Here is a 56,720-nt window from a genome sequence, read left to right on the forward strand (position 1 = left end):
AATCGGGTGGCTGAAGCCGTAACTGCGCAACTTTCCGATAAGCGCTCGAAAAGATCGTGACCGATAGACCGAACTGATGAAACGCTGCCTTACCTGTTTAGCTGAATTTTCCGGGCCAGCTTGGATCTGCCCGCATTGCGATAGCGCACCTCAATCTATCGGTGGCGTACTCGCCTTCGCCCCTGAGCTCGCACTCGAGAATGATGGCATGGCGCCGGATGCGCACCACGCGCTTGATCAGGTACAGCATCGTAGTTTCTGGTTTCGATCGCGCAGCCGATTGTTGGTCGAAATGGCTCGACGCTACTTCCCAGAGACAAGGGCCCTCCTCGAGATCGGCTGTGGCACCGGCTACGTGCTGTCAGCCTTGGCAAAGGCCTTGCCGCATGCTCGCATTGTCGGTAGCGAGATATATGCGAATGGCCTCGATTACGCGAAACGTCGCCTGGATAGTAGAGCTGAGTTGTTCCAAATGAACGCTGAAGCAATTCCCTTCGTCAGCGAATTCGATCTGATTGCCGCTTGCGATGTGCTGGAGCATGTAGAGAACGATAGGCATGTCTTGTCAGAGATATATCGTGCGTTGCAACCTGGCGGCGGCATTATTCTAACGGTACCTCAGCATCCGTTCCTCTGGAGTCAGAGCGATGAGATCGCTTGTCATAAACGACGCTATCGCACCAAGGAGCTTCGCGAGAAAGCCCGAGAAGCCGGCTTCACGATTTTACGTGACACGTCCTTCGTCACGATGCTGCTCCCGATCCTCGTACTTCAACGTCTAACGAAGGGCCGCCGCAAGGACTACGATACTGAAGCCGAGTTCTCTCTCCCGAGATGGCTGGACCACGCTCTGGAAAAGCCTATGACCTTCGATAGACAGTTGATCAAGCTGGGAATAGAGCTACCTGCGGGCGGCAGCCGTATGATTGTGGCAATCAAACGCAAAGATAGTTAGACGTTTCGATTAAATTGACGCGAAGCTGATGATGACGATGACTGAAAACGAGCGGGCAAAAACGCTTTCGATCATCCAGTCAAATTATATCCCGTGGAAGGGATATTTTGACATGATACGTCAATCCGACGTTTTAGTGCTTTTCGATAATGTGCAATCCACAAAAAATGATTGGAGAAATCGAAATCGCATCAAGTCTGCCAATGGAGAAGTCTGGCTGACGATCCCAATCCATCACTCTCTGGGCAAACGGATAAGCGAGGTAACTGTCGCCGACAGGAAATGGGCTCGTCGACATTTCCGGACTATCGAACAATCGTACACGCGCGCGCCCTACATGGCGAAATATCGTGATTGGCTATATGATCTCTACAATCGCGCCGCGGAGCTTCAGACGCTATCATCGATTAATAGACTTTTTCTGTATGCAATCCTTGAGAAGTTAAAAATAGAGACGCAAGTGGTGGAAGCCGCAGACGTGCTTCCCGTTGAAGAGCTGGACGCACTTTCCCCAACAGCTCGTCTCGTCGCGATTGCTAGGAAACTCAGAGGCAGGACCTATATTTCCGGACCCGCCGCCCAGTCTTATTTGGACGAGATAAGTTTTAGAGAGGCCGGTATTTCCGTAACGTGGATGCGTTATGAGGGGTTCCCACAGTACCCACAGTTACATGGGCAGTTCCGGCATGACGTTTCGGTCATAGATTTGCTTCTCATGACCGGCCCGGAAGCACAGCGATATCTAGATCGCGTTGACCCTGTCGATAGCATGAATGAATAAATAAATGATGCCGATCGAAGCCAATACTTTTTATTCGGATACAAGCGGCGACACTCCCGCCATAAGCGTTGTGACATCGGTTTATCGCTCGGAAAGCTTTTTACCTTCTTTTATCGAGCAGATAGAAAGTACTATCCGCGAGATCGGCATTGCGAAATACGAGCTGATTTTCGTTAACGATGGCTCTCCTGACGCGTCACTTGAGTACTTGGTGGAGGCCAGAGAGCAAAATCAACGCATAAAGATCGTCGACCTGTCTCGGAATTTCGGCCATCACAAGGCCCTCATCGCCGGCCTTGCCCATGCGAGAGGCGAACTGACCTTCTTGATTGATTGCGATCTTGAAGTCGCCCCCAATGTTCTTGAACAATTCGTCTCAACGATGAAGAGAAATGATGTCGATGCCGTCTACGGCTTTCAAGAACAACGCAAGGGAGGTATCTGGGAGCGCGTGACGGGCCAAACCTTTTGGTGGTTATTCAATCAGCTGAGTCATACCGCCATACCGCCAAATGTCTTAACTGAACGCTTACTAACGCGGCGTTACGTTGACGCCCTACTTTCATTAGGTGACCGTAATATTTTTCTTGGCGGTATGATGTACTGGTCAGGCTTTGCGCAGTTGGGGATTCCTATTCGGAAGTCGCAGCGCCAATCCAAATCTTCGTATTCATTCATCAAGAAACTTTCGATTTTTACCGAAGCTATAACATCGTTTTCGGCGGCCCCGCTCCACGCAATATTATTGCTCGGCGTCCTCATAACGTCGGGCGCCTGTCTGGCGGCAATTTACCTCGTATTTCTGAAACTGGCGTCACCTGCTCAGATCGTTAGCGGCTATACATCTCTAATGTTGGCCGTGTTGGGCATGGGTGGTCTCGTCGTCACCGTTCTCGGCGTCGTAGGATTGTATGTATCGCACATTTTTGTCCAAACCCAGAATCGACCATTATATATCGTGCGTCGCTTTTTAGACTGAACCCATGGGATAACGAATGGCTAACCTACTCGATTCATTCATCCCCGCGTATAGACCCGAATTCCCCTATGCGCTCGATAATGAGATCATGCTTTCTTGGTACCCAAACCGCATTTTGGAGTTGCATCAAAATCGGGGAAGCTTGCTGGAATTCGGGCTTGGCCACGGCTACACGACGAAAATATTCAGTGAGCATTTTGCCCGCCATCTGGTCATTGATGGTTCAGGTTCAGTAATCAGACAATTTCGGGAACAATACCCGGACTGCAAAGCCGATATCCAAGAAGCTCTTTTTGAAACTTTCCAAACGACGGAGAAATTCGACGTCATCGTTATGGGTTTCATTCTGGAACATGTCGATTCTCCACAGCGGATATTGGGACATGCCAAGCAATTTCTGCGGCCAGGGGGCAGATGCTTCATTGCCGTACCTAACGGCGAATCGCTGCATCGGCGCATCGGCAAAGCAGCTGGGCTGCTTGACGACATGATGAAGCTTGGTGCAGGTGATATTGCGCTAGGACATCAACGGCAATACTCACGGGAGGTGCTTCAGCAGGAACTTACATCCGCTGGCTACCGCACAGTCCATTGCGAGGGGATTTTTTTGAAACCCTTAACGACGTCCCAGCTCACGACCTTACAGCTCAACAAAGAAATTCTGACCGCTTTATGCACCGTCGGCATCAACTATCCCGAGCTCTGCTGCGGATTGCTCGTCGAAGCAGAGATTCGATGGAGACCTTAGTCATCGGTAGCACGTCCACGATTGGTCGAGCTATTGCGGAAGCTTGCGCTGAATTCGGCCCTGTGGAAATGGCCGGCAGACGGCAAGCTGATGTTTTTGTGGATCTTTCGGAAAGCAATGCCGTCCCTGCAATAGACACCACTTATGATGTCGTCATTCATGCAGCGGCGGATTTCGGCGGTGCCGCTGATGCCGATATTGTCAGAGCCGAACAAGTTAATGCTATCGGCACTCTAATGGCTTGCCGCGCTGCCCGCACCGCGCGAGCACGGCATTTCATTTTGATTTCCTCGATATCCGCTGAATATCTGGAAGATCACCACTATTTCGATATTTACGCGCTTTCAAAGCGGCATTCGGAAGATCTCGCGGCTTTTTATTGCCGACGGTACAATATCAACATAACGATTTTGCGACCAACGCAGATTTACGATGAAGCGGATAACTGCAGTAAGCATCAGCCGTTGTTTTACACCATTGTCGATCGAGCTTTTGTAGGCGATGATGTTCATATATATGGCACCCGCGATACCCGACGTAACTATCTTTTTATTGGCGATCTCGCTTTTACCGTAAGCCAAGTGGCCAAACAATCGATAACGGGAACATTCGCCTGCGCTCATCCTGACACACCATCCTCAACCGAGATCGCCTCAACCGCCTTCGACGTTTTCAAACGCGGCGGCTGCGTTCGCTTTCTAGCCGATAAGAACGACATTCCACATACGCCTTCGCCGACGGATTTCGAAATTTACAAACGAATCGGATACTGGCCAACCGTTAACCTCAGAGAGGGGTTAACGCGTATCAGGGATTTTCGCGAGAAGGGCCTATGACGAAAATACTGGTCACCGGAGTTGGCGCTATCATCGGCTATGGTATTCTACGATCCTTAAGAAAAGCTCGACCGAATTCACATCTGGTGGGCATAGATATTTATGATGATGCCGTCGGCCAGGCTTGGTGTGATCAATTCATACAGGCAGTGCCAACAGCATCATCGGATTATGTGAACTGGCTCGTCGACCTTGCGTGGCAAACAAAAATCGATTTGATTATGCCGGGTATCGAGCAGGATGTGCACCGGCTATCCGACGCACGGGATTACCTGAACAGTCAAAAAGTTCAAGTGTGCCTCAACGACGCGAATCTTATCGATTTAACGCGTGACAAATGGTCCACGTTCGAAGCGTTGAGAGATATTGACGAGGCGTGTCGGATTCCGAGTCTCGCAAGTGGTGGTTTCGACGAGCTTGTGGAAAATCTAGGTTTTCCCTTTATCCTCAAACCTCGCCGGAGCTATGCATCCAAGGGCCTTCTTCAGATCGCCGATCGGGAGATATTCGAGCGGCATGCGCATAAGTTAGGAACAGAGCTAATCGCACAGCCCATCGTCGGGTCTGACGACGAAGAATATACGGCTGCCGTTTTCGGTGATGGGACTGGCAGGGCCTGCGCATCGATCACCTTGCAGCGCCGACTGGCGGCGGATGGTTCGACCAATAAGGCATGGGTTCGCGACCTGCCCGATCTAAATAATGTCATTGATCGCCTGATGGCATACTTCAAACCAATCGGCCCTACCAATCTTCAATTCCGCCGCACCGTAGATGGCTGGAAGCTGCTGGAAATAAACCCACGCATTTCGTCGGCGACTTCCATCAGATGTGCATTCGGCTTCAATGAAAGCTTAATGAGCGTGGAGTATTTCCTCGAAGGGAAAATACCAACGCAGCCACTTGTCCGCCCGGGTTACGCCGTGCGCTACATAGAGGATATTGTCTTTTATGATCGGGATAATTTCTGACATCCATGGGAACTATCCAGCGCTGCAGGCGGTGCTCCGCGCGCTGGATTTGCAAAATATTGTCCGCATCTATTGCCTAGGTGACGTTGCCGGATACTATTGCCAGATCAACGAATGCTGCGCCCTGCTTCGCAAGCGGGAAATCCCGACTTTGATGGGCAACCATGATTGGTATCTGACAAGTGGCAATTACTGCCCCCGCTCCCGCAGCGCGAATGATTGCCTCGACTACCAACGGAAAAACATCGATCGGGAGCATCTTGACTGGCTTTCCAAAGCCACGCTTCGCATGCAAATAGACGATGCAATTGACTGCGTGCACGGAGGATGGGACGACCCGCTGGATGAATATGTCATTCCGTCGGAAGGCTATTTCGGTCGCTTTCCATTCTCCTTATTCCTCTCCGGGCACACCCATGTACAGGGAATATGGAAGGGATCAGGCAAGACGTATTGCAATCCCGGATCTGTCGGCCAACCCCGGGATGGCGACCCTCATGCGGCATTCGCCACCTGGGACGGCGCCAATTTCAACCTTCACAGGGTCGCATACGATATCGACGACGTCGCAGAAGCGATGACAGCAGCAGGCTTTCCCGCATATTACCACGAAAACCTGAGAAATGGCCTCCGCATCGGCGGAACTCTATCGAAATCGCCATTCACCGCAGCAATTAGCTAGTGATCATCTTCTGAAGATAGCTGGCATATTCGCCGTTACGCATCTGGCGACTCAGCGCCAGGAGGGCATTCGCTGAAATGAATTCCATGCGATAGGCGGCCTCTTCGGGGCAAGCGATCTTTAATCCTGTGCGCTGCTCCATGACCATGACGAACTGGCTAGCTTCGAACAATGTCCCAGGCGTGCCGCCATCTAACCAGGCGCTGCCACGACCAAGCATCTCAGCACGCAGCTTGCCGCGTTCCATATAAACACGATTCAGGTCAGTGATTTCGAGCTCGCCGCGAGGTGACGGCTTGAGTGCTTTGGCTATCTCGAGTACATCGGCATCATAAAAATAAAGCCCAGGAACAGCCAAATTACTTCGTGCTTTCTGGGGCTTCTCCTCGAGAGAGAGAACTGCTCCCTCGCCATCGAACGTTACGATACCAAAGGCTTCCGGCTGTTGCACCGGATAGGCAAAGATTGTGGCTCCATCCCGGCGCCCAATTGCTCGCTGAAACTGCGAGGAAAGGCCAGTCCCGTAGAATAGATTATCGCCGAGAATTAGCGCGGTCGGATGTCCGACAATAAATTTCTCAGCAATGATGAAAGCCTGAGCGATGCCCTCTGGTGCAGGCTGTGCGGCATAATCGATCCGGATGCCCCACTGACTTCCATCGCCAAGACAGGATTGGAATTGTGGCAGGGCTTGCGGGCTGGAGATAAGGACGAATTCACGAATCCCGGCCAACATGAGCGTGGTCAATGGGTAATACACCATCGGCTTGTCATAGACCGGCAGGAGCTGCTTATTCACGGCGACGGTCAACGGATAGAGCCGCGTGCCGCTACCACCGGCCAGGATGATGCCCTTCCAGCTTTTCTTCTCACCCGGCATGCCGCCGATCCTTCCGATCCTGTGCAAAAACACTTAACCCCAATCTGCCCCCGTCATATCGCTGCTCGCGATGACGCATCCACCAGCTTCGGTTTTCCAGATACCACGCAACCGTCTGCTTTAAGCCACTGGAAAGCGTCTTGCTCGGTGACCATCCCAGTTGGTTGCGAATCTTCGAATCGTCGATCGCATAACGCAGATCATGTCCGGGCCGGTCAGCGACAAAGCGGATGAGCTTCTCATGGGGGAGATGCAGTGATTCGCACAAACTCGTATCGAGCAGCGAACAAATGTCACGCACCAGATCGATGTTCCGCCGCTCCGCCCGGCCGCCGATATTATAGGTCTCGCCGGGGCGCCCACGACTTAGCACACAGCACAGGGCATCGGCATGATCTTCGACAAAGAGCCAGTCACGCACATTCTCACCGGCGCCATAAACAGGCAGGTCCTTCCCTTCCAATCCGGCGATGATCATCGTTGGAATGAGTTTTTCCGGAAACTGATAGGGGCCATAATTGTTTGAGCAATTGGTGACGATGACCGGCAATTGGTAAGTCGAATGCCATGCACGTGCCAGGTGATCGGATGCTGCCTTGCTCGCTGAATAGGGCGAATTCGGCCGATATGGGGTTTCTTCGCTGAACAATCCGGTTGTGCCAAGACTGCCGTAAACTTCGTCGGTCGAGACATGCAAAAAACGGAAACGTTCGGCCTCTCCCGCTGGCAGATTGCGCCAATAGGCATGGGCCGCATGGAGCATGTTGAAGGTACCAAGGACATTGGTCCAGACAAAAGTTTCCGGCGAATCGATCGACCGGTCGACGTGGGATTCAGCCGCGAGATGAACGACGCCGTCGGGTCGGAATTTTTCAAAAACCGAGGTCACTGCTCCGAGGTCATTGATATCGACTTGGTGGAAAACATAATGCGGATCTGATGCGATCGCCGCGACATTAGCGATATCGCCGGCATAAGTGAGTTTGTCAATATTGGCGACGCGCCGCCCGTCCCGGCCGACGAGCCGGCGGACAAGTGCGGAACCGATGAAACCGCATCCACCGGTGACGAGAATGCGTTCATGATGAGTATCCGCCGTCATTTCTATCGCCCCTCCCCCTTCCAGCAGTTAAGCACGCGCAACAACGATGAGGCCGCAGATGACCAAACCGATCCCGGCCAGTTGCATCGGCTTGATCGTTTCATGCAGAAGCATCGCACTGAGGACGACGACCAAGATAAAGGCCAGACTGGTGAAGGGATAGGCCACACCGAGCGGGAGGCGCGTCATCGCTGCCATCCAGGAAAAACCGGCGAGAAGGGCCCCCAACAGGCCGCTCAGTACCCAAGGGTCGAGGAAAATTTTGGCTAAGAAGACAAGCTTATCGCTGAGGCCGCTACCTATGGCGCCCGCCTGCAGGACCCGCATTTTGATGATAATCTGCCCGTAGACCGTCAGCAGTACCGTGACGGCAACCGCGGCCCACGCCCCCACCAAGCTCATATCGTACCGACTTCCATGTCCGCATCAGTGTCCGCTGAGCATGATGCGGGACCCCGTTATAACAAATTGCCCGTACTTTACTTAAAGCTTTGATATTAACAAAGATTTTCTGCCAATCCCCCGCAAACCCCGGCGCAGCCGACTTTAAGAACTACCCTATTGGTTTTACAGGGAAAATTCTGTCAAAAATTTCTCCGGATTGCCTAGCATAATCGCTAGCAGCGGGAAGCATTCAACCCGCGTGGCGAGCTGGGGATGTTGATTCACTGCGGATTTGGCAAGCGCCACCACGCGAGTCCTTGTTTCCATGATCGCGCTTGGCCGCCATCTTTTGTCATCTCGGTGCGCTGGGCTCATGCGGCTGTTTATGCCTTTCTCGGCGGCCGCTTGGCGCCGGAGGAGATGTTCAGTGCCACAGCGGCGCGAATAAGCGTTTTGAAGGCTGATTCATCGATCTTGTCGCCTTCATGGAGATCGATGGCCCGGCGGGTATTGCCCTCGAGGCTGGCATTGAAGAGGCCGGACGGGTCCGCCAAGGCAGCCCCCTTGGCGAAGGTGAGCTTGGCGGTCGTCTTGTAGGTCTCGCCGGTGCAGATGATGCCGGCATGCTCCCAGACCGGCACGCCGCGCCACTTCCAGGTCTCGACCACCTGAGGATCCGCCGCCTGGATGAGCGCCCGGACCCGCGCCAGCATCTCGCCGCGCCAATCCGCGAGCTCCTCGATACGCGCATCGATCAGCTGAGAGGGCGTGTTTTCTTCTTTTGCCGCCACCGCGCCGGTCCTTGCTTTCTGCATCGCTGTTGTTGCCGCCTTGGCCCTGCCGCCTAGCGCCAGTGCAAGACGATACCGGTGACGGCGCAAACGAACAGCAAGACGCAAACGGTTGCCTGAATGGCGAAGCCGGGCAGCCGCTTTTCCACGGCTTTGCTATAGCCGATATAGTACCAGACACGCCCGCCGATCCAGACAAGGCCGAGCACCGCGGCGCCGATGTCGTTCAGGTAAACCGCGCAAAGCCAGAGCGGCACCAGGAAGATCGGCATCCATTCGAGCATGTTCATCTGCACGCGGAAAACCCGCTCGAAATCGGGGTTGCCTGCGGTTGCCGGAAGTTTCACGCCGAACCGGCCGCGCGCCGCCGCGATGCGTGTCGCCACGAAGAAATAAAAGAGGACGGCAAGCAAGGTGACGATCGCGGTGTAATGCGGCATGGCGATATCCTATGCGGCGACGACTTGAAGTCGCCACGCTACCGTCGCCATCCAGCAGCAGCAATGGGGATTTTAAGGCTGCATTGTTACTCTTCCGAGGCGCAAGTGGCCGCAATCTCGCGGCTGCGGCGCAGGTCCGCCACAAACGACTCATAAGCCACCTCCTTCGCCGCATCCGGAAGGCGCAGCATATAAGCCGGATGGAGGGTGATATAACCGCGCCAGCTCCTGAATACGGCCTCGCCACGTGAGCTTGTGATGGGCATCGCCTTGCCGGTGAGTGCAAAGGCCGCCGTGCCGCCAAGCGCGACGACCAGCCGAGGCTTCACGAAGTCGAGTTCCTTCAACAACCACCATCGATAATGCTGCACCTCTCCTGTGGTCGGCTTCTGGTGGATGCGGCGCTTGCCGCGCTGCTCGAATTTGAAATGCTTCACGGCATTGGTGAGATAGCTTTTGCCGCGATCGATGCCGGCATCCTTCAGGGCACGGTCCAGCAACTGGCCGGCAGGTCCGACGAAAGGCCTGCCCTGCAGATCCTCGTGATCCCCAGGCTGCTCGCCGACAAAAGCGATCTCCGCCGCCATTGGCCCTTCGCCCAGAACCGCGCGCGTCGCGCCGGGCACGAAGGGCGCCGTCCCCGCAATGATGCGGTTCAGCGCCTCAAGGCTCTGCGGCGCCTGTTTGGCCATGGCGGCGACGGCTTTCGCTGGCGACCGCTTGAGCGGCAAAGCGACCTCGTTCTCCAGCATGGTTTTGACTCGCGCTTGTGCCGATTGTACGAGATGCGGGATGGCCGCCGTCTCCGGCATTGCGTGCCAATATTTCTTCGGCATGTGGCCGCGCATGACGGTGGTATTAAGGCGCGCCGGGTTGAAGGTGCTCTCGTAATAGCCACGCCAGCCGGATTCGACAGGGTCGCTGTCCGGCGCGTCCTGCCGCTCGGCGGCGGTACCTATGGTGAGCTCAACTCCATCCCAATACAGCGACCCGACGGGTGTCAGGATCGACCAGGTCAAGGCGCGAAACCGGTCGACGAAAAACGGCGCCGCCGCTTCGAGGATGAAGTGGTCGGGCTCGAACCAGGCAATGAAGCGCTCACCGCCCTCCGGCGTCTCGGTGCGGCGGAAGCGCAGAAAGGCATGCATCTTGTGGAGGTCGCGCGCGACCGTCTTGCGCATCCGCTCGAGACGATGGACGAGCGGATCACTCGCGACGTCCAGCAAGGCCCGCTCGCCGTGCAGCACCCGCCAGATCAGCGCATAAAGCAGCGCGTATCGCTCGGGGTCGCGATGGCAGATGACGGCTTCAATCAGCGCGGTCATCGCGCGCGGCAAAGCGACCGGCGCGCCCTGCCCGTTCTCGGCACACTCCTCGGCCTCAATGCTGCTCGTGCTCTCACTCCCGATGCCGCCGAAAAGATCGGGCGCGTCACCCGTATCCCAGATGACATCCTCCGGCAGCACCCCAGCGGCGACGAGCCTTCGGACCGCAAGGCGAAAGCCGGCGAGATCCGCGCCGGGCTTGAGCGCGATGCGGGATCCCACCATCAGAAGAGGCTCAGCTGTGCCGCCGGTTCAACGAGCTGCTCCCGCAAATCCAGGCGGTCGATGAGGCCGGCCGGCGTATGGTCCGCCGCGACCAGGAAGGCGCGGGCGCGCTTGAGCCCGGTGGTGAGCCGTGCCAGGTCTTCCATGCGCAGCGCCACATGGCGGCGCGCGCTCAGGATCTTGTCGACAGCCCGGCTGCCGAGACCCGGCACGCGCAGCAGCATCTCCCGATCGGCGGTGTTGATATCGACGGGAAAGCGGTCGCGGTTCTTCAGCGCCCAGGCCAGCTTGGGATCGATATCGAGCGGCAGCATGCCGTTCTCGCCGCCGGCGGCAATCTCCTCGACCGAAAAGCCATAAGAGCGCAGCAGCCAATCGGCCTGATAAAGTCGGTTCTCCCGTTGCAAGGGCGGCGGCTTCAACGGCAGATGCGCGCTCGCCTCCGGGATCGGGCTGAAGGCGGAATAATAGACGCGTTTCAGCGCGTAGTTACGATACAGGCTGTCGCTGGTTTTCAGGACATGCGCATCGGTGCTGTCATCCGCGCCGACGATCATCTGGGTGCTTTGCCCGGCCGGCGAAAAATGCCGGCGCTCATCGCGCGCCTGGACGATGCGCTCATGCATCTGTCCCATGGCCGTGGCGATGGTGGTTTCGTTCTTCTCCGGCGCGAGGCGCGCAAGGCCCTGTGCGGTCGGCAGCTCGATATTGATCGACAGCCGGTCGGCCCAGAGCCCGGCCTGTTCGATCAACCACGGATCGGCCTCCGGTATCGTCTTCAGATGGATATAGCCGCGAAAGCCGTGCTGCTGGCGCAAGGTCTTCGCGACCAGGATCAGTTGCTCCATCGTGTCATTGGGCGTCCGCACAATGCCCGAGGACAGGAACAGGCCTTCGATGTAATTCCGTTTATAGAATTCCACCGTGAGCTGGACGACCTCCTCCGTGCGAAAGCGCGCCCGCTTGACGTTCGACGATCGCCGGTTGATGCAATAGGCGCAATCGAACAGGCAATAATTGGTCAGCAGGATCTTGAGCAACGAGACGCAGCGCCCATCGGGCGTATAGGCATGACAAATCCCCATGCCGGTGGTCGATCCCAGCCCCGCCTTATCGGCTGGGGACGCATCGTTGCTGCGCCGCTTTGCGCCTGACGAGGCGCAAGAGGCATCATACTTCGCTGCGTCAGCCAGGATCCGGAGCTTCTTGGTCAGGGCTTCATCCATCGAGTTATGTTCGCTATTTGTTCTATCCATGTCAATTCACATCCGTGTAGGTAGCGTCACCTGCCCGCTAAACGGGAAACGCAAGCCGAATTGATTGCCGGAAGCGACCGGATATCCGTTTTGCAAACCCAAGCGATGCTAACTGCGATAGTTTAGACCGGTTCCCGTGACACCTCGTCGGCCGCGGTACAGCGATACGGGATGGGACACGGAGGAGACTCCATCGCGACCGCGCGGACCCCGGCCCGCGGAACACGGATTACCGGGACTTGAGCGATCCAGGGAAAAGCCCGACAGGCGGCCGCTCAAAGGCGCATGATCAAGCACTTCGAGCCTCAACGGGCGATCGACGACGGAGGTCAGTCATGGAATTCAATCAGTCACATACTGCTGTTGTCTTCATTGACCCGCAGAACGACGTGCTCAGCGAGCATGGGAAGAACTGGGCGGCGGTCGGTCCAAGCGTCACCGAGAACAGGACCGTCGAGAATATGGAAGAGATATTCGCTACGGCACGGGACGAAGGGTACCTGGTTTTCATATCCCCCCATTATTTCTATCCGACGGACGACGGATGGAAATTCAATGGCCCGCTCGAATCCGATGAATTCAAAACGCGCACCTTTGCCCGTAGCGGACCGCTCGATCTGACTGGACACGAGAATTCCGGCGCCGATTGGCTGGACCGATTCAAGCCGTACATCAACGATGGGAAAACCATTGTCGTCAGCCCGCATAAGGTATTCGGACCGCAGACAAATGATCTTGTGCTTCAACTTCGAAAGCGGGGTATTTCGAAGATCATCCTGGGTGGGATGCTGGCGAATATGTGTGTCGAGTCCCACCTGCGCGAGCTCCTGGAGCAAGGCTTCCAGGTAGCCGTCGTCAAGGATGCGGTTGCCGGGCCTCGTCATCCGGAATGGGGTGACGGCTACGAGGCCGCGATGATCAACTACCGGTTCCTTGCGCATGCCGTCTTGTCGACCGCCGATGCGGTTGCCGCGATGAGGTCAGTGCGCGGCGAGGACCGGCTCGCGCAGTTTCCCGCGTAAAGGCCTTTCGCGGAGAATTCCAAGGTACCAGGAAACACGAACCTACGAAGCTGATGGACTCACAATGCGCGGCTACCCGGTGTTCGCGCCAGTTCCTGGCTCACGCGATGACGCGCGCGAAGGAGCTCGCTGCGCCCGGGCTAGGCCACCCCTTGCTTGCGACCTTCACGGTCAGGGACGCGTCATCGAGAACCGGCAATAGGCGCAATCGAACAGGCAATAATTGGTCAGCAGGATCTTGAGCAAAGACACGCAGCGCCCATCGGGCGTATAGGCATGACAAATCCCCCATGCCGTTGGTCGATCCCAACCCAGCCTTGTCGGTTGCGGAAGAGCTTTGTTGCGCCGCACCGCGCCCGACGAGGCGCAGGACGCATCATACTTTGCTGCGTCAGCAAGAATTCGGGGCTTTTTGCTCAGCGCTTCGTCCATCAATGTTTATGTTCACTATTGATTCCATCTGTCAATTCAAGAGGATGCATGCGTTTGCTGCTAGAATTGCGGCTTGGCGATCATCAACCAATACACAACAAGCAGCCCACCGAAGGCCGGCCAGCCCAGCAGGAACCACCAGCGCATCGTGCGTTGATAATCCGCGCTGAGTGAAGCCCCCGCCGCGGCCGCTCGCTGTGCCAGGCGTTGTGCCTTGATCTGGAGCCAGACGACAAGCGCCCAGCAGGCGAAGGCGAGCACATACAGGCAATAGGTACAGATCAGCCAAGGTTCAGCCAATGACCAGCCGGCCTGATGCGCGAGCGCGATACCGCTGATCGGCTGAATGACGCCGCTGGACCCGGTGAAAATCCAGTCCGCCTTGACCACCATGCGCCCCACTCGAGCGATGGTAACTGGTTCACGGGTCAGATGTGCATTCCAGAAATACCATGCCGTTCCCGCGCCGAAGCCGAAGAGGACCGTGCTGCTCAATACATGGATCCATTTGAGCAGCAAATAGGGATCGATCGTCATCTCTTATCACCGATAGCGCCATGAACCAGGATGAGAATCAGGATGGGAAGGTTTTTCAGAAGCGGTCCCAAAGGATCGAGCCAAAGCGCCGGCAAAGCGAAGCCGATAAGGAGACTATAGCCCAGGACCACGATGAGCTGTGCCAGCGTCGAGCGGCGCGCCGATCGATCGATGAGGACGAAGATTGCCAGACAGAGGTCGAGCAGGCTGCTGCCGATCCGCAACGGCTCCGCCAATGCCATGGGCCATCCCAGCGCCGATACCAATTCGGTTGTCTTCGCTGCGCCGGTAGTGAGGCCAAGGATCGCGGAGGCAACCCATAATAGAGCGAGAACAGCCGTGATGGCAGGTACGAGGAAGAACAGCCTTGCGTGCCAGCGGTCCTGTACCTGCGCCGGCCGCGCCGTCAGCACGGCGTCCAGTGAACGGGGCTCGAAACCGATCGCCTGGGCAAAGGCGACACTGTCTCCGGCATTGCCGGCAATCATCTGGGCCAAGCTGTTGGTCGCAATTGGGCCATCGCCAAGCCAGTCGCCGATGCGACCGAGGAGCCTCATGAGCGGCATCGGCACCTTTACGAAATAAGCAGGGCCTAATCCCAGCCATGCTCGATAGCGCATCAACAATCTGCGCAGCGTCAAAGTCTCGGGACCGACCGGTTCCAGAACGCGCCCCGCAAAGTCGTCCTCTTCGCAGATCCGCCGGACAGTGTGCGCGAGATCGGATAGATGGATGGGCGTGAAGGCGAAATCGCCCGCTCCGGGAACGGGCATGAGCCAGGGCAAGCCAGCCATGCCGCGCAGCAGCGAAGTGCCGCCATAGCTCCCATCGCCATAGACAAGTGACGGGCGCAAGATGGTCCAATTGAGACCGCTGCGCCGAAGCAGCTCCTCCCCCGCCAATTTGGTTTTCGCGTAATCTGTCTCCACATCCGGACGCGCACTGATGGCCGAGATGAGGATGACCCGCTTCACGCCGGCAGCCTCGGCGGCCGTATAGAGGGCGCGCGGCATATCAACATGGAGCCGCTGCATGTCCCGACCGCGCAGGATGCCGGCCGCGTTCACGATCACGTCGATGCCCGCCAGTAGCGGCGCCCAATCATCAGGCTGGATGGCCTTGGCGAGATCCAGCTCAAGGACTGACATGCCGGCGATGGCTCCCCGAAGGCGGCGTTCATGCCGCGCAGTCGCTACCACTTGATGTCCATTGCCGATCAGCTCCGCTACAAGATGCCGGCCAATGAAGCCGCCACCACCAAGAACCAGGATACGCATCACCGGATACCCATTGCTGAAGCTTCTCCTAACTGAGGTTGGCCAACCTGCCCACCCGTCTGTTCGGGCGACTACGAAGAGTAGTCGTAGACGACGCAGTTTATGCTGCACACGACATCAACGATGCGCTTCGCTATATGGCCAAGGGTGGTTGGTTCGAACGATAGAATCCGCCCTCAAGCTGCCTTCACCTCGTCTTAAGGCGCTATGCTAACCGCTCGGATGCAGCCCCGGCGCTTCCTGGCCCGTCCGGGCCACGTATTCGGTGTAGCCGCCGCTGAACTGATGAACGCCCTCGGGCGTCAGTTCCAGCACGCGGTTTGAGAGGGCGGCCAGGAAGTGGCGGTCATGGGAGACGAAGAGCATGGTGCCTTCGAATTCCGCCAGCGCCGCGACCAGCATCTCCTTGGTCGCCATGTCCAGGTGGTTGGTCGGTTCGTCGAGCACCAGGAAGTTCGGCGGGTCGAACAGCATCTTGGCCATGACCAGGCGCGCCTTCTCGCCGCCGGAGAGCACACGGCAGGGCTTTTCGACATCGTCGCCGGAGAAGCCGAAGCAACCGGCGAGGGTGCGCAGGACGCCTTGCCCGGCCTGCGGGAAGGAGGCGTCCAGCGAGTCGAAAACCGTATCCTCGCCGTCCAGCAGATCCATGGAATGCTGCGCGAAATAGCCCATCTTGACACTGGCGCCGATGGTCACCGTGCCCTGGTCGGGGCCGGTGGCCCCCGCCACCAGCTTCAGCAGCGTCGACTTCCCGGCACCATTGGCGCCCAGCACGCACCAGCGTTCCCTGCGGCGCAGCTGGAAATCGAGTCCGGCATAGATCGGCTTGCTGCCATAGCCCTTATGCACATTCCTGAGGCTCGCTACGTCCTCACCCGAACGCGGCGGTGTGCGGAATTCGAACTGAATGGACTGGCGTCGCCGGGGCGGTTCCACCCGCTCGATCTTGTCCAGCTTCTTCACGCGGCTCTGCACCTGTGCCGCATGAGAGGCGCGCGCCTTGAAGCGCTCGATGAACTTGATCTCCTTGGCGAGCATCGCTTGCTGGCGCTCATATGCCGCCTGGCGCTGCCTCTCGCCCAGCGCCCGTTGCTGATCGTAGAAATCGAGATCGCCCGAATAGGTGGTGAGCGAGCCGCCGTCGATCTCCACCACCTTGCCGATGATGCGGTTCATGAAGGCGCGGTCATGCGAGGTCATCAGCAAGGCGCCATCATAGCTTTTGAGGAAGTTCTCCAGCCAGATCAGGCTTTCGAGGTCGAGATGGTTGCTGGGCTCGTCGAGCAACATGCCATCGGGCCGCATCAGCAGGATGCGGGCGAGCGCCACGCGCATCTTCCAGCCGCCGGAGAGCAGGCCGACATCGGCATCCATGCGTTCCTGGCTGAAGCTGAGGCCCGCCAGCACTTCGCGCGCCCGGGCCTCCAGCGCATAGCCATCCAGTTCCTCGAAGCGCCCCTGCACCTCGCCATAGCGCTCGACAATGGCGTCCATGTCGCCGGCCTGGTCTGGATCGACCATCGCGGCTTCGAGCTTCGCCATTTCGGTGGCCAGCGCACTGACCGGCCCGACCCCATCCATCACCGCGGCGACCGCGCTCTGGCCGGACATCTCGCCAACATCCTGGCTGAAATAGCCGATCGTCATGCCGGGATCGATCGACACCTGGCCATCGTCGGGCCGGTCCTCGCCAGTGATCATGCGGAAAAGCGTCGTCTTGCCGGCGCCATTCGGCCCGACAAGTCCCACCTTCTCCCCTTTCTGGATGCCCATCGATGCGTCGATGAACAGGATCTGATGGCCGTTCTGCTTGCTGATGTTATCGAGACGAATCATAAAACCGCTGGTCCACTCACTTCCACGCACCTCTCCCCACTCTATATTTCAGAGCCGGTATAACGATCTGATTTTATGTGGAGCTCTTGGCCACGATAGCCAAAGTGCCCCCTAACGTGCCATAAAAAACTACCGTGCATGTTCAAGGGAATTGATCAAATTTTGACTCGATTTCGGCACCTATCGGGAGAGCGATTGCCGTTCGATAGCACAAGTATCCGAGCGGCGTAGCTGAAGCAGGCTTCAGGAAATACCGAGAGGTTTGGATGTCGAACAGCGAAGACGAGGAGATCGCGCTTTACGACGCGTTTGTCCGCGATCCTGACACACGGCTGATCGCGCCAGCATCAGACAGCGCGCCGAGCGTGGAGTTCAAGTTCGGTGGCGGCTGGCGAGAGTGCCGAATCTGGCAAGGCTACTTTGATGCCAGTCTTATCCTACTTGAGGAGGTCCTGCATCGGGCTCCACGGGCCGACAACCTAATTTTCCCGGCTTTGTTCAACCTTCGCCACGCTTTGGAAGTCGCCCTCAAATGGCACATCCGATATGCGGGCGGAACCATTCCCAAACGCGCTGGACATGACCTTGACGTGCTAATCGAAGCCTTCCGGCAAACAGCCTGCGATTTGCACGATGAGGCGAACTACATCTCAGACTACGCGTTGGAACGCATCTACGAACTTGCCTCGATTGATCCTCGTTCCGTAACGTTCAGATATTCCGCCGAGACAGACGGCTCGCTCATCGAAATCGCTCCAGAACGGTGGAACCTCCGTCGCCTTTGTTTCACGGTTGACGAACTATTGCTCTGGTTCGATGGACTGTCAGGGAAGATCGATCTAAGCCGAGACGAAGAATACCAAGCTTACCTACGTGATGGCTGACGGGAATCTGCCATTACAAATGGCGGACCGAATCGCCGCCGATGGCGGCGAGGTGCTGGCAAAGACTACCGTTGTGCTCAGCGATCCTCTATTTTCCTGCGCTATTCTCCTCCAGAGCCCCTCTCCGGTCCCCCTTATTCCCACTCAATCGTTCCCGGCGGCTTCGAGGTGTAGTCGTAGACGACGCGGTTGATGCCCTTGACCTCGTTGATGATGCGAGTGGCGACGCGGCCCAGGAAGGCGGGTTCGAAGGGATAGAAATCCGCCGTCATGCCGTCGGTCGAGGTGACGGCGCGCAAGGCGCAGACATAATCGTATGTACGGCCATCGCCCATGACGCCGACGGTCTTCACCGGCAGGAGCACGGCGAAGGCTTGCCAGATCTCGTCGTAGAGGCCGGCCTTGTCGATCGCGTCGAGATAGACGGCATCGGCCTTGCGGAGGATGTCGAGCTTTTCGCGGGTGATCTCGCCGGGGACGCGGATGGCGAGGCCCGGGCCGGGGAAGGGATGGCGGCGGATCATCTTTTCCGGCAGGCCCAGTTCGCGGCCGAGCTTGCGGACCTCATCCTTGAAGAGCTCGCGCAAAGGCTCCACCAGCTTCATGTTCATGCGTTCCGGCAGGCCGCCGACATTGTGATGGCTCTTGATCGTCACGCTGGGGCCGCCGGTGAAGGAGACGCTTTCGATCACATCGGGATAGAGCGTGCCCTGGGCCAGGAAATCGGCGCCGCCGATCTTCTTTGCCTCCTCCTCGAAGACCTGGATGAACAGGCGGCCGATGGTCTTGCGCTTCACTTCCGGATCGGTGACGCCGTCGAGCTGACCCAGGAAGAGATCGGAGGCATCGCGATGCACCAGCGGGATGTTGTAATGGTCGCGGAACAGCGCCACCACCTGTTCCGCCTCGCCCTGGCGCAGCAAACCGTGATCGACGAAGATGCAGGTGAGCTGATCGCCGATCGCCTCGTGAATGAGCACGGCGGCGACCGAGGAATCGACACCGCCGGAGAGGCCGCAGATCACGCGGCCGCTCCCGACCTGATGGCGGATCTTCGAGATCTCAGCATCGCGGAAGGCGGCCATGGTCCAGTCGCCCTTGCAGCCGCAGATCTGGTGCACGAAATTCGACAGCAGCTTCGCGCCGGCCGGGGTATGCACCACTTCGGGGTGGAACTGCACGCCATACATGCGGCGCGTGTCATTGGCGATGGCGGCGAAAGGCGCGCCGTCGCTGATCGCCACGACATGGAAGCCGTCGGGCAGGCGCACGACACGGTCGCCATGGCTCATCCAGACCTGGTCGCTGCCGCCCTTCGCCCAGACGCCGTCGAAGAGCTGGCAATCTTCGGTGATGTTGAGCTGGGCGCGGCCGAATTCGCGATGATCAGAGCCGGCGACTTCGCCGCCAAGCTGGGCGCACATCGTCTGCTGGCCATAGCAGATGCCGAGCACTGGCACCTGCATTTCCCAGACGATGTCGGGGGCGCGCGGGCCGTCGACCGTCGTCACCGAATGGGGACTGCCGGAAAGGATGACGCCTTTTGGTGCGAAATCGGCGATGCGCTGGGTATCGGTGTTGAAGGGGACGACCTCGCAATAGACGCCGGCCTCGCGCACGCGGCGGGCGATCAGCTGGGTCACCTGGGAGCCGAAATCGAGGATGAGAATGCGCTCTGTCATATCGCTTCCGTATCTCTTTATACCTTGTGGCGCCCATCCCTATCGGACGAGAGACGCGGCGCCGGTTAGGCCGTATCGGCCCTGTTTGCGGTGTTCGTAGCGCCTTCACAGGCGGCAATCAATGAATTGAGATCGTCCCAGCCATAGGCGATATCCGCCTGGCCCTCGTCCCAGCCTTCAGCAACAACCCGCCCGCCGATGCGGTCATAGAAGCCGCGAAAGGCATTGTCCTTGAAAGCCCATAATACCAATGATTTGGCGCCCGCTGCCTGGAACCGCCGGGCAAGCGCGGCGGTTAACAGCCGGCCGAGGCCTTTGCCCTGCGCCGATTGCCGGCAATGCAGGATGTAAAGCTCCGAATCGAAGCCATCCAGCGAGCCGGAAGTCATGTCATGGGGCAGGACGGGGCCGCCATAGACCATGCCTTGGACGGCAGTGCTGCTGTCACCGAGCGCTGGATCGCAGCCGACCAACACTGTGACGGCCGGATCGGCGATGCGCGCCTGCCAGTAAGCGATGCGCTTCTCGGCGCTCTTTTCCGCCAGAGCTTCCGGCGTGATGAAATGGCCATAGGCCTGGAGCCAGCCGCGTTCGTGAATCTCGGCAATGACGGGGGCATCTTCCAAAACGGCATCGCGGATCACGTAGCTGCCGCTCACGCCGCCTCCGTTCCCGCCGGCACGGCTGCGCGTCGCTGGAACACAGCGGTGAAGAAGCCATCCGTGCCGTTGCGCGCCGGTGTCAGCGACAATGTCTCGCCTGCGACCGGACAGGCCGTGCCGATCGCCTCGCCCCAGACTTGCTGCAGCGGCACGAGCTCGAAATCCGGCAGGTGTTCGGCGATCCAGGCAAGATGATGCGTGTTCTCCACCGGCAGCAGCGAACAGGTCGCATAGATCAGGCGGCCGCCCGGCTTCACCAGGCGCGCGGCACTTTCCAGGATGCGGCGCTGCAATGCCGCCAACTCATCGATATCACCGGGCTTGAGGCGCCAGCGCGCATCGGGATTTCGCCGCCAGGTGCCGGTGCCGGAACAGGGCGCATCGACCAGCACGCGGTCGAAGCTGCCGGCATGGCGCTTCACCCAGGGATCGCGTTCAGAGCTCAAGCCCCGGCGCTCGACATTGAAGACACCGGCACGGGTCAGCCGCGTCGCCGCCCGGTCCACCCGGCCCTGCAACACGTCGCAGGCGATGAGCTTGCCCTTGTTCTGCATCTGCGCCGCCAGCGCCAGGGTCTTGCCACCGGCCCCGGCGCAGAAATCGACCACCCGCATGCCGGGCTTCGGATCGGCCAACAGCGCGACCAATTGCGAGCCCTCATCCTGCACCTCGATGAGGCCGGATCTGAAACTTTCCATCGTCGCCAGCGGCGGGCGGCCCTTGACCCGCAGGCCAAGCGGCGAGAGCGCCGTCGGTGCGGCTTCGACACCGTCGCGCGCCAGAGCGGCGAGGGCCTGATCGCGCGTCGCCTTCAGCGCATTGACGCGCAAATCCGTCGCCGCTTCATCCAGCGTCGCCGACATTTCCTTTTCGAGATCGGCGCCGAAGACATCGACCAGTTGATCATTGATCCAGTCGGGATATTCCAGGCGCACAGATTGCGGCTGCTCCGGCGCATTGAGCGGCTGATCCGCCAAAGACTTCACCAAGCGCCGCTCCTGCTGGTCGAGCATCGCCGGGCGATACTGGCCGCCATCGAAACTGCCGGCGACACGGTCGGCCGACCAGCCGTCGATCAGCAGCAGCTTGGCGATCACCCGCGCCCGTTCGATCGCAGCACGATCCGCATCCGCAAACGGAATGTCGATGCGCGCCAGCCACCAGTCGAGTGCTGCACGTCGGCGCAGCACGCCATAGGCATGGTCCAGCACCTCGCGGCGATCCTTGCCGCCAATATAGCGGCGGTTGCGGAAGTAAGCCGCGGCGGCGCGATCCGCCGGGGCGGTGCCGCCATGGATCTCGCCGAGCAATTCGATCGCCGCCTGGATGCGGGCGCCGGGGGTCATGCGTCAGTTACTCCGTGACACCCGCTCACATATTCTGCCGGTAATTGGGCGCTTCGCGGGTGATCTGCACGTCGTGAACATGGCTTTCCCGCAGGCCCGCATTGGTGATGCGGACGAAGCTGCATTTGGTCTGCATATCGGCGACGGTGCCATTGCCGGTATAGCCCATGGCCGCCTTCAACCCGCCGACCAATTGATGGATCACGGTGCCGGCCGGGCCCTTATACGGAACGTGGCCTTCGACGCCTTCAGGCACCAGCTTCAGCTTGTCGGACACTTCTTCCTGAAAATAGCGGTCGGCCGAGCCGCGCGCCATGGCACCCAGCGAGCCCATGCCGCGATAGCTCTTATAGGAGCGGCCGTTATAGAGGAAGACCTCGCCCGGGCTTTCATCGGTGCCGGCCAGCAACGAGCCGACCATCACGCTATCGGCGCCGGCAGCGATCGCCTTGGCGATATCGCCGGAATATTTGATGCCGCCATCGGCGATCACCGGGACGCCGGCTTTGCGCGCCGCTTCCACGGCATCCATCACGGCGGTCAATTGCGGCACACCGACGCCGGCGACGATCCGCGTGGTGCAGATCGACCCCGGCCCGATGCCGACCTTGACCGCATCGGCCCCGGCATCGATCAGCGCCTGGGCACCGGCACCGGTGGCAATATTGCCGGCAATCACCTGGCAATCATTGCTGAGGCGCTTCACGGCGGCAACGGCATCGAGAACGCCGCGCGAATGGCCATGCGCCGTATCGACGACAATGACATCGACGCCGGCCTCCAGCAGCGCCTCGGCGCGCTTGAACCCGTCCTCGCCGACGCCGGTCGCGGCCGCGACACGTAGGCGGCCATTCTCGTCCTTGCAGGCCATCGGATAGGCCTGGGCCTTTTCCATATCCTTGACCGTGATCAAACCGATGCAGCGATAGGCATCATCGACTACCAGCAGCTTCTCGATGCGATACTGATGCAGCAGGCGACGGGCTTCGTCATGGGTGACGCCGGGCTTGACGGTGATCAGTTCCTTTTTCGTCATCAGATTGGCGACGGTCTCGGCCGGATTGCTGGCGAAACGCACATCGCGATTGGTCAGGATGCCGACCAGCTTGCCGGCGGTCGCGCCGCCCTGCCCGCGTTCCACCACCGGCACGCCGGAGATCTCGTGATGCTGCATCAGCGCCAAAGCATCGGCCAGGGTCTGGTCCGGATAGATGGTCAGCGGATTGACCACCATGCCGCTTTCATAGCGCTTCACCTTGCGCACTTCCTCGGCCTGGCGGGCGATGTCCATGTTCTTGTGGATAACGCCCATGCCGCCATGCTGCGCCATGCAGATCGCCATCTTGGCCTCGGTCACCGTGTCCATCGCCGAGGACATCAGCGGGATGTTGAGGTTGATGCGCTTGGTAAGGCGGGTGCGGGTATCGGCCTGGGCCGGCAATACCGCCGAGGCCGCCGGCTGCAACAGCACGTCGTCGAATGTGTAAGCTTCACGGATGGTCATGCCGAACCTCTAGATCTGTCGTCCCCGCCGGACCGTTCCTGAAGCGGGATGTCCCCGAAGCGCGCTTTCCATTCGGGTAAGCGAATCCACTTGCCGGGACCGTAGGTTGGCGCGCCATCATACACATCGCCGCCCCCGGCACAAGTAGAGGGAAAAGCCCGCAATCGCAGGGGTCCCATGCATTTACGCGGGGCCGGTTGCGCCCAACAACTATACGGATATTGCCGCCCGGATGCGGCCTGAAATCAGGCGGATTTGCCCCGGAATTTCAGCGCGACGACATAGATTTCAGCGGAATCCGATCGGCTGGCCGGGGGTTTGACGTGCTTTACCTCGGCAAAATCGCGCTTGAGCTGCGCGAGCAGCTCGCCGGTAGCACCACCCTGCAACACTTTTGCAATGAATGTGCCGCCGGGGGCCAAGACCTCAGCGGCGAAGTCATAGGCTGTCTCGGCCAGCGCCATGATCTTCAGGTGATCCGTGCGGGCATGGCCCGTCGCCGAAGCCGCCATGTCGGAGAGAACGACATCGGCTGGACCGTCGAGCAAGCTCTTCAGCGCATCCGGGGCTTCCGGCGCCATGAAATCCATCTCGATCAGCTGGGCGCCGGGAATGGGATCGACCGGCAGCAGATCGATGCCGACGATCTTGCCACCGCCGGATTTGAACACCTTAGCGGCCGCCACCTGGGTCCAGCCGCCCGGCGCGCAGCCGAGATCGACCACCCGAGCGCCGGCCTTGAGGAAATGAAACTTCTCATCAAGCTGCAGCAGCTTGAAGGCGGCGCGGGAGCGATAGCCTTGTTTCTGCGCTTCCGCGACATAAGGATCATTCAACTGCCGCTCCAACCAGCGGGCCGAGGAGACGCTACGCTTGGCGGCGGTCTTCACCCGCACGGTGACGCCGCGTCCGGTCGGGACCGCGAGGGTGCTCTTGCTGCCACCGCGGCCCCGCTGGCCGCCGGCGCCGGGGCGCCTGCCATTGCTCATTCTTCTATTCCTTAAATCACTATGCCGAAACCGGCAGGCTTGCCGCCGAATAGACTGGCCGATAGACGCCGTCCGGCGCCGTCCCCGTCATCAAACTCATGAGAATGCCCTCGCGCACGCCGCGATCGGCAACGCGCAACCGGCCGATCGGCCATTGCCGGCAGATTGCCGTCAGGATCGCGCAGCCGCTGACCACCAGATCGCAGCGATCGACACCGACGCAAGGCACGGTCGCACGCTCGGCGCAGCTCTGGCTAGCGAGCTGCGTGCTGATCTTTTCGACCTCGCCATAGGTCAGATAGCTACCGTCGACTAGCGTGCGGTCGTAACGCGGCAGGCCGAGCTTGATGCCGGCCAGCGTGGTGACGGTGCCCGAGGTGCCAAGGATCTGCACTTGGCCGGCGGCGATGGCGCGATGGGCGCCGACCGCCTGAGCGAAGGGGGCGAGCTGGGCCGCGACCTTGCCCACCATGCCTTCATAGAATTCCATGCGATCGAGGCCGGGTGCTGCTTCGACGCCGAATTCCTCGGTCAGCGTGACGACGCCAAGCGGCATGGAATGCCAGGCGACGATACGCGGCTGGACGCCGGCCTTCAGCGACAGCCAGCCGAGCTCGGTGCTGCCGCCGCCGATATCGAAGACGATGGCATAGGGAAAATCGCGGTTAAGTAGCGGCATGCAGCCGCTGAAGGCAAGCTGCGCCTCCTCGCCCGAGGAAATGATATCGAGATCGATCCCCGCTTCCTCGCGCACCCGCTCAACGAAGGTCGCGCAATTAACGGCGCGGCGGCAGGCTTCCGTCGCCACGGCACGGGCCAAGGTCACCCCACGGCGCTGCATCTTGGCGGCGCAGATCCGGAGCGCGTCGATGGTGCGATCCATCGCATCCGGCGCGAGCAGCCCGGTATGGGACACCCCCTCGCCCAACCGGACGATGCGGGAAAAGGCGTCGATCACCTGGAATCCGACACCGTTCTGCCGGGCGATCAGCAGCCGACAGTTATTGGTACCCAAATCCAGCGCCGCCATGACCTGTCCCGGCCGAGCGGCGCGCGCCTGTTGCCGCGCGTCAGCCCCGGCCGGGGAAAATTGATCCAGCAAACACTCAGTCTCCTCTAGCCGGCGAGGCAAGCCATTGAAATCGCGTAATAACTACGCCATCCCAAGGCGCCTGCTACCGGTCGTCGTCGGACGCCATCCTACATGGAAGATCAGGGGAGATAAAGCACGGCTGTATTGCGGTGCGGGAAGTGTCGATCGCCGAAATCGACAAAGTCGACAAAAGAGTTGAAACCGTCAGGCTCCCTCAGTACATTCCGGCGCGCGCCGCCCAAGGCGCCTGCCGATCGCGGCCCACCTTCCCGGTGGAACCCGCATCCCTGCTGGGGGATCGTCTAGCGGTAGGACTACGGACTCTGACTCCGTCAACCCTGGTTCGAATCCAGGTCCCCCAGCCAAATGGCCTCACGCTATATCCGGTCCTCCGTTATTTGATTCTGATTCGCACCGAACTTGATTCACCGACTTTAGGTCAATCAAACGTTTAGCGGCGCTTCTTGCTACTGCACTTATTCCGCTCGGAGAAAATCCAGTCGTTGTCCTGCGACGGCTTTTTGTCGCACGACAGCGAGTTCGACTTCACGCCCATCTGACAGCCCGCGGCTGTGCACTGGTGGTTCGCTATAACTTCGAGCGAACGCGGGCAGTCGGTGCGGATGGCCGGACCACTATCGTTTAGAAGAACCGACACTTGGAAGCGCGAGAACACACGCGAAAATCTTCTTGCGAGGGCGTGCTGTACGATCTTATGCGCGGCTTATCTGCTAGAGCTCGAAACTTAATATCTATTGCCAGGTTATACGTATTGAATTAGATTCAACTAATGGATGTCTTCCCTAACTCGACGCTGACGCGCTTTCCTGCCGGATTTCATGAGAATGACGAGCTTCGGTCTCAGTTCATCCGTGCCCTCCTCCTACAACGGTCGACCGAAGCGCAGGTTGAGGTTGCAGGGGCATCCGGCATTCTCAAGGTTTTGGTCAGGTTTTGGCACGATGCCCAAGCGGTTCCCTACGATGTAGCGGAATGTCTGCAAAGCTGGCTTTCCCTCCGAGACGCCGGATTTGAAATCGTGACGTTTGACGACGCTTCCGCCTCAGATTACATCGCCAAGACATTTGGCCCCCGCCATGTCGCAGCATTCGAGCGGTGCAACCACCCGGCTATGCGCAGTGATTATTTTCGACTTTGCTACGTCTTGACAGCCGGAGGCTTTTACGTCGACGCCGATGATGTAATGACCGAGGGGCTCTGGTCTACGCTCTATGAAGACGCCAGCTTAAAGCTGCAGCCGCTCTGTTACGAGATTCCGAGCGGAATCATGATACCGGTTGTGGAGATATGGGACCCGGATATCCCGACCGAGGGCCGCATCTTCTATGTGAATAACAATCCTCTAGTCGCGCCTCCTGGACATCCCATCATCCGACGAGCTCTCGAACGAGCGACGTCCGCACTCCTGAAGGGCAGTCGGCCTAAGGATATCCAGTCGACTACGGGTCCCGGAAATCTCACCGCGGCCCTGGCGGCCCACGCACGCGAACTTGCACTCGAGGGATTGCCCCGAGACTTCGAGTTGATGAGGCGCTGGGACCGTGTCGCTGAGACGAGATGGGATCTGTCGTACCGCGCTGACAAGAGGAACTGGCGTAATGTCGTCTGGAGCTAATGCACTCGGGGTTATCAGGACGTGAATCTTCGAGAGAGGCTAGGCAATCTGAACGGACAGATATTCCGTGCCGTTCTTGCCTTGCGCGATCTACTGCCACGCCAGTCGATCAAGGCATTTGGCCCGGGAAGTGAGCGAATCGAGGCGATCCTCGCAATTAACCTCGATAGTCGGCCGAACAGATGGCGTCGGCTCCAGCGTGAGCTCGATCGATTCACGGCGTGCGATGGGAAATCCCTGGCGTGTCTCGTCGACCGCTTACCGGCAATCGACGCACGGAACGGCCGAGAGACGGCACCGACCGCAGACGTCGATCCCCTTTATCTGATGGGCGATCAGCTTTTTGTGCAACCGGATCAAAGGCTGGAAGAGTGTTTCGGGCGGGACGAACCGATCCGCATGACGCGGCAGGAAGTTGCAGTGGCTCGTTCCCATGTCGAGGCCTGGAAGCGGATCGCGCGGGGACCGCACGAATACGTGCTCGTCCTTGAAGACGATGTATACTTTGCGCGCGGCGCGGCGCGTCTCATCGAGCGAGGTTGGGACGCTGCTCTCAAGGCGCAAAACGCCTCTGCAAAACCTGAACTGCTCTATTTCTCCTATCTGGACGCCGGCGGCACCGCTGAAAAGGTCCCCATCTCTGCGGAGCTTTTTAGGCCCGTCCGAGGCTTCTGGTATCTTTCCGGCTACGTCCTGTCCCGCCGCGGCGCCGAACACCTGCTCAAATCGATGCCCGTGGTAGGTCCAGTCGACCTTTGGATGAACTACCGTTTCGCCGAACTCAACGTTTTAGCACTCTCCCGACCAGTCCTTCTGCAGCGCCCCGACGGCGGGTCTGATAACTCTTACTCGATCCTGCCTTACCTTTCCCGTTCGGGCATTGTCGATGCGGGGCCGGAGCCTGTTAAGATAGGCATCGCGTCGGCGGGCCTCGTCTTTGCTTGGAACGCGCCCGGGTCGACTGACGCAATGGGCATGGCGTTGTCCATGCTTGGGTATCGTGTACGCACTTTTCTGGCCGGTCAGCCTGCATTCGAACTCGGCCACCTTCTTGAACCGGGGCAGCGAACATTTGACGCCTACGTCGATGCCAATATCGACGACACGTCGGTTGCCGAGATCGTACGAAGCAGACCCCACTCGAATTTCATCATCGTGACATCCGCTGCCGACCGGGGCGTCGCCCCAGGCCCGGAACAGGCCATCAATCCGCGTGCGCTACCACCGGACAGAACGATGATTTTGCCGAGCGACGACCTCAGTTTGAATCGCTGGGAACCGCTGTGCAGCCTGCTCGGCCTACCGATACCCAATCAGGCATTTCCTCGGGGTGCGAAGCACTCCATCGAGTTATTCCGGGCTGATGCAGCCGGACAGCGGTGCGACGTCGAGACTTCGATCACGCTGGCGCATGATGAGTCGCCGTGGGTGCTGCCGCAATCCGCCGAATGGCACGCCCGCCGCCCAGCCGCAGATACGCCGACCATCCCCCGGCCCCTAGAACGCGCTGCGTGCTCCAACCTGCCCGCTGAGTCGCCGGCGTTTCGTACGCTTACGGAAACCTTCCCAGGCAACAGGGCGGCATTCGAGCCGCGCGGGGTTGATATCGGATCCGACAGCGTGACGCTCGTGCTGCGAAGGAGCTCAGGTTTGATTCGTCCTTTGAGCTCGGGTGCCGTCGCCTCTTTGGATAGATTTACCTACGGCCACTTTGAGGCGGAGATCCGTCCGGCCCGCGGCGATGGGCTTGTCACTGGCTTCTTCCTGCATCGAGATCTTCCCAGACAAGAGATCGACGTCGAATTTCTGGGCTCCGACCCACAGAGGATGCTCGTGAATGTTTACTTCAATCCCGGAGACGACGGTGCCGCCATCTCGTATGGCTATCGTGGGACACCCTGTTTCATCGACCTGGGATTCGACTCTTCCGCCGACTTCCACATCTACACCATTCAATGGACGCCTTCCGGAATACGATGGCTCGTCGATGGCCGCATTGTTCATGAACGGCTGAATTGGGATCCGACCCCTATCCCCCACCTGCCGATGCGTCTGCACGCTAACCTATGGTCCCCACGCTCTGTCGAGTTGGCAGGGATACTGTCGGAGGATGTCTTGCCGGCGCATAGCACCTTCAGGCGTATTTCAGTGCAGCGCATCTGTGGCATTGTCGATTCTCCAGTCCTGCCGGAATGGTCCCCGATAGGGATGAAAGCGGTCCTTCACGTGGACTGAGACGCGAGTAAGTCGCGAAGCCCTCGATCTGGGCTACGTCAGAAATTGTCGGAATCGCCTTGCTTGCTTTTCAATAGCTTGGGGCCTCTCTCGTCACAACAAAATAGAACGGTTATCCGGTCATAATCGGAATCTGAAACTACTTCGTCGGAAATATTCGGAGTGCACCATTCCGGCTTTCAAGAAAGCATTCTTCTATACAGCTAAAAGCGTAATTCAAGAGCTAAGACGGGATTGTCGCGTCGGCCCGACAGCTCAGGTCCGGCTCACTCGATTTGCACCAAAGCAAGTTTAAGAACCTTGCAACCATTGCCAACGTATTGTGCGCCATCGGCAGTAGCGCGATAGACAGTCTGCAATCAGGCGGCTGTCGCGGCAGGCAAATAACGACGTGAATTGAGCAATCGCCATTTCACAAATGCAGGGTTTAATGTACTCCCGCGCAGAGCTCTCGCTGAGGGTGCACCTATGGAGAATGTCGGCGTACAATCTCCTCGCCGCTCCTCACCAGCGCTTCAACCTCAGCGCGGATCGCCGGCCAATGCCGCTCCAGATTGCCGATCCAGGGAAACACATCATTGTCGAAGACCGCCGGATCGCCGACCTCGGAATGCGCCGCCAGAACCCGGTTCAGCCAAAGCCGGAGCCGCTTAACCCTTCGGAAAACCCGGCTGCGCCTCTTTGGCTGCCCGGCCTTGTCTTGCAGCGTATGCCGCCTGCCTGCTTCCGCTTCCGTCATTTTCTCTTCCATCTTTCTCGTCGACCTGGACAAGGCCGCTGAGCTTGTTTCGATTTGCGTCGTCCATGGCTCGCCGGAGTTCGGCCAACATCAACCAGCTGACTTGTAAGAACCAAGGCCGAGCTGCTTGTGAAGCTGCAAGGCGGATATCCCATTTGAGTGAGTTGGCACCAGGTAGGCGCCCCAGAACCATTGGGTCAACGGCAGCTTTCTGCATGATGGCTTCGGCCGTGATCGAGTTTCGTTTCCCGCAGCTACAGAATTGGTAGAGCCAACTTCGGTTCGCGACCGCCCGGTACTTGTGCCCGCACCCCGGACAGACAAACCCAGCGGGCCAACGCTGAGGGTCTTTCAGCCATCTCGGAGATGGAGAAATAAGGCTGATCGGGATGCGCTTCTCTTCTCGCGTTTTCGCGGATAGGGGTCTACAAAGCCCCCCCACTATTCATCGACTTCCGTGCTTATCTACCGCTACTCCTCCCTTCTTTGCTAAAGATTTGAGGTGGCGGACAAAACCCAGCACATCGTCGGGTAGGAGACGGCCGATCGCGCGGGTCGAATAGACGGCCGTCACGATCCGGGCTTCGGGATCGAGGACGAAGCCGGTCGCCTGGAGACAGACGGGATCGTCATTGACGAAGGCGCCGGTGACTGCGGAAATCGCTCGCGCATCGGCGCCGTATGTGACCGGGAAATCGAGCTTGTGCTTTTCGACAAGCGCCTCCGACTTTTCCCGATCGTCCACCGATACCGAGGCGACCTTGATGCCTTCCCCGGCGAATTCGTCCGCCGCACGCGCAAAAGCGGCGAGTTGGGCGTTGCAGTACGGACACCAGGAACCGCGGTGGAACAAGATTACACCGAACCCACCGGCCAGATGGTCAGGCAAACGGACTTCGCCGCCACCGGCGCGGGCAAGTGTAAGCGAAGGAAAGACATCGCCATTTTGCAGCATCACAATTGCACTCCTCGTTGGCACTGTTTTGCTGCTCACAGCGCTGAATGGTCCTTGACCGCTTCTTCCAGCGCCGGCTTCATACTGAGGAACTGATCGTCAATGGCGGATGGGTTCTGCCGGTTGAGCGCGATCATCTGAGCACCGGCCTCGCCACCGCGAATCACCTCAAACGCGCGGGTTTCGATGCCTTCGGCGATGGCGTCGGCCACAGCGGCGGCTTGCTCACGCGAGAAGCCAAGTTCCGGTCCGGCGCGGTTTGACGTCATCATCGGCGTGTCCGTGGCGCCTGGATAGGCGGTTAGAACGTGGACGTTTTCACCCTTCAGCTCGCGTCGCAAGGCCTCGCCGAAGTTGGCGACACCGGCCTTTGCGGCAGCATAAGTCGCGTAGAAGGGCACGCCGATGAGGGCGATGCTGGAGGCGACGCTCACCACCATCGCGTCGCCGCTCCGCCGCAGCGTTGGCAGGGCAGCTCTCGTGAGGAGGATCGGCGCGATAAGATTGACATCGAGCATGGCCCGAAGCTCCGCTTCCGGAATGTTCTCCAGACGGCCGGCCCTGACGCCGCCGGCGTTGTTGACGAGGATGTCGAGGCCGCCGAGCGCAGCAAGCGCCTGTTCGAGTGTGGCGGCACGGCCCTCGGCCGTCGCAACATCGGCTATAATGCCGTGGATTTCGGCGCTCCCCGTTTGCAGGTATCGAACGGCTTCGGCGATGACTTCCGGGCGACGTCCGCTAATCGCGACTTTTGCTCCCTTCGCCGCCAGCACCTGAGCGAGCGCGAGGCCGATGCCGCTTGACCCGCCGGTGATGAGAGCGCGTTTGCCGCTGATGTTCATGCCTGTTCTCCTTGAGCTTGACTTGCGTTCTGTTATTGAAATCGCTGGCGTCGTGCCGTTCGTGCAACTGGCTAGATGGATCCCCAAACGCGCGATTCACCGTTCGACCACGCGCTACAGCCGGCCGGGCAAAGATCTGGTCGGCTCAGCGGACAACATTTACGTAGTCCTGTACAGACAGGAACTCCGCCGCGTCGTACAGCCAGCCCTTTACGACCCCGCCGTACCAAGGCCAGATCGCCATGTCGGCGATGGTGTAATCGTCGCCGGCGACAAAGTCGTTGTCGGCAAGACGGCGATCAAGCACGTCGAGCTGGCGCTTCACTTCCATCGCGTAGCGGTTAATCGTATTCGAGCTTGGTCGACGCATAAGCGTAGAAATGGCCAAAGCCGCCGCCCAGGAAGGGCGCCGAGCCCTGCTCGTCCTTGCTGGTGTCGACCGGGGCAGGTTCATAGGGAAGGTCAGCACGTTGGAGCCGCGATCAAAGAGTCGTCGGGAAGATAGCGACGAGGCGGCCGCCATGCGCAAGGATCGCGCCAGTCACGCTCTCGGACAAGACGGGAGTGTCCGCGCCGGCGAGAGCAGCGGCCATGAAGATCGAGGCTTTCATAAATGCTCCTTCATAGCTATTCGGCAATTACCTGCTCCATCCTAATTCGTCGTGGCTCCGGAGTAGCGTCGGTTGCGCGGCGTGTTTCGCGCCCTTCCATCCCCTGCTTGTCGTGCAAGACGTAGCCTTGGGCCGGTTCAGAGCCACGGCTATTGTGAATAAATGGCGCAAAACTTTCCAATAGTTTGCATGTATAATTTCAATAGTTCAGCGTTCAGTTGTGGTGGTTTGCGATCTGCATCTCGTATCTCACGGTTGTGCGCGGCGGCAAAATGCGAGCTCCGCCGATTTGCCCAATGCCCGCGCTGTATACTTTCTGTTGCTTCACGAATGGTGCTTGGTCATCATCGATGCTCAGGAGCGAGACCGGTAATCGCGACGGTCTTGGGATCGAGCCCCCCTCGAAATGAAGAAGGCCGGACGACGCCTCGAGGTGCGAATGGCAGCGAGGATCGTCGTAGCGATGTTCCGCCGCTATGAACCATACATGGCAGCTCTTTTTTGTGGCTCGCCGCGATAACCGAAGGCCTTTGCTGCAGATCTCATCGAGTAACGCTGAGCGCGTTCTGCGACGGTCCGGGATCAAAGGAGATGCACGTGGTCTACGCATTGCCAGGACCATCGCGGCGTATCGTAAGCACGGACACTTTCCCGACGGCGCCGTTCTCGTGAAGGAGGTGTTCAAGACCACCACCAAAGATATGACAACCGGAACCGTAAGGAGTGCCGGTACCCTAGCGGGCTGGTTCATTATGGTGAAAGAGAGCGTCGGCGATTTCCCGGAACAAGCTTTCGAGTGACGGCTGGGGTTGGTCCTTGTTCGACGCGACTAGTCCCCAGAAGACCACATCCACCAACTACACGGCGCACTGCCAGCCCTGTCACGTGCCGGCACGACAGTCAGACTGGATCTACACGGACGGGCATCGTCCTGACCCGGTAAGCGGGGCATCCTGGGGATAATGCTGGCATGGGATGTCGAACGGCCATTCAAGCGCTGCAATATTCTACCAAAGAGATAAACGGCCGAGCAGGAAATTATCATGAAAGCGATCGTTGTGCGGGACCACATTGCGGGACGGCCGGAGTGATATTGGTGGAGCCCCGTGCGGGAGACGCGGCGTGAGATGCACGCGGCGATGCCGTCGCCAGCCGGTCAGTCTCCGGCGCGTCTGAGGCGCTCGTCACCGAAAGCTCGCTGATCGGACGATCTGCAATCTCTGCCGGACGACATGCACGCAAGCTTCAGCCATCTTCCTGAGGACGGCGAGGCGCCATCCCGGTCGCCTCACCACTCTGACTCAGGAGAAGGTCGTGGCAACCATCCCTTCCAGCAGACCGCAACTGCCTCTTCGCCTCAAGCAGGTCGCTTAGCGAAGTGCTCGCGTAGGCCTTCTCCCAAAAACCCGAAGGCCCGTGTTCAAAACTTCGTCTTCATTAAATTCGCGTGGAAGTGTCATCGTGCTTATTGGGGAACCTGCTCGTGAGTTTCTATCATAAAATATAGACCGATCGGTACCGATTCCAGCAGAGGGCTTGAACAATTATGGACCAAATGGTCTCTAACCGGTGCCGAGGAGATCGTCGCGTTGGTGGCCATGTACTCCCTGACCAACTTTTTCAATAAGGTGTTCGATCCCGAGAAGGACTTTCTCGCCGATGCGCCGGCCGGCGCAATCTCCCGATAATAATCGCCATCACTGGCGAGCTGGAGATGCGCCGCGCCTACCGTGCGCCAGGCTTGTGGCCTGGGACCCAGTCTATGACGCACGAGACTCACTACTGCGTCGTGCTCAAGGGCCCCGGCCATTATCGAGAATCGAAAGATGGAAACGGAGCAGGGAGCCGCTGGTCAGCGATATGGTGCTGTTACCCCACGGGTGAGCGCACGTGCTCCACGATGGCGGCGGACATGTGCGAGGGTTTATCTACGATCGCCAAGGTGGTTAACGGTGCATGACGGTATCAACATGCAGCCAAATCTCGCTTGGCAGATCGGGGTTCGCGCGAACGGGATAACCGTGTTCGCCGACGATCCTGATCGCCTAGATGCATTCTTCGGGATGACCGTCACTGACATCACTGTCCGCCGGTCGGGTGTCCGGTATCTTGGCCTCAAGTACCATGATGAAGATGTCGTTACTCGGTTACTTCATGACAACGCCGCCTATCAAGTTGGTAGAAATCCAGCCAAAGGATCAAATCAGTTCAAGACCAAGTTCACGATGAATCCGGCCGATATTGGGGGTATGGCCGATCCGTCGGATAGACGAGCAGCGACATCCCATCCTCGAGATCGAGACGACAGCCCACGATCAGGCGAACCCCGCTTTCGCGCGCGGCGTCATAGGCGCGGACAATGCCGGCCAGCGAATTCCGGTCGGTGATCGCCAGTGCCTTGATCCCGAGCTCTGCAGCCCGAAAGAACAGCTTTTCACAGGAGCTCGCTCCGCGCAGGAAGCTGAAATGTGAGGTGCATTGGAGCTCGACGTAACTCATCCATAGATCCCATGCATGAACCACTTATGGGAACCGGTCGCCGGATCGACGCCATCGCCGGCACGGTAAATCCAGAAGCGCTCACCGTCCTCATCCTCGACCTGGAAGTAATCCCGGACGGCCTCCAGTTCGGGGTCAGCTTTCCACCATTCGCCGAAGACCCGTTCCGGCCCATCGGCGCGCATGACGCGCCGACGGACGCCGCGCTCGTCAGATCGACGCCTTTGCTGGCATTCGTGGCCGCGAAGGGATCTGCGGAAAGCACTTGCCGGAGACACGATCGATCACATAGATCATGCCGTTTCGTTCCGGCCGCACCAGGACCTTGCGAGGCTGTCCGTCGATCGCAATGTCGAGCAGGATGTTTTCATTGACACCGTCATGATCGAACAGGTCATGCGGGCTCAATTGGTAGAACCAACGGGCGGCCCCTTTATCGGGATAGCGGGCGAAGATGCCGGCGGTGAATTTGTTGTCGCCCGGGCGTACCTTTTCATTCCAGGGGCTCGGATTGGACGTGCCGTAGTAGATGAGATCGAGTTCCGGATCGTAGCTGATCCAGCCCCCAAACCGCGCCGCCCCCTTGCTGCCAGGCTTGGGCCGGCCAGCTCTGAAACATGCCCTTGTCGCGGTGCCAGCCCACACCAGACGCACGCCGACCGCAGCCTTGCGGCCGATTCCGCGCAAGATGCTCTATGCCGGCTGGCACGTGGCCGGGGCCGACTGGTGCTGGAAGCATTGAGGGGACCAGGCTGCCGCTCCGGAAGGTGAGGGGCAGCGCTACTGTTGAATCTACGTAACATTTAAGAATTTCGCCGAAAATATAACGATGGAAGTAGCGCTGCCAGACCTTCTCTGTGGGGACTCGGGTTAGGGTCTTCCGATGCTGTGATAGATAAAGCCTAGGGCCCGCATCGCATCGGGTCGATAGATGTTGCGCAAATCGATCACGCATGGCTGCCTTAGAACGGATTTCATCCGCGATGGATCGAGGCCCCGAAACGCATTCCACTCCGTAAGAAAAACTACCGCATCGGCCTTCTTCCATAGCGGTGTATGGTCCGTCAGTCAGTCAGTCCCTCAAAGCCTGATTTGGGGATGTACCATGTTGCTGTCCAGGTCCTGACGAATATGGCCGGCCATGTAATGGTAAGGCCGACGGGTAGTGACGCTGCTGGTACGGTAGTTCGGGGACCGTCATTCAGCAGAGAGTATTCAAGACCGCAACTTGAGAGAGGTGTTGTTTAGCGGTATCGTAATTGGGGGCAGACTATTGAACTAGACGGCTGTAATGAAACACCAAACTCTCGACCAACTCCGGACAGTCGCCGAGATCTCCACCGGCCAAGCTCGTCGCGCCATGTCGCGGCGCGAACGCTTGGAACGGTGGGCGCGCAACTCCTCGAGGGAAAGCCTCATCGGCTCCTCGCCGCATTTGACCAGACCGAATACCAGTCCCGCGACGCACGGGGACTGATGCGCAGCGCTGACTCGCCGATTTCAGTTGCGTTCGAGGACCCGGTCCTCCGCGCCGAGGGATTGTTTGACGACAGCTACGACCAAGCCAAGCGCTTCTTCGGGTTAACCGACTGGCAATTGCACGACATAGTTTGCGATTGCCATTACGGCGCTACCATGACCGCCACGGCCGCCGCACGCTATGTCCGCGCCGCTATGGGCGAGCCAATGAGTGGCCTGTTTGCGCGGATCAAAGCCGCAATCTTCCTCTGCTAGATGCTAATGTTTCGGCGACGCCAAGAAGGCTTGCCAGGGATCGCAACCCACGACCGCCGGAGTTGGCGTTAAGCGCGGCAGCTCCGGCGTGGATATCCCGCTGGCATCGGCAGCGATGTTCCGCCTCCGATGCGAGCGCTGAGCGCAGCCGTCAGGATGGAACAGAGAGCACTGCGTGCTGCCTGCCAGCGAGCGCGTTGCTCAATGGCATTTCGGAACTTCGTTGCGGGAGTAATAAGCGCCCGACAGATCCCAATTGAAGGTGCGGCTGATTTAGTCGACTATTTAGCTCGCCGAGCCAATTGCGATCTGCTCGGCTAGATCCGCAACGGTGAGTACGCGGAACTATTCATCGCGATGGCTCTTATAGACCTCGGTAAATCCGGAGGCCATGCTTGAGACGGAGCATGGCTGTTCGCGTCAATCATTCTATCCATACGAGAATTACCTGTGATCAATGGCACAAAAGTGGTTTAATAACTCAAGCTCGATGCCGCTAAATAACAAAACCTTTCGACATACGAAGGATCGAGGCACGCCGTTTTTTTCTGACGTCTCCTCTCGCACGCGGCGACTTGGAGGATAGCCCAGCTCAGAACATAGTGCCTAAAGAGATTCTTCTTTCGTTGCTGCAAGGCACCTAGTTGCTTGCTATGGCGGACGTGCAGCCCGGGTTCTGCGGTCACCATAAGGGCTGGACTGTCAACCTAGCCCGGCAAGCGCTTTTTTCTGCAAGGCTGCATTAATTCGATGTGTGAGAATGCTGTTTCCCGCGGAAAAGAGACGTCAATGCTGTCTTCTTCCGCGGTTGAGGCGAAGAGTTAATAATATTCGAACCTCGGAGATCGGTCTCCCGTTCGCTTACCGAATTCGTCTAAGCCGCGCGAGTGACAGATGACATCTCAGTTGTCGCGCTCTGCCGGGCAGAAAGGCTCGCTTGATTATCTCACTCCGTCAACTGCGCCAACGCAGAGAATACTTTTCGTTCTGGGAGAACGATGCTCCCATTAGAGAAGAGCTGTTTAGCGCCGAGCGGCTGGAGCAACATGCGGAAAGCCTTGCCGTCGCTCAAAAAATTACGGCAACGCCAATTAAGGCGCCATCCCTCGTTCACCGGCTCCGCCACAATGCAACCGTCCTGCTCGAGGCGTACCGGGTCATCGCTAAATCGCTCGACGAAGGCCGCGCCATCACGCCGGCCGCCGAGTGGCTGGCGGATAATTACCATATCATTGAAGAGCAGATCCGGGAAATCCAGATCGACCTTCCAGCTGGCTATTATCGGCAACTGCCGAAACTGGCCGATGGTCCTTTCGCCGGATATCCGCGTGTCTTTGGCCTGGCTTGGGCTTTCGTCGCCCACACAGACAGCCATTTCGAGCCGACGATATTGCTGCGCTTCGTCGCTGCCTATCAACGGGTTCAACCGCTGACGATTGGCGAGCTTTGGGCTATTGCGATTACCCTCCGCATTGTCCTCGTTGAAAATTTACGCCGGTCTGCAGTGCGGATCGTTCGCGCCCGTGACGGTCGGCAGGAAGCCGACGCACTCGCCGACCGGCTGCTTGGAACTAAGGGTATGGCTGCGGAACCCGCATCCCTTGTCCTGTCGTCTTATGCAACCGGGCCGCTGCCGGCCGCACTCACCGTACAGCTCGTGCAAAGACTGCGCGATCAGGATCCAACAGTGACACCCGCATTAGAGTGGCTAGAAGAACATCTGGCAAAATGGGGAAAGACATCAGACACGGTCGTTCAGGAAGAGCATCAGCGTCAAGGTGCGTCGAATGTCACCGTGCGGAACATCATTACCAGTATGCGCATGATCTCCGACGTGGATTGGGCTGAGCTGGTCGAAGGTGCCAGCCTTGTCGATGCTGCCTTGCGGGCCGGTAGTCAATTCGCGGAAATGGATTTCCCGACGCGGAATCTCTATCGCACCGCGATTGAGGATTTGGCGCGCGGATCGCAACATTCGGAATTGGACATCGCGCACAATGCCCTGTTAGCTGCGAAGCAAGCCCGCCCACCGCCGGAAGCAGCCAGCGAAGTTACAAATCAACGCCGATGCGATCCCGGCTACTATCTTATCTCTCATGGTCGCCACACTCTTGAAAAGCTCATCGGATATCGGGCACCGCCGCATCTCTGGATTCGGCGGTTCGCGGCAAAGACCGGCATCGTCGGCTATGCCACGAGTATAATTGTCTCGGCGGGCATCCTGCTCTCCCTGCCATTGATCGTCCTTAGCAGCTACGCCGTCAATGGATGGACAATCGGGCTGCTGGCATGTCTTGGCCTGATCCCGGCTCTGGATCTCGCTATCGCCCTTATAAATCGGGACGTCACCACGGGACTTGGTGCAATCATTGTCCCCGGGCTGGAATTGCCTAAGGGTGTGCCAGCACATTTACGAACAATCGTCGTCGTGCCGACGCTTCTGACAAGCAAAGCCGCCATTGAGGAGCAAATCGAACGCCTGGAAATCCATTATCTGACAAGTCCGGAAGGCGAAGTCTATTTCGCTCTTCTTTCGGACTGGACAGATGCTGCGGCGGAACACACGCCTACCGACCAAGCCTTGCTCGAGGTGGCCATCGACGGCATCAACCGCCTTAATAGTCGGTATGCGGGGGTCGAGAGCAGGCGTTTTCTTCTGTTGCATCGGCGACGTGTTTGGAGTGCCGCACAAGGAAAATGGATGGGCTGGGAGCGTAAGCGGGGTAAGCTGCATGAGCTCAATCAACTACTCCGCAGGATAGACGGCACGACTTTTATCGACGTCGGGAATCAACTTGCCACCCCCCCAGCCGATGTCCGCTACGTGATTACCATGGATGCCGATAGCAAACTGCCACGCGAAGCCGTAAGGCGCTTGGTGGGCAAGATGGCACATCCACTGAACCATCCACTAGTTGACCCCCGTGCCGGTCGGGTGATCGAAGGCTATGCCATCTTGCAACCCCGTGTCACGGCATCATTACCGATGGGACGCGAGGGCTCGCTGTTTCAGCGCATTGTTTCCAGCCCTGGCGGTATAGACCCATATGCTGCTGCCGTATCGGATCTCTATCAGGATTTATTCGAAGAAGGCTCCTATACCGGCAAAGGCATCTATGACGTGGATGCATTTGAAGCAGCGCTCGACGGCCGTGTCCCAGAGAACTCGGTTCTCAGCCACGACCTCTTCGAAGGGATCTTCGCGCGAGCCGGCCTGGCTTCCGATATCGAAGTGGTGGAAGAGTTTCCATCACGCTATGACGTTGCTGCGGCCCGCCAGCATCGTTGGGCGCGTGGGGACTGGCAATTACTTCCCTGGCTGCTTGGTCGCCGTACCCTTGGCCAGAGCCGTGAGCAAGATGCCATGCCGTCCCTTGGCTTCTGGAAGATCGCGGATAATTTGCGGCGGACACTCACCGCACCGGCAACTGTGACCGCATTGGCAGTTGGATGGGCGCTACCGCCCCGTATCGCTGTAATTTGGACGCTATTCCTTCTCTCGACGATCGCGATACCGACTCTCGCGCCTGTAGTGATGGCGATCATGCCCCACCACGCCAAGACAACGCCACTGAGCCGTCTACGCTCTTTCGTCGTCCAGCTGCGTCTTTCCCTGCTGCAAACAATGGTCCAGATTGTGTTCCTTGCGCACCAGACGTGGCTGATGGCTGATGCGATTATCCGAACGATGTATCGCCTGTATGTCAGCCGTAGGTACCTATTGGAGTGGGTTACCGCAGCCCAGGCGACGATCGGTCCGAAGCTAAATCTATTTGGCTACGCGCGAGGAATGGCCGGTGGCGTCGCCCTTGCCGGGGCGGTGGCGATCGCCGCCCGCCTTGTCCACCCAGAGACTTGGCCTATTTCCACGCCGATCATTCTCCTCTGGCTTCTTTCACCGGCTGTTGCCTATTGGATCAGCCGAACACCGCGTGACGCCAGCCATTTGGCGGTCAGTGATCTCGATGTCCGTGTGCTGAGGCTTATTGCCCGTCGAACATGGCGATATTTTGAGACTTTTGTCACGGCGGTCGACCAGATGTTGCCACCTGATAATTTCCAGGAAGACCCGAAGCCGGTGCTGGCTCATCGAACCTCACCGACAAATCTTGGCCTCTATCTTCTTTCCACCGTCAGTGCGCGGGATTTCGGTTGGTTGGGGCTTCGCGATACCGCTGATCGACTGTCGGCAACTTTCGCCACCATGCAAAAGCTGGAGCGCTTTCATGGTCATTTTTACAATTGGTACGATACGCGGGATCTCCGCCCTCTTGATCCAAGATACATTTCAACGGTCGACAGCGGTAATCTCGCTGGCCATCTCATCGCCCTCGCTAATGCCTGCCGAAAGTGGCGTGAAGGCCCAACCGTCGATCTGTCGCAGATGCTACTCGGCCTGGAAGACGTCTTGGATCTGACGCGTAATGCGTTACAGAACCTTTCCCGGGACAACATAGAGATCGCTAATGCTGGGCGACCGCTCGACGAGGCGCTGACCACACTCGCGTCAGCAATCAAGGCCCATTTGTCCGAACCGCGGGACTTCGCTGATACAGCGTCGCACCTGACCACATTGACGACAGCCCTGGCTGAAAGGACGCACTGCCTGGCAAGCGACAGTAGCCGAAATTCTGAGGACCTCGCCTTCTGGGTGGGGGCAATACAGCGCACGATCGACAGCCATCTCGGCGATTTTGCAGCATCACCTCAAGCGACGGACGCCCTGAACGTCCAGTTGCGGATCCTTGAAGAAGCCGCACGGCACATGGCTGATGAGATGGAATTCGGCTTCCTCCTGGACCGGGAGCGGGGATTGCTATCGATCGGCTATCGCCTCGGTGAAGGAAGCCTGGACCCGAGCTGCTACGATCTCCTGGCCTCGGAGGCACGATTGGCGAGCCTAGTAGCGATCGCCAAGGGAGATATTCCAACCCGGCACTGGTCCCGCCTGGGACGAACAGTGACGCCGATCGGGGCAGGTGCAGCTTTAATCTCCTGGTCTGGATCGATGTTTGAATACCTCATGCCTGCATTGGTTATGAGGGCCCCTTCGAACAGCTTGTTGGAGCAAACCAGCCGCCTCGTCGTTAGACGGCAAATCGCCTATGCAGCGAGCCTACACCTGCCCTGGGGTATATCCGAGTCCGCCTATAATGCCCGTGACCTCGAATTCACCTATCAGTATACCAGTTTTGGCGTGCCGGGCCTTGGCTTGAAACGCGGTCTCGCCGAGGCCGCGGTGATTGCGCCTTATGCGACCGGCCTGGCAACCATGGTTGATCCCGCAGCCGCGGTGCTCAACTTCGCTCGATTGGCGGCGATCGGCGCGCAAGGCAGGTATGGCTACTACGAATCGCTCGATTACACGCCCAGGCACCTCCCGGATGGTCAGGACGTTGCGATCGTTCGCGCCTTCATGTCGCATCACCAGGGCATGACAATCGTCGCAATCGCCAACGCCTTGTTCGATGGCGCCATGCGAGCGAGATTTCACAATGAGCCTATCATTCAAGCCACGGAACTTCTGCTGCAGGAACGGACACCGCAAAACATCGTGCTCGATCATCCGAAGGCCGAGGAGATTCGGACTGCGCGCCGCGTTCTGGACGTCGGTCCCGCGAAGACACGCCGCTTCGATTCACCGCATGATTCAGTACCATCAACCCATCTGCTTTCCAATGGCCGTTACGCCGTTATGCTCACAGCCGCCGGCTCCGGCTACAGTCGATGGAAGGATCTGGCCATCACGCGATGGCGGGAAGATACCACCTGTGACGATTGGGGGAGCTATATCTTTCTGCGTGATCGGCAGAGCGGTGCCGTCTGGTCTGCGGGCTATCAACCAGCCGGAATCGAGGCAGACAGTTATCATGTCACCTTTTCCGAAGATCGCGCCGAGTTCGTGCGCCGCGACGGCGCACTGACGACAACACTCGAAATCCTCGTTTCGGCCGAGGATGATGCGGAGGTTCGCCGGCTATCAATCTCGAATGCCAGCAACCAGGCACAGGAGATCGAGATCACCTCCTATACCGAACTCGTTCTAGCACCCCAAGCCGCCGATACCGCGCATCCTGCGTTTTCGAAGTTGTTTATCGAAACGGAGCACCTCGCTGATATCGGCGCGTTGATTGCGACCCGGCGTCGCCGCTCCCCATCCGAACCTGAAATCTGGGCGGCTCATCTGATCGTCATGGAGAGTGGCGCGCCGGGCGACCTCGAGGTGGAGACCGACAGGGCCAGTTTCTTGGGTCGGGGCCGTACCCTCCGCTCGCCTGCATGCATGGCGGATAAGCCATTGTCCGGTACGGTGGGGACTGTGCTTGATCCGATTTTTGCGCTTCGTCGGCGGCTCCGCGTGCCGCCGCGCGGCACAGGACATGCCGCGTTTTGGACGGTCCTCGCATCGTCGCGGCAGCAGCTGTTGGATATCATCGACAAACATCAGGATGTCAATGCGTTTGGACGCGCCTCCACGCTGGCCTGGACGCAGGCGCAAGTCCAGTTGCGGCATCTCAATATTGATCCCGAAGAAGCCAATACTTTTCAGCGTTTCGCCAGTCATATCATCTATGCCAACGGTGCTTTACGTGCGCCGGATGAAATGATCCGAAGAGGCAGAGGCCCGCAATCGGGGCTTTGGCAGCACGGCATTTCTGGTGACACTCCAATCGTCCTGCTGAGGATCGACGACATCGAAAATATTGCCGTCGTCCAGCAGGCGCTCCGAGCTCACGAATATTGGCGGATGAAACAAATTTCCGTCGATCTCGTCATTTTGAACGAGCGCGCGTCTTCCTACATTCAGGATCTTCAAATCGCTCTGGAGACCGCTGTACGGTCGAGCCAATTTCGGCCGTCCCCGGGTGAAGCACCGGGACGGGGATCGGTATATGTGTTGCGCGCGGATCTCCTTTCTGTTGGAACGCGCGCTTTGCTGCCAGCCGTCGCGCGTGTCATCCTGATTGCCCGCCGCGGCCGGTTTTCGGAGCAACTCGACCGCATTCCATTGCCGCAGGCCCAGCCTAGGCTTGACCGGCGAGGTCAAGCAGTTCCTGCAGGATCGGACTGGCCTGCCATTGCAGCCGCCCAGGGAGAGTTGGAGTTCTTCAACGGAATCGGTGGGTTCTCGCCCGATGGGAACGAATATGTGACGATTATCAGACCAGGACAACGGACGCCGGCACCGTGGATCAATGTCATCGCCAATCCGACATTCGGCTTTCATGTGGCAACCGAGGGCACTGGCTATACCTGGTCGGTCAACAGCCGAGAGCATCAACTGACGCCCTGGTCGAATGATCCGGTGACTGATCGACCCGGTGAAGCCTTGTATGTTCGTGATGAATTAACCGGCGAAGTCTGGTCGCCGACAGCTCTTCCTTTATCCCGCGACGACGCGTCGTATCTTGTTCGGCACGGCCGCGGATATACCCGATTTGAACACGAGTCGGGCGGAATTGAGCTTAATCTCCTGCAATTCGTGCCGATTCGTGATTCAGTCAAGATTTCCACGCTAACACTACGAAATACGTCTCATCGGCCGCGCTCTCTTTCCATCACGGCCTATGTCGAATGGGTCTTGGGAGCGATGCGCAGTGCGTCGGCCCCCTTTATCGTCACGACCATCGATCAAGAAACGGGTGCCCTCTTTGCGGAGAACGCCTGGAATGAGGCCTTCAGATCCTCTGTCACCTTCATCGATTTTGCCGGGCGACAAACGGAATGGACCGGCGACAGGGGAGAGTTCATTGGCCGCAATGGTGTGCTTCAAGCGCCAGCAGCGATGCGCGCCCGAACCAAGCTTTCCGGCCGCGTCGGTAGCGGCCTTGATCCATGCGGCGTTTTGAGAGCTCCGGTGGAGCTTGCACCTGGCAGCGTCAAGGAAATCGACTTTTTTCTTGGTGAAGCAACAACCGAGACTGATGCGAGGGCCTTAATTAAGCGTTATCGCGAAACCGATCTCGATACCGCCTTTCGCGAAATGTCCGCCTATTGGGAGGACGTGCTCGGCACGATTCAGGTGAAGACGCCCGACCGCTCGATGGATGTCATGCTGAACGGGTGGATGCTCTACCAGACTCTAGCCTGCCGGTTCTGGGCACGATCGGCCTTCTACCAAGCGAGCGGCGCTTATGGATTTCGAGACCAATTGCAGGACGGTATGGCGCTCGCCTTGTCCTGCCCAGAATTGACGCGGGCCCATTTGTTGCGCGCTGCAAGCCGGCAGTTTCGCGAGGGCGATCTCCAGCATTGGTGGCTGCCACCACAGGGACAAGGTGTACGGACGCATATTTCCGATGACCGCGTCTGGCTGGCTTATACCGCCGCACACTATATCGATGTGACTGGCGATGAAGCCGTTTTGGATGAGGTTCTTCCTTTCCTCGATGGTCCTCCTTTAGTAAGTGACGAACACGATTCTTTCTTTCAGCCCATGATCGCCGAAGAAAGCGCGTCTCTTTACGAGCATTGCGCATTAGCGCTGGATTGCAGCCTCGAGGTGGGCGTGCACGGTTTGCCGTTGATCGGTACTGGCGATTGGAATGATGGCATGAACCGTGTCGGCGAGGCTGGTAAAGGCGAAAGCGTCTGGCTCGGTTGGTTTTTATATACTGCTCTTATGGCCTTTTCGCACCTGGCGATGGCCCGAGATGATCTGGCGCGAGCCACGAGGTGGAAATCCCTCGCTGCCGCGTTGCAGGATGCGCTGGAACGCGAGGCTTGGGATGGCGCATGGTATAAGCGCGGCTATTTCGATGATGGGAGTCCGCTTGGGTCGGCGACTAATACAGAATGCCGCATCGATTCAATCGCGCAATCCTGGGCGGTTCTGTCCGGTGCGGCCATCCCTGCACGTGCTAAGCGCGCCATGGCCTCGGTCGAAGAACACCTCATCCGACGTGCCGAGAAACTCGCATTGTTATTTACGCCGCCCTTCGACAAGACCGCGCAAGATCCCGGTTATATTAAGGGATATCCGCCTGGAATTCGCGAGAATGGCGGTCAATACACCCACGCTGCGGCTTGGGCTGTGCTTGCCTTTGCCAAACTTGGTGAGGGTGATAAGGCGGCTAACCTCTTCTATGTTTTGAATCCGATCAATCACACCACGACGCCAACTGACACGGATCGCTATAAGGTGGAACCTTACGTAGTGGCAGCCGACGTTTATTCAGTGGCGCCTCATGCGGGTCGCGGCGGGTGGACCTGGTACACCGGATCGGCGGGATGGATGTATCGCGCCGGTGTCGAGGGAATTCTCGGATTGCGCCGTCATGGAATGGAACTATCACTGAACCCAAGCATGCCGAAAGCTTGGCCCGGCGTCGAAATCGTCTTCAGATTCCAATCCACCATCTACCACATTAACATCGAAAATCCTGCCGGCACTGGACGCGGCGTTGCGCAAGCGACTCTTGATGGCCAGGAACTAACGCAACGCCCCGCCTGCATAACCCTGATCGACGACAAGCATATCCACCACCTGCGCCTCATCCTGGGTTAAGACAAATTGGTCCGGAAGCAATCGATGACCGTTTGCCTTCACAACCCAGCCGAACCGTCACCGTGGACAGGCGAGCACGCTCTGTCTGCATGACTATCCAAGCTTATTTGTCCGATCCATTGCACTTTATAAATTAATAGCCATATGTACCAAGCCGCAAAGAATAAAATAATAACACGGCTTTCCTGGTGAGCGTCTATCTCCCAGTGTTTATCCGCAGATTTCGAGGATACCCAACGCTCCCCCTCGACTCAGAGAAGGCATTTATTGCGGCTGAAGGAGGTCCTATGCGCACCCTTATAGCTATCACTGCAATTACCGCTCTCATGTTGCTGACGGCCTGCCACACGACAGCCGGCGCCGGCAAAGACATCTCTGCAGCCGGCCACGCTATTACCAAGAGTGCGGACCAGCATTCGTACTAGGAATGTGAGTGATGCATTGCAGATCCCGCAGCGCGGCCACTGCTTCGTTCCGCCGAGGAGGATTTCGCTAAGCGTCGCGGTAGCGTATAATGAGACGGTCAATCCAGTTGAAATCGTTCGCGCCACCGAGTGAATCCGGCGGCGATTTCCCTTCGTCCGCATTGTGACAGCCCCAGTGGTGACGAGATGGACGCATCGGGCGGGCGAGTCGAAGTATGATGCCGGGCCGGTGATCGCGACGCACTGACCTCGCCCGATCCACAAGGTCCAGGCGCCAAAGCCAGAGATTACGGCTCGGTGGGATGGCGGGTGCGGGGGACATCGCAAGGCCTGGCATTCGCACACTGAAAACACGACTTCAGGCTTCTGCTTGAGAAGACCGAGCAGCAGCCCACTTGTCGGATGTATTGAAGACCTACACTTTCTTCACGGACAGGACTCCATGCTCGACAAGGCCACGCCAGTTCACCTATCGCGCGCGATCCTGAAACAGATGATGACGCCCTATCAGGGATCGCGCTTAACAAGCAGCATCTGCCAACTCCTGAATACATTCATCCCTTTTGTGCTGGTTTGCGCACTGATGTATGCGTCGCTCTCTTGGCCTTATTGGCTGACGTTGGCGCTCAGTATCATCGCCGCTGGACTGACGGTCCGGATCTTCATCATTCAACATGACTGCGGTCACGGCTCGTTCCTTCCGTCGCCGCTTGCCAATGCCGTCATCGGGCATTTATGCAGCATCGTGACATTTGCCCCCTACGAGAGCTGGCGGCGGCAGCATGCGGGTCATCATGCTCACTGGAACAACCTCGATCGCCGCGATAGGGGAGTGGATATTTATTCGACCTGCCTGACCGTCGGGGAGTACCAGGCAGCGGGCCGTCTTCGGCGCCTGAAATATCGCATTATATGGCACCCCGTCGTTTCGCTGGTCGTTCTGCCGCCAGTGGTGTTCCTGCTGCTCTATCGGCTCCCATTTGACATGCCAAAAGAATGGCGTCGAGAGAGGTGGGGGGTCTATCTGGCCAACCTCGCTTTGCTGAGCGTTTTCGGCATCCTGGGCTGGTTTCTCGGTTTCACCAATGTCGTGATGGTTCATCTTCCCATCATCATTTTCGCCGCCTTATTCGGCGTCTGGCTGTTCTCAGTCCAACACCGCTTTGAAGACACGTTTTGGGCCAGGCAGGAGAATTGGACTGCAACATCCGCATCGCTGCGCGGCAGTTCCTACCTCAAGCTCCCGCGGCTCCTGCAATGGTTCAGCGGCAATATTGGCTTTCACCATATTCATCATCTCAATCCGATGATCCCCAATTACCGGCTGCAAGAGTGCCACGAGGCGAGTAGCGCCTTGCAAGTGGCGCCCATATTGACCTTGGCTGATGCGCTGAAGGCCTGGCGCTTTGCGCTGTGGGACGAGCCGAAAGACAAAATGGTCAGATTCGGAGATGCGGTGGATGGAACATTCGCTTCCTCTACCGCCGATGAGAAATTACGGAAGATGAAAAATGGAAAGCGATCATAAAGTTGCAGCGGCAATTCTTGCTGTTGCGATCCTCAACAATCAGGCCGACAAGCCGAACGGTCGGCCGACCGCCCTGAAGGGAAAGCCTTATGAGGAGCGGCTAATAGAGACTTTCTTTCAGGTATTGAAAAGCATTTGTGCTTCCTGAAAGCGCGCCCTGCCATTCGGTCGAAGCGCAAACGATGTGATCCGCATCAGTTGGAAGCGCAACCCAGTTATCATCATAAAGACATCGCCAGGGCTTGTATGTCCCATCTTTACGTCCATTGAGGATAAAAATGACTATTATGGTGAAGCATTCGACAAGCTGGATATTGGTGGCCGATGCCAGCTATGCTCAGCTCTGGGCCTCTCATCGCAGAGGGCAGGTTCGCGCCCTTGGTACGATCAGCCGAATCCGGCCACCTCTTGATGTGTTAAGAGAGTTTATTGCTGAACCCGCTGCAGGCGACCCTCGGCCGGCCGCTGCTCCTCCCTTGGTCGGAAGGAGTTTGCCGGACAAGGATTTGCGAGAAGCCTCGGATGTACATCTAAACAAATGTGATTGGTTCGCAGGAGAATTGGCGCAGTATCTGGAACGTTGTATGCAATGGCACGAATTTCAGCATCTCGTGTTGGTCGCGCCGACCAACATGCTACTCGCGCTTCGCGGAAATCTAAGCGGTGCGATGCGATCAATGGTGGGCGTTGAGGTCGATCAGGATTTGATTAAGAGCAGTAGGACCCAGATCCAGGCGCGACTTCGGAGCTTAGCCATCAACTGACACTCGCATTGATATTGCGATATGGAGCGATTCGGATGTTTTCCCGCCGCCGCTGCAGGTTGGCCGAGACGGACTATAGGTGCAACTGAGTCAGACGGTTGGGCCAACAGGTGAACTTACGGCGACATCAGCGCTTGGGGTTCCTCCGATTCTTGCCGCACTCTCGGTTTGCCGATAGCCTCGCTCTATCAAGGCGCTAAGTGGCGCCGCGAATTTGTACACCGAAGGCCTAAACTTCCTGCGACGAAGTTCCCCGGTTAGGCTAGTTCAGCTCCTTCCGGCAAGCGAGATCCGGCATCCAGCTTAACAGCGTGATAGAAGGTCACATCAAAAGATGAGAGACAAAGAGACGAGCCTAGCCGAGCGGCTCAGCACCGCGGCAAAGGCAAAGCAGATTCTGCTTGAGAAGGCACGGAGCAAGGCGGCCCACAACGATCCGGAATTTGCCGAGCGCCAAGCTGCGCGACATACGGCCTGTATCGAGCGCGAAGCGCGTGCTGCGGAGCGCAAGAAGGCCAAATTAGCCGAAGTCGAGCGCGAAGCCGCGGAACGGGTCGCCGCAGAGGCGGCGCGCCTGCATGCGCTCGAGGCGCAAAGAATCGACGCTATCGAACGGGCTGCCCGCGAAGTTGCTGCGGAGGCCGAACGCAAGGCGGCGCGCGACGCTCGTTACGCGGCCCGCAAGGCGCGGAAGAAATAGGCTACTTCCACACTGGCGCGCCTGGCTATTCGGAGAAGTCGCCATCGGCGACCTCGCCAACGCCCCCCTAGCGCGACATGGCTTGACCAAGCGAAGCTCGGCGAATCCATAGCGGCGATCTACCTACTTCGAGAGCAGGCTTCCAGCTTGCGCGCATAACATCAGGCTACTGACTGCCATTGCCCGCCACATCGATTGCACGTTGCAGCGGCGCGATGACCTCGATTTCCAAACCGCGCATCATGCCGGGCGGCATGTCGCAATCCAACGTCTCAATCGTCCAGTTGCAGCTATCGACTGCTTCCTTCAACGGGCGAATTTTGAGCGTTCGGATGCTAACCGATTTAAACTCCATAATCTTGCTGGAGAGGTAGCGCTCGAGCGCCTCTCGATGCATTGTTATTTTTTCCATCGTTGCCGCCTCTCAAAGATCATCTAGGCGCCGCACGGTCCGCAGAGTCAACAGCGGATTACTAGCTGCCGCTTCGGCACGTTAATGCATTTCGAGGTTCTGGACGAAAATGTGTGGCTTGAAGTCAGTCCTTAATGAAGGGTTGGCACTCGCTCCGGCAGGCGCTGTCGCCTGGATTTAGCGAGCCGCTCAAGCTATTCGGTCGTCCGCTTTCAGGCGGGGCCGGCAGCCGGAGTTTAGAAAAAGACAGAATGTGAATAGCTCCAACGGCTATTAAGGCACGGACCGAGTGATTATTCTTTTGCGTCACGCAATCGGCACGGGTCCACCTAGCCGGCGGTAGATGAGGCCATATGGAGGGGTCTGGGTGGAGCTCATTCGGCAGGTGTATTTCTCTTCGTCCTCGGCTTCCGCCGCTTCTGGAATGTTTTTTGCGATCATTTGGCGGGCCTCATCACCCGAATCTGCTTGGACCCAATACGAATCTGCAGCAGGATCGTCAACTTTCTCGATGAGATAAACGCTTCGCATGTTCAACTCCTGTACGATGAGGTCGTACTAATATGAAAGAGTTGGTTTCTTCAGAAGTTCCAATTCGGAACATATTTGGAATTGGGGGTCGGAACCGGCCGCTTGCGATAATCATGGAAAGAAATTGAACAACGGCAATTCAAGCGAAGATCGAAGTCATTGGGAAGACGAAGAGGCTCCCCGACGATCACACTGACGAGCGTCAGGTTAAGTGACCACAGCAGCTCACGACGATGAGAAAGACCGCTATGCACCTTAGCCTCGCCCTTGCATGGGATATCGAGTTTCATCGACCATTGGATTATTGCCACTGTCGCGAACGGCGCCAATAAGCCGAAAAACACCTGAAGTAATATAAAAATCCGGCTACGACCACAGCAATAACAATAGCTCTTTCATTAAGTGCGATGTCATGGTTCCACGTTGCCGCCACGGAAACCATGGGTGTCGGTTGATCGGCGGCTCCCGCTCTACTCCGCTGATCCCCTTTTGATCGGTTAGCTCCACCGAGCCTGCTGCAGGCTTCCCGCGCTGCGAGTGAAAGAACCACCGCCGGCCGTGAAATCCGCCTTGGATCGCAGACACTGATGGCGGGGCCTGCTCGCGACGTGCGCCCCTCCACTCGCTCGCATGGGCCGGCGCGTTACCTGCCTCCGCGCTCGCTCCCAGTTCACCATGTAGTCACGCGTCACCGGGAGGACGTCGGGCTTCTTGGCAAGCTGCACTTGGAAGACCATCATGGAGCGGAAGCGGAATCCGATCTCGCATAAGACGAGATAGAACTCCCACATGCGGCAGAAGCGCTCGTCATAGACCGCCGCGGCGCGCGGCCAATTGGCCATGAAACGTTCGCGCCAGTGGCGGAGCGTTTCCGCATAATGGAGCCTGAGGATTTCGACATCGGTGACGTTCAGGCCCGAGCGCTCGACGGCAGCGAAGACTTCTGAGAGAGATGCGAGGTCGGCGCCTGGAAAGATGTACTTGCGGATAAAGGGATTGATGGGGGCTGGTGCATCCGCAAATCCGATTGCATGCAACACTGCAATACCGTCTTCCGCAAGCAGACCGTTGAGCTTGGTGAAGAACTCGTTGTAGTTCTTCTTGCCCACGTGCTCGAACATGCCAACCGATACAATACGATCATACTTTCCGGTCACTTCGCGATAGTCGCGCAGCTGAAAGCGCACTCGATCGGCAAGGCCGGCGGCTGCCGCACGCGCTTCAGATACTTTGTGCTGCTCGACGCTCAATGTCACGCCGGTAACCTCGACGGCGGCTTCTTCTGCAAGATATAGGCCGAGCCCTCCCCAACCAGAACCGATGTCCAGTAGGCTGAGGCCTGGCCGGTCGAGGAACAGCTTGGCTGCAATGTGCCGCTTCTTGTTCTCCTGCGCGGTCTCCAGGCTGTCGCCAGCCCTCAGGAAATAGGCGCAGGAATACTGGCGGTCCTTGTCGAGGAAGAGGTCGTAGAGCTGGCCCGATAGATCATAATGATGGGCGACGTTGCCGCGCGCGCGATCTATCGGATTGTACTGCTTGAGCCGCCGCATCACGCTTGATAGCAGCGAGAACCAGGGCACCCTTTCAAAGTTTTGGAAGTTTTTGGCTGCGATCTCAAGAAGATCGTAGAGGCTTCCATCTTCGATAGTCAGAAGGCCATTCATGTAGGCCTCGCCGATCGAGAGTTCGGGATTCAGGGCGAGCGTATAATTAAGATGGCGAGCGCGCAGCCGAACCGTACAGTAAGGCGGGGAAGCGTCGCCATATCCGTGAATTCGTCCTGCACCGTCGATCAGGCGCAGGCTACCGGTCCGAATGACTGTTTTGAGGATGGCGGGAAACATGGGGCGATCCTCCGGAGTTAATCATATCACCGCTCGCCTGAGGTGGCTTCCGCGTCAACCAAGCCAGTGCCAGGATGCCGACCACTGCAGAGACAATGGACGCTGACAAGATGCCTATCTTGGCGCCGCTGAGTACGTCTTGGCTAAAGGCAGCTTCAGCGATCAGGAGAGCCATGGTGAAGCCGATGCCGGTGAGCAAGCCACCGGCACCCAGCGTGCTCCAACTTAAATCTGGAGGGCGCGTTGCCATGCCGAGGCGTACCGCCAGGAAGCTCAGGGATAGGACACCGACCGGTTTACCGAAGACGAAGCCGAGAAAGATTGCCGTGGCGACAGTGCCTCGGAGATCTGCGGTGGAGAGCGTAACGCCTGCGTTGGCGAAAGCGAAAAGTGGCAGGATCGCGAATCCAACCCAGGGGTGCAGAGCACTCTCTAAACGCTCGACGGGCGAAATTGCCTCTCGTGTGGCGATCCCCGCCAGTTGCAGTGCGCGCCGCTCAGCTCTATCGCCTGCCTGACGAACATCGCCTGAAGTAAACACACGATCGAGAATAGCATTGAGACGCCTGTTGCTGATCCATACCTTCGTCGGTGTCATGAGCCCGAGAAGAACTCCTGTAAGCGTCGCATGAATACCGGACGCATCCAGAGCAAGCCAAATTAAGATTCCAGCGACTACGTAAAGTGCTATCGCCCGGACGCCGAGGCGAGCCATTCCAAACACGATTGCGAGTCCGAGTGCCGCCAGCGCCAGAGCCCGCCAGTCTAGCGCATGACCATAACCCAGTGCGACGACCAGAATGGCGCCGATATCATCGAAGATAGCCAATGACAATAAGAACAGGCGCAGGCTATGCGGAACACGCGACCCAAGAACCGCCAAACATGCGATCAGGAAGGCCGTATCGGTGGCCACGACGGTGCCCCAGCCATGTGCCGCGGGCCCGCTGCTCTGCAATATCAGAAAGACGCCCGCCGGTACGAGCATTCCACCGAGCGCAGCAGCAAAGGATAACGCCGCAATGCGCGGATTCCTTAACTCTCCCAGTACAAGTTCGCGCTTTAGCTCAAGGGCGACAACAAAGAAAAATAACGTCATAAGCCCCTCATTGATCCAATGCTTCAGGGAGTGGGAGTATCCGGAGGAGCCGAAAGTGAGCCCTATGGACGTATCCCAAAACGCAAGAAAAGCATTAGACCAAGGCGAATTTGAAACCGCGAACGCGCTCACTGCGAAAAACAACAAGATCGCACCGGCTGCTGCCTCGATGCGCAAAAAGCGGGCAAAGGGCTTCGTGAAATGATCTGCTAACTCTTTAGGAAGGCGGTTAAAGCCATCATTCATATCTTTTCCATACGGTTCGAGCGCGCCGGGAAGGTCGCGTGTTATGTCCGGTCTACCTTGTTCAAAAACGAGTCAGAGACGATGCGGGGCGGCGCCGTATCCGCCAGTTTTGAGCACCATGCGACGATGTTTGGTCTGGACCGGTCGAGGCTAAGAGTGACGATGACACTTGAGGCCCACTGCTTTACGCAGTCGAGGTATCGGAACCCGCTAAACCGGTTGTCGCCGAACCGCGCACACTACTGGCGGTGACGCAAGACCTTGCAAAGGATCATCTCGATCGCGGTATATAGGGGTTTACTCAATCTGTTGGCAGTTCACGATTCCACCAGTGACCTAGATCGAAATGCATGGCGCTGTAGGAATGCATTTCGGTAGCGACTACCCTAGCTCCCCTCAACGTCATCCTTGTGATCGTGAAGAAAGCGCGCGATCCGCGCCTTCAACTGTATGGGATCATAAGAGTCTTTAACAGCCGCAGCGTGCCGGAAGATAGCACGTTGCACATCCGTCGGAAGATCGTTCCACTCAATGACCAGCGCCGCCCCGAGCCATTCCAAAACTTGTCGCTCCGGGTTGGCCAGAAGGTTCGTTCCGTCTTGCTTGCCCTGCATCCCCTGAGCGCCGCCTTCACCTTCCCATCGGGAGAGGGCACGGGCCATCTGCCTATTCGCTTTCGAGCGCTGCGGCTTAGGATCAACCATCAAATTATTATAGCATCATCCAAATGCTGATGTCATCCACGCCCCCGGGAACGAGCCGTCACGGGTATCGCTGGACGCGACGCCTAGAAGTTGGCCAGAGCGCTACTCGGGTGAGCACGGATAACACTATTTTGGCGAAGCTTGGCGGCCGACTCAATATCATCAGCGAACGTGGCAGAATCATAAAACGGCCCTTACCGCTTTAGACGGCCTGAAGATCTTGGTCCAGATTCACGAGCAGCTGTTGACCCATGCGTACGGCGATCATAAGGGTCGATATGCGCAGCGCCCCACAACGATCCGGGATTTGCCAAATCCCATGCTGCGGATGATATGGCCGGTACCGAGCGGGAGACTCATGCTACCGAACGCAAGCAGGCCAAATTAGCCAAGGGGGCACCCGAAGCGCGGAACGAGTTGGCCTTAGAGGAGGCGCGCCTGCGCGCGCTCGAGGCTGAGCAAGAGGCGCAAAAGATCGCAGCTGTCGAATGGGCTGCCTGCTCGGTGAAACCGGGCATTTCGGCGACCTACCGGTAGCTCCCCAAACGACATGCCGCACGCCAAGCGAAGCTTGCGAATGTCCGTGTCGAATGGGCGGCAAAGCACCGCAGCAATCGCATAGGTTTGCCCGACTGATATCGCTGTAAACCTGCCTGACAACAGAGTCAGCAGTAGCTTTTATCGTGCCGCCTGCGTCTCCTCGGCTTCGGTTTGAAGCTGCCGTCAGCTTAGTTCTTTTTCAAAGCGTACTGAGTGTCGGTTTTCAGCGACTGCTTGTAGGCCGACTCCCTCCCACTCTTCTGCTTCTCGGCTTCGGTTTTCTTGGGTTTTTTGGCTTCGCGATTCGATTTCTGCTGATTCTTTGCCATAGTTGTCCTCTGTTATGTGGGGGGAGGGAATCCTAACGAGCGATTAAACCCACTATACAGAGTTCGCGGCATCGCCGAATTTTTTATTTCACCAGCGGCATTCGTTGCGCTGTCCAAACTGGCGCGACTCTCCAATTAGGATTGAACCACTCGGCTGCGCGCCGCTATTTGGATATCGGGCCATTCCCACTATTTGCTTAATTGACCACGTTCAATCCAGGGCAGGCATTATGTGACGTAACGAAATAAGTGTATCGAATCCCGCTTCTGTGTTCTGGAATCCCGGAATTATTGGAAAAGAGTCACTTCGAGGTGAAAATGCCTCAAGCGGCGAACGCGCGCATAATTCACAAGAAGAGTTTTGACGCGGGCGTTCCTGAGGCAGTATTGCGGGAGCGTCGAGAGGCGCTTGGGATGTCTCAAAGCGCTCACGCCGATTTAGCTCACGTTTCGCAGCGAACAATCGTAAATATCGAATTTGGAAAGGGCTCGGTCACGCTCGAGAGCTTGAAGCAGTAACACATGCTCTATATCTGGATATCTTTTCGGTCATCGGACAGGCACTGCGCTAGAGCCGTGACGAATTTCGGATCACAATCATCTCGTCGAGGATTCAAGCCTACGAGCCTCCCGTCACTGGCGCGGTCGTCTCCCACGTAGCGTTGACAGTGGAAGGTTATACTTGGTCCGTAACCTGATCCACGGCTGCAATACGCCAGCCAAGCTCCGGGATGGTGGAAAGCGCCGCCGTCATATCTGCCCTTCGAAAGAAAATCGATCTTACCGACTAAAAGAAGGCTCCGCGCAGAGAAGTTACGCGGGGCCCATTTGGACAACGGACAGCGAGCCATCGGGGGCCGACGGGGAAAGAGGCTCGCGAACGAGGCCGCGGCGATGAGCATCAGCTAAGGCGTGAGCGATCGGTGCTGACGTGAAGCTATAGGCCTGGACGCGAATCTGGTGTTTGGCGGCACTAATCACGCCGACAATTTGATCGGTACAATCCTGGCCGGGCGTAAAGCAAGTGGTGATCGTTGCGTCAGCCGCTTGCGCAGGGTCTACCAAGGGCGCGGCGAGAATAGCCAAGCTGGTCCATAGATAGAAGATTACTTCAGGCAGACCCTTAGGAAAACAAACGCGTTGGCTCAAAACGTTATTCATCTTGCCATTTTGATTTGTGTTGCCGACTTGGAACGGGCGGGCCATGCAGACGGCAA

56 protein-coding genes and 1 tRNA gene (2 of these 57 cut by a window edge) are annotated in these 56,720 nt (G+C 58.1%); 25 read left to right on the forward strand and 32 right to left on the reverse strand.

Annotation, left to right across the window (positions count from 1 at the left end):
• The 8 genes in view from rffA to SMD27_RS14565 are tightly spaced (at most 28 nt apart) and all read left to right on the forward strand, a layout consistent with a single transcriptional unit that may run on beyond the window.
• A protein-coding gene (rffA, locus tag SMD27_RS14530) for a dTDP-4-amino-4,6-dideoxygalactose transaminase (RefSeq protein ID WP_320509121.1) crosses the window boundary here: on the forward strand, positions 1 to 60 show its 3' portion. It extends 1,089 nt beyond the left edge of the window; only the last 60 of its 1,149 coding nucleotides appear in the window; the start codon falls outside the window, past its left edge; its stop codon occupies positions 58 to 60.
• A 16-nt stretch (positions 61 to 76) separates the two neighbouring features.
• Positions 77 to 955, forward strand: coding sequence for a class I SAM-dependent methyltransferase (locus SMD27_RS14535; RefSeq protein WP_320509122.1), 879 nt, complete (start codon positions 77 to 79; stop codon positions 953 to 955).
• Positions 956 to 983: 28 nt separating this feature from the next.
• The gene (locus tag SMD27_RS14540; protein ID WP_320509123.1) at positions 984 to 1,736 is read left to right on the forward strand and encodes a WbqC family protein; all 753 of its coding nucleotides are present in this window, start codon (positions 984 to 986) and stop codon (positions 1,734 to 1,736) included.
• Positions 1,737 to 1,740: 4 nt separating this feature from the next.
• Positions 1,741 to 2,715, forward strand: a complete 975-nt coding sequence (locus SMD27_RS14545; RefSeq protein WP_320509124.1) for a glycosyltransferase family 2 protein — start codon at positions 1,741 to 1,743, stop codon at positions 2,713 to 2,715.
• 16 nt (positions 2,716 to 2,731) lie between these two features.
• A complete protein-coding gene (locus SMD27_RS14550) occupies positions 2,732 to 3,463 on the forward strand; it encodes a class I SAM-dependent methyltransferase (RefSeq protein WP_320509125.1) in 732 nt (243 codons plus the stop codon).
• Complete coding sequence (locus SMD27_RS14555) at positions 3,451 to 4,299, forward strand: NAD-dependent epimerase/dehydratase family protein (protein WP_320509126.1); 849 nt, start codon at positions 3,451 to 3,453, stop codon at positions 4,297 to 4,299. The genes SMD27_RS14550 and SMD27_RS14555 overlap by 13 nt, the downstream gene beginning before the upstream one ends.
• Positions 4,296 to 5,270: an ATP-grasp domain-containing protein gene (locus tag SMD27_RS14560; RefSeq protein WP_320509127.1), complete on the forward strand. Its 975-nt coding sequence runs from the start codon at positions 4,296 to 4,298 to the stop codon at positions 5,268 to 5,270. Before SMD27_RS14555 ends, SMD27_RS14560 begins: the two co-directional genes overlap by 4 nt.
• Positions 5,251 to 5,952, forward strand: coding sequence for a metallophosphoesterase family protein (locus SMD27_RS14565; RefSeq protein ID WP_320509128.1), 702 nt, complete (start codon positions 5,251 to 5,253; stop codon positions 5,950 to 5,952). The genes SMD27_RS14560 and SMD27_RS14565 overlap by 20 nt, the downstream gene beginning before the upstream one ends.
• Here the strand turns inward: SMD27_RS14565 and rfbA are convergent.
• The 7 genes from rfbA to SMD27_RS14600 form a co-directional block, all read right to left on the reverse strand.
• Positions 5,945 to 6,832 carry a glucose-1-phosphate thymidylyltransferase RfbA gene (gene rfbA / locus SMD27_RS14570; protein WP_320509129.1) on the reverse strand — a complete coding sequence of 296 codons (888 nt, stop codon included), beginning with the start codon at positions 6,830 to 6,832 and terminating at the stop codon, positions 5,945 to 5,947. The two genes, SMD27_RS14565 and rfbA, sit on opposite strands and share 8 nt — an antisense overlap.
• Complete coding sequence (gene rfbB, locus SMD27_RS14575; RefSeq protein ID WP_320509130.1) at positions 6,822 to 7,934, reverse strand: dTDP-glucose 4,6-dehydratase; 1,113 nt, start codon at positions 7,932 to 7,934, stop codon at positions 6,822 to 6,824. Before rfbB ends, rfbA begins: the two co-directional genes overlap by 11 nt.
• A 27-nt stretch (positions 7,935 to 7,961) precedes the next feature.
• Positions 7,962 to 8,336, reverse strand: coding sequence for an EamA family transporter (locus tag SMD27_RS14580; RefSeq protein ID WP_320509131.1), 375 nt, complete (start codon positions 8,334 to 8,336; stop codon positions 7,962 to 7,964).
• Positions 8,337 to 8,701: 365 nt separating this feature from the next.
• Complete coding sequence (locus tag SMD27_RS14585; protein ID WP_320509132.1) at positions 8,702 to 9,133, reverse strand: DUF1801 domain-containing protein; 432 nt, start codon at positions 9,131 to 9,133, stop codon at positions 8,702 to 8,704.
• A gap of 29 nt (positions 9,134 to 9,162) precedes the next feature.
• The gene (locus SMD27_RS14590) at positions 9,163 to 9,549 is read right to left on the reverse strand and encodes an MAPEG family protein (RefSeq protein ID WP_320509133.1); all 387 of its coding nucleotides are present in this window, start codon (positions 9,547 to 9,549) and stop codon (positions 9,163 to 9,165) included.
• 86 nt (positions 9,550 to 9,635) lie between these two features.
• Complete coding sequence (locus SMD27_RS14595; RefSeq protein WP_320509134.1) at positions 9,636 to 11,099, reverse strand: UdgX family uracil-DNA binding protein; 1,464 nt, start codon at positions 11,097 to 11,099, stop codon at positions 9,636 to 9,638.
• On the reverse strand, positions 11,099 to 12,355 hold the full coding sequence (locus SMD27_RS14600) for a putative DNA modification/repair radical SAM protein (RefSeq protein WP_452094335.1): 1,257 nt from the start codon (positions 12,353 to 12,355) through the stop codon (positions 11,099 to 11,101). The genes SMD27_RS14595 and SMD27_RS14600 overlap by 1 nt, the downstream gene beginning before the upstream one ends.
• Positions 12,356 to 12,690: 335 nt before the next feature.
• Between SMD27_RS14600 and SMD27_RS14605 the strand changes: the two genes are divergently transcribed.
• A complete protein-coding gene (locus SMD27_RS14605) occupies positions 12,691 to 13,377 on the forward strand; it encodes a cysteine hydrolase (RefSeq protein WP_320509135.1) in 687 nt (228 codons plus the stop codon).
• Positions 13,378 to 13,548: 171 nt separating this feature from the next.
• Here the strand turns inward: SMD27_RS14605 and SMD27_RS14610 are convergent, their stop codons facing one another.
• The 4 genes from SMD27_RS14610 to SMD27_RS14625 all read right to left on the reverse strand — a co-directional run bounded on the left by SMD27_RS14610 (position 13,549) and on the right by SMD27_RS14625 (position 17,462).
• Positions 13,549 to 13,809: a hypothetical protein gene (locus SMD27_RS14610; RefSeq protein WP_452094334.1), complete on the reverse strand. Its 261-nt coding sequence runs from the start codon at positions 13,807 to 13,809 to the stop codon at positions 13,549 to 13,551.
• Between the two features lie 60 nt (positions 13,810 to 13,869).
• Positions 13,870 to 14,346, reverse strand: a complete 477-nt coding sequence (locus tag SMD27_RS14615) for a DUF2269 family protein (protein ID WP_320509136.1) — start codon at positions 14,344 to 14,346, stop codon at positions 13,870 to 13,872.
• Complete coding sequence (locus tag SMD27_RS14620; RefSeq protein ID WP_320509137.1) at positions 14,343 to 15,623, reverse strand: NAD(P)H-binding protein; 1,281 nt, start codon at positions 15,621 to 15,623, stop codon at positions 14,343 to 14,345. Before SMD27_RS14620 ends, SMD27_RS14615 begins: the two co-directional genes overlap by 4 nt.
• 210 nt (positions 15,624 to 15,833) lie before the next feature.
• Positions 15,834 to 17,462: an ABC-F family ATP-binding cassette domain-containing protein gene (locus SMD27_RS14625; protein WP_320509138.1), complete on the reverse strand. Its 1,629-nt coding sequence runs from the start codon at positions 17,460 to 17,462 to the stop codon at positions 15,834 to 15,836.
• Positions 17,463 to 17,728: 266 nt separating this feature from the next.
• Here SMD27_RS14625 and SMD27_RS14630 point away from each other — a divergent pair, with 266 nt between their 5' ends.
• On the forward strand, positions 17,729 to 18,346 hold the full coding sequence (locus SMD27_RS14630) for a hypothetical protein (RefSeq protein WP_320509139.1): 618 nt from the start codon (positions 17,729 to 17,731) through the stop codon (positions 18,344 to 18,346).
• A 134-nt stretch (positions 18,347 to 18,480) separates the two neighbouring features.
• Here SMD27_RS14630 and guaA read toward each other — a convergent pair whose 3' ends face one another.
• The 6 genes from guaA to SMD27_RS14660 all read right to left on the reverse strand — a co-directional run bounded on the left by guaA (position 18,481) and on the right by SMD27_RS14660 (position 25,631).
• On the reverse strand, positions 18,481 to 20,028 hold the full coding sequence (gene guaA / locus SMD27_RS14635; RefSeq protein WP_320509140.1) for a glutamine-hydrolyzing GMP synthase: 1,548 nt from the start codon (positions 20,026 to 20,028) through the stop codon (positions 18,481 to 18,483).
• A 65-nt stretch (positions 20,029 to 20,093) separates the two neighbouring features.
• Complete coding sequence (locus SMD27_RS14640) at positions 20,094 to 20,687, reverse strand: GNAT family N-acetyltransferase (protein WP_320509141.1); 594 nt, start codon at positions 20,685 to 20,687, stop codon at positions 20,094 to 20,096.
• The gene (locus tag SMD27_RS14645) at positions 20,684 to 22,036 is read right to left on the reverse strand and encodes an RsmB/NOP family class I SAM-dependent RNA methyltransferase (protein WP_320509142.1); all 1,353 of its coding nucleotides are present in this window, start codon (positions 22,034 to 22,036) and stop codon (positions 20,684 to 20,686) included. The genes SMD27_RS14640 and SMD27_RS14645 overlap by 4 nt, the downstream gene beginning before the upstream one ends.
• 25 nt (positions 22,037 to 22,061) lie before the next feature.
• Positions 22,062 to 23,540 (reverse strand): IMP dehydrogenase, encoded by a 1,479-nt coding sequence (guaB, locus tag SMD27_RS14650; protein ID WP_320509143.1) that lies wholly within the window; start codon positions 23,538 to 23,540, stop codon positions 22,062 to 22,064.
• A gap of 245 nt (positions 23,541 to 23,785) precedes the next feature.
• On the reverse strand, positions 23,786 to 24,529 hold the full coding sequence (locus tag SMD27_RS14655) for an RlmE family RNA methyltransferase (RefSeq protein WP_320509144.1): 744 nt from the start codon (positions 24,527 to 24,529) through the stop codon (positions 23,786 to 23,788).
• Positions 24,530 to 24,548: 19 nt separating this feature from the next.
• Complete coding sequence (locus SMD27_RS14660; protein ID WP_320509145.1) at positions 24,549 to 25,631, reverse strand: Ppx/GppA phosphatase family protein; 1,083 nt, start codon at positions 25,629 to 25,631, stop codon at positions 24,549 to 24,551.
• A 282-nt stretch (positions 25,632 to 25,913) separates the two neighbouring features.
• Here SMD27_RS14660 and SMD27_RS14665 point away from each other — a divergent pair.
• The 3 genes from SMD27_RS14665 to SMD27_RS14675 all read left to right on the forward strand — a co-directional run bounded on the left by SMD27_RS14665 (position 25,914) and on the right by SMD27_RS14675 (position 29,493).
• Positions 25,914 to 25,987 (forward strand) — tRNA-Gln (locus SMD27_RS14665).
• Between the two features lie 425 nt (positions 25,988 to 26,412).
• Complete coding sequence (locus tag SMD27_RS14670; RefSeq protein WP_320509146.1) at positions 26,413 to 27,258, forward strand: glycosyltransferase family 32 protein; 846 nt, start codon at positions 26,413 to 26,415, stop codon at positions 27,256 to 27,258.
• A 21-nt stretch (positions 27,259 to 27,279) separates the two neighbouring features.
• On the forward strand, positions 27,280 to 29,493 hold the full coding sequence (locus SMD27_RS14675; protein WP_320509147.1) for a family 16 glycosylhydrolase: 2,214 nt from the start codon (positions 27,280 to 27,282) through the stop codon (positions 29,491 to 29,493).
• Between the two features lie 466 nt (positions 29,494 to 29,959).
• Here the strand turns inward: SMD27_RS14675 and SMD27_RS14680 are convergent, their stop codons facing one another.
• From SMD27_RS14680 to SMD27_RS14700, 5 genes are all read right to left on the reverse strand, one after another.
• On the reverse strand, positions 29,960 to 30,244 hold the full coding sequence (locus SMD27_RS14680; protein ID WP_320509148.1) for a hypothetical protein: 285 nt from the start codon (positions 30,242 to 30,244) through the stop codon (positions 29,960 to 29,962).
• A gap of 433 nt (positions 30,245 to 30,677) precedes the next feature.
• Positions 30,678 to 31,187 (reverse strand): redoxin domain-containing protein, encoded by a 510-nt coding sequence (locus SMD27_RS14685; protein ID WP_320509187.1) that lies wholly within the window; start codon positions 31,185 to 31,187, stop codon positions 30,678 to 30,680.
• A 35-nt stretch (positions 31,188 to 31,222) separates the two neighbouring features.
• Positions 31,223 to 32,029 carry an SDR family NAD(P)-dependent oxidoreductase gene (locus SMD27_RS14690; protein WP_320509149.1) on the reverse strand — a complete coding sequence of 269 codons (807 nt, stop codon included), beginning with the start codon at positions 32,027 to 32,029 and terminating at the stop codon, positions 31,223 to 31,225.
• A gap of 145 nt (positions 32,030 to 32,174) precedes the next feature.
• Complete coding sequence (locus tag SMD27_RS24330) at positions 32,175 to 32,417, reverse strand: glutathione S-transferase C-terminal domain-containing protein (protein ID WP_452094333.1); 243 nt, start codon at positions 32,415 to 32,417, stop codon at positions 32,175 to 32,177.
• 94 nt (positions 32,418 to 32,511) lie between these two features.
• On the reverse strand, positions 32,512 to 32,640 hold the full coding sequence (locus SMD27_RS14700; protein ID WP_320509192.1) for a hypothetical protein: 129 nt from the start codon (positions 32,638 to 32,640) through the stop codon (positions 32,512 to 32,514).
• Positions 32,641 to 33,116: 476 nt separating this feature from the next.
• On the opposite strand from SMD27_RS14700, the gene SMD27_RS24175 reads away from it, so the two are divergent.
• Both SMD27_RS24175 and SMD27_RS24180 read left to right on the forward strand, forming a co-directional pair.
• A complete protein-coding gene (locus tag SMD27_RS24175) occupies positions 33,117 to 33,440 on the forward strand; it encodes a cytochrome P460 family protein (protein ID WP_379990666.1) in 324 nt (107 codons plus the stop codon).
• On the forward strand, positions 33,415 to 33,603 hold the full coding sequence (locus SMD27_RS24180) for a cytochrome P460 family protein (protein ID WP_379990809.1): 189 nt from the start codon (positions 33,415 to 33,417) through the stop codon (positions 33,601 to 33,603). The genes SMD27_RS24175 and SMD27_RS24180 overlap by 26 nt, the downstream gene beginning before the upstream one ends.
• Before the next feature lie 1,257 nt (positions 33,604 to 34,860).
• Here SMD27_RS24180 and SMD27_RS14705 read toward each other — a convergent pair.
• The 4 genes from SMD27_RS14705 to SMD27_RS14720 form a co-directional block, all read right to left on the reverse strand.
• Entirely contained in the window at positions 34,861 to 35,139 is a 279-nt protein-coding gene (locus SMD27_RS14705; RefSeq protein WP_452094332.1) for a PHP domain-containing protein, read from the reverse strand.
• The gene (locus SMD27_RS14710; RefSeq protein WP_452094331.1) at positions 35,136 to 35,324 is read right to left on the reverse strand and encodes a hypothetical protein; all 189 of its coding nucleotides are present in this window, start codon (positions 35,322 to 35,324) and stop codon (positions 35,136 to 35,138) included. Before SMD27_RS14710 ends, SMD27_RS14705 begins: the two co-directional genes overlap by 4 nt.
• Before the next feature lie 25 nt (positions 35,325 to 35,349).
• The gene (locus SMD27_RS14715; protein WP_320509150.1) at positions 35,350 to 35,826 is read right to left on the reverse strand and encodes a hypothetical protein; all 477 of its coding nucleotides are present in this window, start codon (positions 35,824 to 35,826) and stop codon (positions 35,350 to 35,352) included.
• A 183-nt stretch (positions 35,827 to 36,009) separates the two neighbouring features.
• Positions 36,010 to 36,207: a UDP binding domain-containing protein gene (locus tag SMD27_RS14720; RefSeq protein WP_320509188.1), complete on the reverse strand. Its 198-nt coding sequence runs from the start codon at positions 36,205 to 36,207 to the stop codon at positions 36,010 to 36,012.
• Positions 36,208 to 36,525: 318 nt separating this feature from the next.
• Here SMD27_RS14720 and SMD27_RS14725 point away from each other — a divergent pair, with 318 nt between their 5' ends.
• The 7 genes from SMD27_RS14725 (at position 36,526) to SMD27_RS14755 (ending at position 49,798) form a co-directional block, all read left to right on the forward strand.
• Positions 36,526 to 36,873, forward strand: a complete 348-nt coding sequence (locus tag SMD27_RS14725; RefSeq protein WP_320509151.1) for a hypothetical protein — start codon at positions 36,526 to 36,528, stop codon at positions 36,871 to 36,873.
• Positions 36,874 to 37,810: 937 nt separating this feature from the next.
• Positions 37,811 to 46,381, forward strand: a complete 8,571-nt coding sequence (locus SMD27_RS14730; protein WP_320509152.1) for a GH36-type glycosyl hydrolase domain-containing protein — start codon at positions 37,811 to 37,813, stop codon at positions 46,379 to 46,381.
• A gap of 326 nt (positions 46,382 to 46,707) precedes the next feature.
• Positions 46,708 to 46,806: an entericidin A/B family lipoprotein gene (locus SMD27_RS14735; protein ID WP_320509189.1), complete on the forward strand. Its 99-nt coding sequence runs from the start codon at positions 46,708 to 46,710 to the stop codon at positions 46,804 to 46,806.
• Positions 46,807 to 47,248: 442 nt separating this feature from the next.
• On the forward strand, positions 47,249 to 48,334 hold the full coding sequence (locus SMD27_RS14740; protein ID WP_320509153.1) for a fatty acid desaturase family protein: 1,086 nt from the start codon (positions 47,249 to 47,251) through the stop codon (positions 48,332 to 48,334).
• The gene (locus tag SMD27_RS14745; protein ID WP_320509154.1) at positions 48,318 to 48,482 is read left to right on the forward strand and encodes a hypothetical protein; all 165 of its coding nucleotides are present in this window, start codon (positions 48,318 to 48,320) and stop codon (positions 48,480 to 48,482) included. Before SMD27_RS14740 ends, SMD27_RS14745 begins: the two co-directional genes overlap by 17 nt.
• Before the next feature lie 130 nt (positions 48,483 to 48,612).
• Positions 48,613 to 49,098, forward strand: a complete 486-nt coding sequence (locus tag SMD27_RS14750; protein WP_320509155.1) for a host attachment protein — start codon at positions 48,613 to 48,615, stop codon at positions 49,096 to 49,098.
• A gap of 334 nt (positions 49,099 to 49,432) precedes the next feature.
• On the forward strand, positions 49,433 to 49,798 hold the full coding sequence (locus tag SMD27_RS14755; protein ID WP_320509156.1) for a DUF6481 family protein: 366 nt from the start codon (positions 49,433 to 49,435) through the stop codon (positions 49,796 to 49,798).
• Positions 49,799 to 49,964: 166 nt separating this feature from the next.
• Here the strand turns inward: SMD27_RS14755 and SMD27_RS14760 are convergent, their stop codons facing one another.
• The 5 genes from SMD27_RS14760 to SMD27_RS14780 all read right to left on the reverse strand — a co-directional run bounded on the left by SMD27_RS14760 (position 49,965) and on the right by SMD27_RS14780 (position 54,592).
• On the reverse strand, positions 49,965 to 50,210 hold the full coding sequence (locus SMD27_RS14760; RefSeq protein WP_320509157.1) for a hypothetical protein: 246 nt from the start codon (positions 50,208 to 50,210) through the stop codon (positions 49,965 to 49,967).
• 306 nt (positions 50,211 to 50,516) lie between these two features.
• Positions 50,517 to 50,741 carry a hypothetical protein gene (locus SMD27_RS14765; protein WP_320509158.1) on the reverse strand — a complete coding sequence of 75 codons (225 nt, stop codon included), beginning with the start codon at positions 50,739 to 50,741 and terminating at the stop codon, positions 50,517 to 50,519.
• Positions 50,742 to 51,238: 497 nt separating this feature from the next.
• The gene (locus tag SMD27_RS14770) at positions 51,239 to 52,585 is read right to left on the reverse strand and encodes a cyclopropane-fatty-acyl-phospholipid synthase family protein (protein WP_320509159.1); all 1,347 of its coding nucleotides are present in this window, start codon (positions 52,583 to 52,585) and stop codon (positions 51,239 to 51,241) included.
• Positions 52,545 to 53,930, reverse strand: coding sequence for a Na+/H+ antiporter NhaA (gene nhaA, locus SMD27_RS14775; RefSeq protein WP_320509160.1), 1,386 nt, complete (start codon positions 53,928 to 53,930; stop codon positions 52,545 to 52,547). Before nhaA ends, SMD27_RS14770 begins: the two co-directional genes overlap by 41 nt.
• A 386-nt stretch (positions 53,931 to 54,316) precedes the next feature.
• Complete coding sequence (locus tag SMD27_RS14780) at positions 54,317 to 54,592, reverse strand: hypothetical protein (RefSeq protein WP_320509161.1); 276 nt, start codon at positions 54,590 to 54,592, stop codon at positions 54,317 to 54,319.
• A 375-nt stretch (positions 54,593 to 54,967) separates the two neighbouring features.
• Between SMD27_RS14780 and SMD27_RS14785 the strand changes: the two genes are divergently transcribed.
• On the forward strand, positions 54,968 to 55,171 hold the full coding sequence (locus SMD27_RS14785) for a hypothetical protein (RefSeq protein WP_320509162.1): 204 nt from the start codon (positions 54,968 to 54,970) through the stop codon (positions 55,169 to 55,171).
• Between the two features lie 191 nt (positions 55,172 to 55,362).
• On the opposite strand, the gene SMD27_RS14790 is transcribed toward SMD27_RS14785, so the two are convergent.
• Positions 55,363 to 55,503 (reverse strand): hypothetical protein, encoded by a 141-nt coding sequence (locus SMD27_RS14790; RefSeq protein WP_320509163.1) that lies wholly within the window; start codon positions 55,501 to 55,503, stop codon positions 55,363 to 55,365.
• A gap of 318 nt (positions 55,504 to 55,821) precedes the next feature.
• On the opposite strand from SMD27_RS14790, the gene SMD27_RS24185 reads away from it, so the two are divergent.
• Positions 55,822 to 56,022, forward strand: a complete 201-nt coding sequence (locus SMD27_RS24185; RefSeq protein WP_379990660.1) for a helix-turn-helix transcriptional regulator — start codon at positions 55,822 to 55,824, stop codon at positions 56,020 to 56,022.
• Positions 56,023 to 56,707: 685 nt separating this feature from the next.
• Positions 56,708 to 56,720: the 5' end (the start) of a hypothetical protein gene (locus SMD27_RS14795; RefSeq protein WP_320509164.1), read on the forward strand. The gene runs 113 nt beyond the window's last position; the window shows 13 of its 126 coding nt (coding positions 1-13); it begins with the start codon at positions 56,708 to 56,710; the stop codon falls past the right edge of the window.

Origin of the sequence: Dongia soli (assembly GCF_034044715.1) — a bacterium.
Lineage (GTDB): Bacteria > Pseudomonadota > Alphaproteobacteria > Dongiales > Dongiaceae > Dongia_B > Dongia_B soli.

Bases quoted from the DNA above. Each gene is read 5' to 3' on its own strand.
- SMD27_RS14535 (WP_320509122.1), top strand. From the start codon at position 77: ATGAAACGCTGCCTTACCTGTTTAGCTGAATTTTCCGGGCCAGCTTGG.
- SMD27_RS14540 (WP_320509123.1), top strand. From the start codon at position 984: ATGATGACGATGACTGAAAACGAGCGGGCAAAAACGCTTTCGATCATC.
- SMD27_RS14545 (WP_320509124.1), top strand. From the start codon at position 1,741: ATGATGCCGATCGAAGCCAATACTTTTTATTCGGATACAAGCGGCGAC.
- SMD27_RS14550 (WP_320509125.1), top strand. From the start codon at position 2,732: ATGGCTAACCTACTCGATTCATTCATCCCCGCGTATAGACCCGAATTC.
- SMD27_RS14555 (WP_320509126.1), top strand. From the start codon at position 3,451: ATGGAGACCTTAGTCATCGGTAGCACGTCCACGATTGGTCGAGCTATT.
- SMD27_RS14560 (WP_320509127.1), top strand. From the start codon at position 4,296: ATGACGAAAATACTGGTCACCGGAGTTGGCGCTATCATCGGCTATGGT.
- SMD27_RS14565 (WP_320509128.1), top strand. From the start codon at position 5,251: ATGATCGGGATAATTTCTGACATCCATGGGAACTATCCAGCGCTGCAG.
- rfbA (WP_320509129.1), bottom strand. From the start codon at position 6,832: ATGCCGGGTGAGAAGAAAAGCTGGAAGGGCATCATCCTGGCCGGTGGT.
- rfbB (WP_320509130.1), bottom strand. From the start codon at position 7,934: ATGACGGCGGATACTCATCATGAACGCATTCTCGTCACCGGTGGATGC.
- SMD27_RS14580 (WP_320509131.1), bottom strand. From the start codon at position 8,336: ATGAGCTTGGTGGGGGCGTGGGCCGCGGTTGCCGTCACGGTACTGCTG.
- SMD27_RS14585 (WP_320509132.1), bottom strand. From the start codon at position 9,133: ATGCAGAAAGCAAGGACCGGCGCGGTGGCGGCAAAAGAAGAAAACACG.
- SMD27_RS14590 (WP_320509133.1), bottom strand. From the start codon at position 9,549: ATGCCGCATTACACCGCGATCGTCACCTTGCTTGCCGTCCTCTTTTAT.
- SMD27_RS14595 (WP_320509134.1), bottom strand. From the start codon at position 11,099: ATGGTGGGATCCCGCATCGCGCTCAAGCCCGGCGCGGATCTCGCCGGC.
- SMD27_RS14600 (WP_452094335.1), bottom strand. From the start codon at position 12,355: ATGGATAGAACAAATAGCGAACATAACTCGATGGATGAAGCCCTGACC.
- SMD27_RS14605 (WP_320509135.1), top strand. From the start codon at position 12,691: ATGGAATTCAATCAGTCACATACTGCTGTTGTCTTCATTGACCCGCAG.
- SMD27_RS14610 (WP_452094334.1), bottom strand. From the start codon at position 13,809: ATGGACGAAGCGCTGAGCAAAAAGCCCCGAATTCTTGCTGACGCAGCA.
- SMD27_RS14615 (WP_320509136.1), bottom strand. From the start codon at position 14,346: ATGACGATCGATCCCTATTTGCTGCTCAAATGGATCCATGTATTGAGC.
- SMD27_RS14620 (WP_320509137.1), bottom strand. From the start codon at position 15,623: ATGCGTATCCTGGTTCTTGGTGGTGGCGGCTTCATTGGCCGGCATCTT.
- SMD27_RS14625 (WP_320509138.1), bottom strand. From the start codon at position 17,462: ATGATTCGTCTCGATAACATCAGCAAGCAGAACGGCCATCAGATCCTG.
- SMD27_RS14630 (WP_320509139.1), top strand. From the start codon at position 17,729: ATGTCGAACAGCGAAGACGAGGAGATCGCGCTTTACGACGCGTTTGTC.
- guaA (WP_320509140.1), bottom strand. From the start codon at position 20,028: ATGACAGAGCGCATTCTCATCCTCGATTTCGGCTCCCAGGTGACCCAG.
- SMD27_RS14645 (WP_320509142.1), bottom strand. From the start codon at position 22,036: ATGACCCCCGGCGCCCGCATCCAGGCGGCGATCGAATTGCTCGGCGAG.
- guaB (WP_320509143.1), bottom strand. From the start codon at position 23,540: ATGACCATCCGTGAAGCTTACACATTCGACGACGTGCTGTTGCAGCCG.
- SMD27_RS14655 (WP_320509144.1), bottom strand. From the start codon at position 24,529: ATGAGCAATGGCAGGCGCCCCGGCGCCGGCGGCCAGCGGGGCCGCGGT.
- SMD27_RS14670 (WP_320509146.1), top strand. From the start codon at position 26,413: ATGGATGTCTTCCCTAACTCGACGCTGACGCGCTTTCCTGCCGGATTT.
- SMD27_RS14680 (WP_320509148.1), bottom strand. From the start codon at position 30,244: ATGGAAGAGAAAATGACGGAAGCGGAAGCAGGCAGGCGGCATACGCTG.
- SMD27_RS14685 (WP_320509187.1), bottom strand. From the start codon at position 31,187: ATGCTGCAAAATGGCGATGTCTTTCCTTCGCTTACACTTGCCCGCGCC.
- SMD27_RS14690 (WP_320509149.1), bottom strand. From the start codon at position 32,029: ATGAACATCAGCGGCAAACGCGCTCTCATCACCGGCGGGTCAAGCGGC.
- SMD27_RS14700 (WP_320509192.1), bottom strand. From the start codon at position 32,640: ATGAAAGCCTCGATCTTCATGGCCGCTGCTCTCGCCGGCGCGGACACT.
- SMD27_RS24175 (WP_379990666.1), top strand. From the start codon at position 33,117: ATGAACCATACATGGCAGCTCTTTTTTGTGGCTCGCCGCGATAACCGA.
- SMD27_RS14705 (WP_452094332.1), bottom strand. From the start codon at position 35,139: ATGAGTTACGTCGAGCTCCAATGCACCTCACATTTCAGCTTCCTGCGC.
- SMD27_RS14710 (WP_452094331.1), bottom strand. From the start codon at position 35,324: ATGCGCGCCGATGGGCCGGAACGGGTCTTCGGCGAATGGTGGAAAGCT.
- SMD27_RS14735 (WP_320509189.1), top strand. From the start codon at position 46,708: ATGTTGCTGACGGCCTGCCACACGACAGCCGGCGCCGGCAAAGACATC.
- SMD27_RS14740 (WP_320509153.1), top strand. From the start codon at position 47,249: ATGCTCGACAAGGCCACGCCAGTTCACCTATCGCGCGCGATCCTGAAA.
- SMD27_RS14745 (WP_320509154.1), top strand. From the start codon at position 48,318: ATGGAAAGCGATCATAAAGTTGCAGCGGCAATTCTTGCTGTTGCGATC.
- SMD27_RS14750 (WP_320509155.1), top strand. From the start codon at position 48,613: ATGACTATTATGGTGAAGCATTCGACAAGCTGGATATTGGTGGCCGAT.
- SMD27_RS14755 (WP_320509156.1), top strand. From the start codon at position 49,433: ATGAGAGACAAAGAGACGAGCCTAGCCGAGCGGCTCAGCACCGCGGCA.
- SMD27_RS14760 (WP_320509157.1), bottom strand. From the start codon at position 50,210: ATGGAAAAAATAACAATGCATCGAGAGGCGCTCGAGCGCTACCTCTCC.
- SMD27_RS14765 (WP_320509158.1), bottom strand. From the start codon at position 50,741: ATGCGAAGCGTTTATCTCATCGAGAAAGTTGACGATCCTGCTGCAGAT.
- SMD27_RS14770 (WP_320509159.1), bottom strand. From the start codon at position 52,585: ATGTTTCCCGCCATCCTCAAAACAGTCATTCGGACCGGTAGCCTGCGC.
- nhaA (WP_320509160.1), bottom strand. From the start codon at position 53,930: ATGAATGATGGCTTTAACCGCCTTCCTAAAGAGTTAGCAGATCATTTC.
- SMD27_RS14780 (WP_320509161.1), bottom strand. From the start codon at position 54,592: ATGGCCCGTGCCCTCTCCCGATGGGAAGGTGAAGGCGGCGCTCAGGGG.
- SMD27_RS14785 (WP_320509162.1), top strand. From the start codon at position 54,968: ATGGCCGGTACCGAGCGGGAGACTCATGCTACCGAACGCAAGCAGGCC.
- SMD27_RS14790 (WP_320509163.1), bottom strand. From the start codon at position 55,503: ATGGCAAAGAATCAGCAGAAATCGAATCGCGAAGCCAAAAAACCCAAG.
- SMD27_RS24185 (WP_379990660.1), top strand. From the start codon at position 55,822: ATGCCTCAAGCGGCGAACGCGCGCATAATTCACAAGAAGAGTTTTGAC.